Origin of the sequence: Paeniglutamicibacter sp. ZC-3 (genome assembly GCF_025847175.2) — a bacterium.
Classification (GTDB): Bacteria; Actinomycetota; Actinomycetes; order Actinomycetales; family Micrococcaceae; genus Paeniglutamicibacter; species Paeniglutamicibacter sulfureus.
In genome coordinates this window covers 1-40,452 of record NZ_JAOYTG010000029.1, presented here as the reverse complement: position 1 = coordinate 40,452, position 40,452 = coordinate 1, and the positions used below count along the sequence as shown (strand labels likewise).

Genomic DNA, 40,452 nt, shown 5'->3' with positions numbered 1-40,452 from the left:
CGGGTATTTCCGAGCGGCTGCCGAGGTGCTAGCGCTTAGCGCCCAACTGGCCTGGAATGAGCTGCCAACTTGGCCCACCTGCATGGCCGAAACGGCCCAAAGTTTAGCGCTCACACACAAACCGGAGCTGACACTATCCAAGAACCCACCCCTTGCCTCCTCGGGTGTCCCTCTGCCGCTCGTGAGTGCTTCCCCATAGGGTTCGGGTTTGGGTAGCAATGGCGTGAAATGTGCACTTCGGCGCTCTGTGAAGGTTTTCTGTTGTCGTTAGTTGCCGATGACGAGGATGCTTGCAGCCGCTTCGATGACATCGTCGATGATGGTTTAGAGCTGGTTTAGAGCTGGTTTAGAGCTGGTTTAGAGCTGGTTGAAGCGGATGGGCTTCCTGGCGGGGTGCGTTATGCAGCGATCACGGAACGCCTCCACTTAGCGATCAAATCCACGCCGGTAACTGTCGAGGAACTGCCAGAAATCGATCCCGTCTTTCCAGCCGCATCATTAGCGGAACGGGGGCTAGTGGCCGATCCTAGCCACTTTTGGTTATGGTTGGCCACGAACCTAACCCCCCAAACAATTTGAGGGCGTCAGAACGCCGATTAGCTGACATTGAGTGCCGCACCTACGCCGGATAGGAAGTTTTCATGACCACACCTCCCTTCACAGCTGAGAAAGCTGCTGAAATCCGGAAACGGTTTGCAGCAGGAATCAGCAGGGTTCAACTCGCCAAGGAATTTGAGCTGAGCCAAACCGTCATCGGGCAGATTCTCCGCAACGAAGCCGTGGGCAATGATTCACAAAGTGAAGGGTTACGCACGGCACGCGTCCACAACCGGACGAATCCAAGCGGCCCAAAACACGCACCGCGAAAAAACTGGTACTAATCCCGTGAAATCTTGGGGTGCCAACCACCCAGGATTTCACGGCTAGACCCTCACAAGCGGAGGGGCTTCCGGGCCGGGTGCGTTTGCAGCGATCACGGAACGCCGCCACTTAGCGATCAAATCCATAGACAACGTGGTCTCAACAAGATGTCTCGTGATATCCGGTGCAGGGAAGGCCGGACCGGATGTTTGGTGGGACATGTCTGTCGGCATGGGGATCTCGGGAGGGCGCCGACAGCGTAATTGGGACTCACTGGCATCGACCCATCAGGGGGCGTTGCTAATACTTCACCTCCAACCAGTGGTGAAGCGGTAGCCGTTTCCTTGGCGAAGGCAAGCCGTTGGTCCGGGGCCAAGCACAGAACCCCAGGGGCATCGTTAGTTCATCGGCTTGTATGAGCGGTCCTCAAGCATCTCGAAAAGCTTGGGCGCATCGTTCTCGGCGGCGATGGCCTCCATGAAGTGACGGTCCAGGTTTCCGGACAGAGTCACCATGTATGGACGGTTGCGACCGAGACGCTCGAAGATCTTATGCATCATGTCTGTTGCCAGGCCATGCTTCCGGTACTCGTTGTCGACGAAGAAGCCGCTGAGGTAGGTGAACTCGGGTTTGTGCTCCCAGCGTTTGTAGGTAGCCTGGCCGACGATGCTCCCGTCCTTGGTGAATGCCGCCAGCTGGCCCCATGCATCGGTCGGTGTTTCCCCCACCCAGCGAATAATGATGTCGTCCATGCTCGAATTATGGCAGGCCAGCATTAAGCAAAACAAGATCCATGATTACCGCTTGTCATTCTGGGGTATACCCCAACCAGACGTCAGGCGATCATTTCGAACAGTGTCAGATTAGGATCATATTTCTTATTTATGGACATATTGCCTTGAACCTCTTAGACTCTAACCTGACAAATAATTGTTGGCGTTCGAAAATGTGGGGTGGGTTTCGTGGTTGGACAGCGACTTGGGTATGTTCGGGTCAGTACCTTGGACCAAAACGAACAACGGCAGCTCGAAGGTCAAGCCATGGACCAAGTGTTCACCGATCGCGCCTCGGGCAAGGACATCCGGAGGCCGAAGCTCGATGAGCTGATCAGGTTCGCACGCACGGGGGATACCGTGATGGTTCATTCCATGGATCGACTGGCCCGCAACCTCGATGACCTTCGCTCGGTGGTGCAAACCCTGACCGGCAAGGGTGCCCGGGTCGAGTTCGTAAAGGAAGGTCTGGTGTTTACGGGGGAGGATTCCCCGATGGCGAATCTGATGCTCTCCGTCATGGGGGCCTTCGCCGAGTTCGAACGGTCCCTTATTAAGGAACGCCAGCGTGAAGGCATCGCGTTGGCGAAGACCCGCGGGGTCTATAAGGGGCGCAAACGTGTTCTTGGACCGGAGAAGGTTCTTGAGCTTACTGCCCGGGCGGCTGCAGGGATTCCCAAGGCCCAGCTTGCCAGGGAATACGGACTGAGCAGGGAAACGGTGTACCAATACCTGAGGCGCGGCGAAGCCCCAGTGGGACCCGGACCGACCGAAGGCCCCGACATGCCAGCATGAGTCCCGGGAACGATTCGCCGGGGTCAGTTTTCTACTGGCGCACACCTAGACGATTGGGCTCATTGGGTCACCGATAAAACTACTCGTAACGTTTGGAATGCCTCCGAACGTTGCCAATGTCCTTGCGGTCTCTACGAATTCACGCGCCAATTCGTCATTGGTATCAGTGCGCCAAGCAATAGACAACGTCGAAGGTGGAATGTCCTTGACCGGGATAAAAGAAAGACCTGGCCGGTCATAGAAGCGTTGAGTGGAGGCCTGAGTGAAAGCGATCCCACGCTCATTGAGAATGGCCTCGAAGCACTCATCCACAGTTGAAACTTGAGTGCCCAAACGAACTGGGTGACCTTCCCTCGACTGGGTTGCCAACCAAAAATCTCGCCACTTCTCAGGTGCATTGCGTGCGACGAATGGTTGATCATGAACTTGTTCGACGGAAACCTCGGACAACTTGGCTAGGTGCGAACCGTTGGAGACCGCTAAGACCCTCGGCTCAACAAACAACGTCTCCATGGCAAGCCAACCGGCTTCTGGGAGCGGTGGACGCACAAATGCAACATCCGCGCTTCCGTCAGCAAGCCCCGCGGTCGGATCAGAGAACCCATAGGATCTCATCTGGACGTGCACACCTGGATGGTTGTTCTTGAATGCCGCAAGAATCCTGGGTGTCATTTCCGCGGCCGCATTGCTCTGGAACCCAACAATCAAAGTCCCTTTCACACCGCTGGCCGCTTCCTGCGTCATAGAAACAACCCGCTTCGCTGCCGATAGAAGCCGTCGCGCCTCGGTCAATAACACCTCGCCGGCATCGGTCAGCTCAACACTGCGGCTACTCCTGATCAATAAGGGAACACCCAGCTCATGTTCAAGCTTACGGATTTGAACGCTCAGTGACGGTTGCGCTATATGAAGCCTGGAAGCGGCACGGCCAAAATGCAGTTCCTCGGCCACCGCGACAAAATAACGCAAAACGCGTAAGTCCAATTGTGGTTGCTGCATTGGCCAACTGTAACGTCCGTCTCATTTTAGATCCAATAGCCTCAACCTATTGATGAATAGGAGACAAGTATTGGACGCGTCATCGTTCCTTGGACTGGAATGGACATCGCTGGAACCGCCGTTACAAAGCGTCAGCATTCCTGCTTTCGAGGCACGGACATAGAGGTCTGGGCCTCGACGAACACAACGTGAGGAACAACGAGATGACAGTCGCAACACGCGCCCCTTCGGTCGACGCCTGGGCACAGAGCTTCACCGAGGCCAACAACCAAGACCCGGAAATTCAGGCCCACGGAAAGTACTTCACCTGCTCATACATGCTCGACATGGAAGAACACACCTTTGTTGTGCAGGTAGTGTCCGGCACCATCGTCAAGATCTCCGTCGATCCAGGATCCATCGAGGTGCCGTACCAGTTCGCCATTCGAGCTAGTGCCCACACCTGGGGAGAATTCGGCAAGCCCGTTCCCGCACCGATGTACCACGGCATCTGGTCGGCATCATTCCAGCGCGATATGAAGCTTGAAGGCGATGTTCTGGTGCTAATGCAGAACCTGCGCTGCCTAACCCGCCAGATCGAACTGCTGCGTTCCACCGGCGCACCCGTCTAAAAACGAGGAATCCTGACATGAGCAAAATTTCACCCGTTACCGGGCACTACGTCACCGTTGATGTAGACGGCCTTGAGTACAAGGTCTTCTACCTGGAAAACGGCGAAGGGCAACCGTTGGTGTGCCAGCACACCGCAGGCGCACACAACCACCAATGGCGAGGACTTCTGGAAGACCCGGAAATCACCTCCAACTACCGAGTGATCGCCTACGATCTGCCACGCCACGGCAAATCCGATCCACCAGAAAACACGGAATGGTGGACCGAGGAATACCAACTCACCGCTGATCACTATGCCAACTTCATCGTGGCGCTATGTGATGCACTTGATCTGGTTGACCCCATCTTCATGGGCTCCTCCTTCGGTGGCAACATAGCTTTGCAGCTGGCACATCGATTCCCTGACCGCTTTGACGCCGTCATTCCTGTCGAAGGCGCCGACTACTCCCCAGGTTTCTACCTCGATTGGTGGCAGCACCCGCATGCCAACGCTGCACAGGTTTGTGGCAGTGGCACTTGGGATCTCATGGCCCCGCAGTCACCAGATGCCGATCGTTGGAAGACTTGGTTCTACTACACTCAGGGTTCCGAAGCATTCAAGGGTGACCTGCACTTCTACTCGGTGGATCACGACATGCGCGGCAAGCTCAACGAGATCCAGACCGACAAGTGTGCAGTCGTTATGATGACCGGCGAATACGACTACCTCACCACACCGGAAGACGGCGCACGTACCGCCAGCCAGATCCCGAACGCCGAGTTCATCGAGATGAAGGCCATCGGTCACTTCCCAATGAGCGAGAACTACCCCGTATTCAAGGAATACCTGGTTCAGGCGCTCGACTTGGTACAAAGCAAGATCAGCAGCCGCGTATAAAAACGTCATACCCTCATTAGTGCCAGATGTCAGATCTGCGGAAAACAGATCTGATATCTGGCACTCTCGTTGTTCCCGGAATGTCGTTGTCACATCGAATGTCAGCAATGACATCATTGTCGGGCCTCAGCAGTTTCCGACAATGCCGGAAAAGCTTCGCTCGGGTCGTCGGAAAACAATGGCGTGGCAAAGAACGCTGCAAAAACGCTGGCATGGAACGCTGAAATACACAGACCAACGCCAGCTCTGGCCGGAGGTCACGAAGCAAAATCAGAAACTTAAGGGGATCTATAGCGGTTCTTGCCCTACGTCCCTTGACTCAACTTGAACTTCACTTCTGCAAGATCACGAGTTCGCTCCAATGCTGTATTGAAAAGCGTTTAGGCTACCTTGACCGGACACTCTCTTGGGCGGGGCATGTGCGAATCCAACTTCCTTGAATTTTCAACTTTTTTACATCTCGGATTGTTGACGTTCAGGTGTCGCGTTGGGGGATCGGCTTGCGAGATCCCCCAGTCAAGACTGACCATTCCGGAAGAGTCTTCTGTACGGTGCGGTTGGGACTATCCCGGAAGCGGGCGATCTGCTCGATACAACACCACCCATCGACTTCAAAAGGTCGGTCAAGGACCTCGACAAAATGCTGGAACCAGCAAAGATGCGATCGACACAGGCTGGTTGTTTGCTGGGTTATCACTTGTGGCTCCGACGTCAGTTCAGGACGAGGGCACGAGGGACAGCTGAAGCAGCATCCACCAGCCAACCCTCATCCAGCCCTTCCTTTCGAAGCGCCGAAACCAGCTCCTGCAACGCCTGGGGCGGGTAAGGACTATTTGGCTGTCCAGCGTCCGAGGCCAAGACCAACTTGTCGCCTGCGGCCTTTGCGATCCGAGCCAAGTGGCCCGCGGTCATGCCGGGTTGATGCCACATTTGGAAGGCGGTGATCTCCACGAATGCCCCCCGTTCAGCCAATTCCGCTATCTCGCTGACGCTCATCCCGGGCACCGTGTAGGAGGGGTGTGTGAGCAGGAAACGCTTGATGCCACGTTTTTGCGCTTGCTCCAAGAGCCAAACGCACTCCGCGGTGCTCACATGTCCGGTGCACAGCACGGCGTCGTATTCAGCGATGAGATCCAACACCAGGGAAATATCGCTTGCCTGCCGAGCGTTCGGCTCAAGCACCGGGAGTACCGAGAGAACGGTGCGGTCAAGCCTAGGATCCAGATCGCTCAGCCGCGGCAGCGCCGCGGTCTCCTGGGTATGGGAATCGGCAGTCGGAAACCACACCACCCTTCCACCACTTTCCAGTGCCGAAACGACGGCTGCCGGGTTCACGCCGCCGGCCGGCCTGTTGAGTGCGATACCCCCGACAACGTCCAAACCCGAGGACCTGGCAAGTGATGCGGCCCTGCCCACGGTCGATTCGTGGTGCGCTTTGAGCACAAATCCGGAAAATCCGGCCTTGGCGTACTCCCTGCAAATGTCATCGTCGTTGCCGATTCTCCCGATCACGTCTAGTGCGGCATGCACGTGTACATCAAACACTCGAGGTTCTTCCTTTCTTGTTTCTGGGACTCGCAGTCTGGCCGATGAGGCCGTTGGCGACCACGTCGTGGCGGGACTCCGCCAGCACAGGCGACTGCGCTCGAAGCGCGCGCAGTGTCTTGAGATCAAGCGTTGCCTGGAGGGTTTCCTCGGTTGCACCGGCTTGAACCAGAATCTTTCCGTCCGGCCCAACGACCCGGGAACGCCCCCAGAACGTTGCGCCACTGTCGGTTCCGCAACGGTTGATGAAGACCACATAGCATTGGAGCAGAAGTGCCGTGTGTTCGAGAATCACCTGCCACGTCCGTTGCACGAGATCGGCATTCGTTCCCTCGATGCTTGCCACAGGCACGATCAACACCTCGGCCCCGGTTTGTGCGGCCAACCAGGGGATGGACGGATGCCACATGTCGTTGCAAATCACCGTGGCGCACCTGGCGCCTTGGATTTGGGTTGAAACCACCGCATCCCCGGATTCGAAGGACAAGTGCTCATTCCATGGCGCGTAGGAGACCGGGTGTATTTTGTGTTGCACACGGTGCTCTCCATCCCCGGCAATCGCGTACGCGTTGTACGGCGGTCTCAGCTCGGATTCGGCAGCGAATCCAAGCCCTATCGGCGTTCGACTGGAGAGCAGACTCGCCAGACGAAAAGCTGGTTCGCTGAAAATGCCGTGAAGGGCAATTTTCCGAGATTTGAATTCTTCAGCGTCTTGATCCGGTTTTCGCACCTGGCACGGGCAAGGTGCCGGGCATCAAGGAAAGCGACGTTGTCACGCGGGGCATTGGTGAGGAACGCCGTCACCCGGTGCCCGTCAACGTCAAAGAGCGATGCCTTCGCTCCAGGATGCAGCGGTTCTGCCCGTTAAATACAGGCGCGTGTTTGGGGGGCGGGGGGTAATTCTTCAGCTCGATGACCCTGGTGGCGTCGATGACCCATGCGTCATGGCGCTCGTTTCCGTGCTGGTCCAGGGCCAGTTCCCAGTGGTCCTTGTTGACCCTACTATGTCTGGCAAACCACGTCCTGGACTTTTTTCGTCTGGGCCGCGATGTTCAGGACCCGGAACACCCGGCGGGCCAGGTAGCGTTTGACGCAACGCCGGATCTCCTTGTTGGTCTTACCCTCGGCACGGCGTTTCTCGACGTAGTCGCGGGTTTCGGGGTCATAGGTCATCCTGGTGATCGCGGCCATGTGGAGGGCGCTGTTGAGCCTTCTGTCGCCGCCCCGGTTCAACCGGTGCCGAACCGTGTTCCCGGATGACGCAGGGATTCACGCCCGCCAGACAGGCGAATGAAGCCTCGCTGCGGGCCCGTCCCTCGTGGGACCACGCCACCAGGTTTAGCAGCGGCCACTGCCCGGAAGCTCTTCTCCTTGAGCAGGGGCGCGGCCTCGCTGACCTTGACCAGCTCGTCGAGCTTTTGTTCGTTGGCCCTTCAGTTGCTTGTCGAGGTCCAGGACGTGTTTGGCGAGGCGGAGCGATTCGGTCCTGGCGATACGCAATGCCAGTTCTTCCTCGCGCTCGCGCCAGGCGGCGATCTCCTTGATCTGGTGAGCTTCCCTCGGGCATCGATGCCAAGCGCATTGCCGCGTACCAAAGCATTGAGCGCGTTGACCGAACGGGTACGGTCCGCGGCCATGGCTGCGCGGGCTGTCACCAGGATCCGCAGGCCCTGGCGGATCCCCTCGTTCAAGCGGGGACGGCGTAAAAACGGGGCCCTTTGAACCGGTGGGAATGAAGCTTCGACACCTCTATTTTCTCAGTTCAAGTCCCCTTTTTCTCGTTACAGACGGTCAGTGACGCCGGCCCTCATGAAACCGCCGGTCTAGAGCAAGCGACTTAGCTCCGTCGCGTGCTGCTGCATCACCGGGCCCAGTCGATTGCGAAGATCGTCCGTGGTTGTACGCGACGTCGATGCGCTGACCGAGATGGCCGCGACGACGCGTCCCGTCACATCGCGCAGCGGTACGGCGATCGAGAGCAGTCCCGGTTCGAGCTCCTCGTCACCGATGGATATACCGTCGGTGCGGGCGGCCTTGACGCGGCGTTCGATTGCTTCGGCGCTCACCGGGGTGTGAGGTGTGCGCTCGGGGAACGGCGCAGCGCTCAAATACTCAGCGAGCTCAACCTCGCTGAGTGCGCTCAGCAGAACCTGCCCTGTTGACGACGCATAGAGCGGGAGCCGAGTGCCGATGCGCACACCGGTGTGCAGCAGTCGTGACCCCTCACTGCGCGCGATGAAGAGCGAATTGTCGCCATCTCGCACTGCTAGCGATGCCGCCTCGTCGATCGCGTCGCGGATGGCACTCAGGTGCGGCTGCGCGAGCCGGGGGAGGTTCGCCGATTCAGTGTACGTCGAGCCGATCCGGAGCACCCTTGGCGTGGGCGAGAAGAACTTGCCGTCGAAGGTCGTGTAGCCGACTTTGGTGAGCGTATTGAGGCATCGCAACGCAGTCGCTCGGCTTAGCCCCGTCACACGCGCGGCATCGCTGATCGTCAGCCTCGGGAAGTCCTTGCCGAACGCCTCCAGAACGGCGAGGCCCTTCTCAAGGCCTGCCATCGTTTCCTCTGACATAAGAGTGTCCTTTCTTGACATGTGCGACTTCGGTTATTATATTCGATCCCATATGTTCGTAAAGCTTACATCTGTCCGGATAGCGAACGCAATTCGGTGTCGTCAGAATCAAAGGAGCACGCGTGATCGAGTCGAAGGTTACCGCAACAGCGGTAGAAATTAATATGTCCGCCCGTCATTGGCCTGAGCACCTCACCGAGGTGCCGTACTGGGTATTCCAGGACGAGGATGTTTACCGAGCCGAACAGCGCAACATCTTCCATGGCCGGATGTGGAACTATCTCTGCCTCGAGGCGGAACTCGCCGAGCCCGGTGACTTCTGCGCGACCTTCATTGGCGAGCAGCCCATCCTGGTGACGCGTGACCACGACGGCGAAATCTACGCGTTCGAGAATCGCTGCGCTCACCGCGGTTCTCTAATCGCGATGGAACAATACGGCCATGCTCAAGACTTCACCTGCGCTTACCACGCTTGGACCTACAACCTGCAGGGCGACCTCACGGGGGTCGCGTTCGAGGACGGAATTGAAGGAAAAGGAGGCATGGGGTCGAGCTTCTGCAAGGCCGCGCACGGTCCTCGCCGGCTTCGTCTCGCAAACGTTCATGGGCTCATCTTCGGCAGTCTCAACAATGACGTGCCGGAGATCGAGGAGTACCTCGGAATGGAGATCCTCGATCACATCGACCGTGTGCTCGGCGGACGCAAGCCGGTCGTGCTCGGCCGTTTCACGCAAACGCTTCCAAACAACTGGAAGCTCTACATGGAGAACACCAAGGACTCCTATCACGCGAGTATCCTGCACCTGTTCTTCACCACGTTTGGCATCAACAAGCTGAACCAGAAGGGCGGCATCATCGTCTCGCCCAACGGGGCCCATCATGTGAGCTGGTCCGCCAACAACCGCGAGACTGAGGCTGAAGAACACTACAAGGACCAAGGCATCCGTTCTGACGCTGAATATCAGCTCGAAGATCCGTCGCTCGTCGACAGCTTCAGCGAGGTTGGCGACGACATCACCCTGCAGATCCTGTCAGTGGCCCCCGGTTTCGTGCTGCAGCAGATTCAAAACTCGATTGCGGTCCGCCAGGTGCTGCCCACAGGCGTCGAATCCACGAGTCTAAACTGGACCCTCCTCGGATTCGAGGACGACACTGAGGAACAGCAGCTGATCCGGATGAAGCAGTCCAACCTCGTCGGCCCGGCAGGCTTCGTCTCGATGGAGGACGGTGCGATCGGCGGCTTCGTGCAGCGCGGCATCGCGGGTGCGAGCACCGAGTTCGCTACTATGCAGATGGGCGGCGACGAATCCATCTCCAGCGAGAGCCGTGTGACCGAGGCTTCGATCCGGGGCTTCTGGAAGTTCTATCGAGAAGCGATGGGCTTCACGATCGGAAAGGGCGAGTGATGGACGCCTTCACCCTGATCAGCCGAGCCCAGGCCAGCTATGTACGCGCGATCGATGATGGCCCGATCGAGGACTGGCCCGAGCACTTTACGAACGATGCCTTTTATAAGGTCACCACCGCCGACAATCACCGGCGCGGACTGCCCGCCGGCGTCATCTGGGCCAACAACAAGGCGATGCTGCGCGACCGGGTCTCGGCGCTCAAGGAAGCCAACATCTATGAGCCACACGCCTACCGGCATCTGCTCGGCCAGCCCGCAATCCTCTCTGAGGATGTTCAGACAGTGACGAGTGAGACGTCCTTCCTTGTCATCCGGATCACCGGCAACGGCCCGACCGACGTCTTCGCGAGCGGTCGCTACCTCGACGAGTATTCGCTCGCTGGCGGCAAGGCCTTGCTGTCCCGCCGGGTCGTCGTTTGCGACAGTTCCCGCACCGACACGCTGCTGGTGCTTCCGCTATGACAGTCGCCGATCGGCTGCTCTTGAGCATCGGTGATCCGAACGGCAGCGGTGCCGACATCGCCGCCGCGGCCGTTGCCGCGCTCGGGGCCGCCGCTCCAGTCGTGGTCGGAGACCGACACGTCTTCGCACCCTCGGCCGAGCGGCTGGGGCTCGCGGTGCGCGACGCTGTGCCGGGTGTGATCGCAGAACCTGGGGTGTGCGACTTCATCGACGTCGGGGTGCTGAAGCCCGCCGACTTCGCTCCCGGCAAGGTGACTGCGGCCGCGGGCACAGCGACGATCGCATACGTGACCGAAGCGGTGCGCCTTGCGGCATCCGGAGACTATGCCGGGGTGGTGGCCTGTCCGCATTCGGAGACTGCGGTACGCCAGGCCGGCATCGAATTCGCGGGTTACCCGCCGCTCATCGCTGAGCTGACGGGCATTCCGGAGGAGAAGGTCTTCCTCATGCTGGTCGGCGGCGGGATGCGAATCGCTCATGTGACCCTGCACGAGCAGCTCTCGGAGTCGATTGCGAAGCTCACGCCGGACCGCGTGGTCTCGGCCGGGGTCGCACTGAACACAGCGCTGCGCCGGATGGGCATCAGCATGCCCGCGATCCACGTGTTCGGCATCAACCCCCACGCGAGTGAGGGTGGCTTATTCGGCGGCGACGACGCGCGGGTCACCGAGCCAGCGGTGGCGAAGCTGCGCGAGCTCGGCATCGACGCGGTCGGCCCCACCGGTGCGGACGTCGTGCTCGGTGGGACTCGCGACGCCGACGGCTACCTCGCGATGTATCACGACCAGGGTCACATTCCGATCAAAACGGTCGCCAGACGCGATGCTGCGGCGGTGACGATCGGTGCCGGCGTCTCGTTCTCAAGCGTCGGGCACGGGCCGGTGTTCGGCAAGGCCGGGCTCGGCACGGCGGACCCGAGCGCGGTGCTGTCGGCCCTGCGCTTACTTGCCCATTCGGACTGGAAGGAATGACATGAACACCATCAGCATCAAACGCTCCGAGGTCGCCTTCGAGTGCGCACCGGAGCAGACCATTTTGGAAGCAGCCGAGAGTGCGGGCTGGGTGATCCCGTATTCGTGTCGCAAGGGCGTGTGCGACACATGCGTCGGCACCCTGACGTCCGGCGAGGTCGACGTTCCGGGCACCGGCGCCGTCTGCGGCCCGGCCGAGGTGCACATGTGTCGCGCGCGGCCGGTCGGTGACGTCGAGATTGCGCCGAAGAGGATCGAGGCGCGCACGGTGCCCAAGCGCAAGCGCCTGACCACCACCGTCTACCATCGCCGTCAGGTCGCCCCGAGCGTTACGATCCTCGATCTGCGGTACCCGATCGGTCGGCGCACGCCGTTTCAGGCCGGTCAGTTCCTCAACGTGATCCTCGACGACGGCGACACCCGTTCGTATTCGCTCGCCAACTCGCCCCAGCACAACGACCTCGCGCAGCTGCACGTGCGTCACACGGCAGGTGGCGCGTTCTCGGCACGGATCCTGCAGCAGCTCGAGTTCCACGACACGGTCGAGATCGAGGCGCCGTTCGGCGAGTTCTTCGTCGAGGACTCGGATGATCCTGAGGAGGGATTGATTTCCGAGGATCCGATCCTGCTGCTGGCCACAGGCACCGGATTCGCCCCGATGCGGTCGATCATCCTCGACCACATCGCGCGCAGGAAGACCCGCCCCGTCCACCTATACTGGGGTGCGCGGAGTGTCGAGGACTTCTACCAGATGGATCTTCTCCGTGCTGCGGCCAAACGCTTCGACTGGTTCTCGTTCACACCCGTTCTCTCACGCCCCGATTGTGACTGGGACGGTGCCACCGGATGGGTGCAGCAGGCTGCCATGAACGACCATCCGGACCTCACCGGCCATAGGGTGTATGCCTGCGGCAGCGAAACAATGGTCCACTCAGCAGTCGACGATCTCGCCCGCAAATGCGGGCTCGACCCCGAACGGTTCCACTCTGACGCCTTCGTCTCCGCAATTCCGAAAAAGACGTTCGTCGGTTAGCCCCAATGCCAATCGGCTAAGGGCATAGATGAGGGCCAACCCTCTGGTTCCGGCGCTGCGACCAGGTAAAAGACACAGTGTTTGGCGCGTCAGACCCCATATACCCAGGCTTGCAGGCATGCCGGTTTATTCAAGCAAAAAAAGACCTAGTCTACGGTAACCCTGAACTGGTCTAGTCGTTCTTCTGAAATCTTCACGATGATGTGACGTACATAATTTGGTTCTGTGTAGACAGAGCCCGGAGGGTGAAATATGAGTAGGCAACAGAATGCCGTCGCCGTTGAGAAAGAGGGTCCGCAAGGCAAGGATGCGATGGACACCGGTGGCGGGCGGAATTGGTGGTTAATTCTCGCTGGCCCGATAGTTGCCTTCGTTCTGACGCTGCTACTTCCGGGCAGTCTGACCTTTGAAGGACGGGCCATTGCCGGAATTGCGATCTGGATGGCACTGTGGTGGATGACCGAAGCCGTGCCGATTCCGGCAACCTCGCTGCTCCCGCTCATCCTCTTCCCACTCGTCGGAGCAGGAACCCTGGAGGAGGTAGCCAGTCCCTACGCCAACTCGGTCATCTTCCTAGTTATGGGGGGTGTAATACTCGGTCTGGCAACACAGAAATCCAACTTGCATCTGCGAGTGGCCTTGCTGACCATCAAGTTGGTGGGGACCAAACCCGCACAAATCGTCCTCGGCCTGATGATTGCCTCAGCTTTCATCTCTATGTGGGTGTCCAGCACCGCGACCGCAGTGATCATGGTGCCGATCGCCTCCTCCATCATCGGGCTGGTGCGGAAGCTCGATAGCCGCGCCTCCGGGAAGAAGTTCTCCGCCGCCATGATCCTCGGCGTCGGCTACGGCGTAACCATCGGTTCCATGGCGACGATCATCGGCCAGCCGCCGATGGCCTTGATGACGGCATACCTGTTGGAATCGCAGAGCTTCGAGATGGGCTTCGGTCAGTGGATGCTCGTCGGGGTGCCCCTTGCCGTGGTCATGACGGCAGTGTGCTGGCTGGTGCTGACCAAGATTGTCTTTCGCCCCGAGGTAAACGAGATCCCCGGTGGAAGCGAATTGATCCGAGAGGAGCACCAGAACCTCGGATCGATGCGGACTGCGGAAAAGCGAGTCGCACTGGTCTTCCTGGTCGCAATCTTCTTCTGGGTGGCGATCCCCTTCATCGCAGAGATCGCAGTGGTCCAGGAGTACCTGCCGTTCCTTGCATCGATCTCGAATGCCCAGGTCGCGATCGCCGCCGCCGTGGCCTGTTTCATCGTGCCAGCTGAAAAACGCCGTGACAACCCGAAAAGTGAGGCCCTGCTCAGTTGGTCCGCCACACGAGAGGTTCCCTGGGGACTGCTACTGCTCTTTGGGGGCGGACTGTCGCTCTCGGCGATGTTCACCGCCACAGGGCTCTCAGAGTGGGTCGGAACCCAGGTTTCCGGACTGAGTTTCCTGCCTAACTGGGCCATCGTCCTTGCCGTCATCATCGTTGGACTAGCACTGACCGAGCTGACTTCGAACACAGCCACTGCGGCCGCTTTCTTCCCGATCTTCGGTGCGGTAGCCGTAGGCGTGGGTGTGGATCCGCTGATCATGACGATCGCCGTAACCATGGCAGTCTGCTCCGCATACATGCTCCCAGTAGCAACTCCCTCCAACGCGGTGGCCTTTGGCTCCGGGGAGATAACCATCAAGCAGATGGTGAAGGCCGGCTTGTGGATGAACACGATCTCCCTGGTGCTGATCATGATCGTCCTGCATACCTTAGTTCCGCTGGTCTTCAACGTTAGCCTCTAGAAAAGGGAGTGAGAACGCGGAACGAAGAAACCCAATGTTATTGGGTGATGATGAACTAGACCCCGAAAGTTGGACTCGGCAACTAAGAGTCTACGCAGCCAGGGCCTGGGCCCGATATTCCATCGGGCTCAGGCCCTGCAGCGTTAACGATATGCGCTCAAAGTTGTACCAACGAATGTATCCTTCAAGCTCGGCAATGAATCCACCGGTGTCGGTGGATTCCTGGCGGTGGAATATCTCTTCCTTTGGGTGTCCGAAGAAGTTTTCCATCACCGAGTTATCCAGGCAGTTGCCCCAACGATCTTTGCGAAGAACAGACCGAAGAAGCCCTGACGTTTCCCCTGGCAGGGATCACCGTCGTTGACTTCACCCAGGTCTTCATGGGTCCAAGCGCCACCCAAATGCTCGGGGACTTCGGTGCTGACATCATCAAGATCGAACGTCCCGGTGCCGGGGACATCGCACGCAACTCCTTTCCTGACCGGGGCGGCCAAGACAACCCGATCTTCCTCTCGATCAACCGCAACAAGCGCAGCCTGTCCGTTGACACCTGGCAAGAGGAAGGGCGCGCGGTCCTGCGCCGAATCATTGCCGAAGCCGACGTGGTGGTGAGCAATTTCCGCAACGGGGCCATCGAACGGATGGGGTTTGGATACGAGGAGCTTTCATGCGAAAATCCTCGACCGGATCAAAAAGGGACGCCACAGCAATGGAACGAGCTTGCGATATTGGGGCGTTGGCCGTGCCGCCCAGGCGGAGCGGTCGCGGCGATTGCGTGACGAGCTGCTGGCCAACGGGTGGAACCAGGAACGGATCGCGGCCATACGGTACAACCACGACCCGGACACCCACCTTGTTCTAGGCCAACCCTGTTTTAGGCCTCGGCGGGTTCGGAAACACTAGCGGCGGAATCAGCGACGGGAAGATACTTCTTCAACGTCGCGGAGCTGATGCCCAGACGCGCTGCGACCGCGCTCTTGGATTCCCCCGTGTCGATCATCCGGGCAATGACATTGCCGGATTCCTTGCGGGATGCTTCGGCGTCGGCCTTGCCCTGGGCAATGATTCTCTGCGCCTTTTCCTGCGCTGCCGTCTCAGTTTCGTTGGCTGCCTCGTCGAGTTCGATGAACTTCGCGGCGAGTTCGATGAGTTCCTCGTGTCGGGCGGTGAAGTCGGCTGCCTTCTGGCGCGCCTTCTCCCGTGCCGCAACCTGCTGTGCTGACTTGCGTGGCGCTGCCATGTCATTCCTCTTCCGTGAAACCTAACGGTCAGTGAAAACGACCCCGCGCGGGGCGCGGGCGCGCCATCTTCGACGCGCGGGGCGGACCGTTCTTCGCCCGGACTGTTTGGTGTGGTGGGTTGCCCACAGGTGCACGGCAAAAGATCAAGTCCTCCGGTCTTTTCCCGCACCCAGGTGGATAACCCACCACCTGCGGTTCTACACAATCGAACGAACCGTGGATAACGAAATGCACGTTACCCACCGCCCATTCTCATGTGCAGAACCGCATCAAATCCTTGATGGCCTGATCATAGCGCGAATCCCGAACTGTTTTCTTCGTCCCTCGAATCAGGAAACGACTATTATCTGTCACACCTCTTGCATCATCGATAAATTAGGGGGTTCGCGCTAAGATGAGTGCATGATGACCCTCCACAAGCTCAGCGCTGGGGACGGGTATCAGTACTACACCAGAGAGGTCGCCAGCGCGGACGAGTATCGCGCAGCCGACCGTCAGCTTGGCGATTACTACACCGCAGACGGGAACCCTCCCGGCCAATGGGGCGGTGCCGGCATTTCGCTTCTTGGCGTTGACGGTGAAGTCACCGAAGCGCAGATGGCCGCACTTTTCGGTGAAGGCCTCCACCCCAACGCAGAAGCTCTGTTGGCCGAGGACCCCAAAGCCGACGTTCGTTTGGGCCAGCGATACAAGCGCTTCGAGCAGGGCGACAACGTTCTTTCGGCACGCATCAAGACCGCCATGGGCGACTTCGAACGACTTGAGAAGCGCGCACCAGGGCCCGATGACCGCCGCCTGATCCGTTCCCGCGTGGGTGCCATTTACTTCCGTGAGCTGAACTCCCGGAACCCCAAGGATAAGGAAGAACTTGGCAGGTTTATCACCGCCCAGACGAAGCCGGCCGCGCAGGCCGTGGCCGGTTACGACCTCGTGTTTGCCCCCGCGAAATCCGCCTCCGTGCTGTGGGCCGTGGGTGGCACCGAGGCCAGGAAGGCCATCGAGGCAGCCCACCACGAAGCCATTGAAGAGGCCATGGCATTCCTTGAATCCGAGGCCGTGTACACCCGGCGCGGACGAAACGGTGTCCGCCAGGAGGACGTTGAGGGCGGCTTGGTTTACACCAAGTTCCGTCACTACGATTCCCGCAACGGGGACCCGCAGCTGCACGACCACGTGGTGGTTTCCAACAAGGTCATGGGCAAGGACGGCAAATGGTCATCCCTCGACGGGCAACCCTTGCACCAGTACGGGGTCGCCGTATCCGAGTTCTACAACCGCAAGGTCATGGAGAAAATCACCGAACGCCTAGGCGTGGGTTTGATCGAACGCCAGGTCGCGGGCAAGCGTCCCATCATGGAGATTGCCGGGGTCGATATCGCGGCTATCGAAGCGGCTTCCTCGAGGCGCACGGCGATCAAACCGGCGCTTGACGAACTGGTGGAAAAGTTCACCGAAGACCACGGGTATGCCCCCAACAGCAAACAGATGATCGACCTGGCCCAGCAAGCAACGCTGACGACGCGGCCAGTGAAGAAGGAAGCCCGACAGCTCTCCGTGCTGGTCCAGGAATGGACCCGGGACCTGGGCAAGGTCGAGGGCGTTACCGTAGGACCGAAGGCCTTGACCGCGGCCAGGGAACACCGCTTCGATGCACGGATCAAGGCGGCCAAGGACGCCCCGGGATGGATGGTCACCACCGCCGATGAAATCGATCCGGCGCAGGCAGCCCAGCACGTGATCGGCGTGCTTGAACGTTCCCGAGGCTCATGGGGAGAACACCACATCGACGCCGAAACCCGTCGCCTACTGGGTTCCCGGTTCGGGGATGTGGCCATCCCGGCGGACCTCCTGGAGCAGGTCAAAGCCCGCGCCATCGACCAGTATTCACTGCTACTGACCCCCGCCGAACGCGCACCCCTCGTGGACTCCTTGACCCGCCTTGACGGGTCCTCCAAATACGCCAAGGCACACCGGGCAATCTACACTTCTGCCGGTGTCCTGCACAGTGAAGACCGCTTGCTGGAGGCAGCACAGAAGCAGGTGATCCCGGCCGCGACCGGTGAAGCCTTTGAGCGCGCCCTACTGAAACAGGGCAAGACGTTCGATGCCGGGCAGCTGGCCATGGCACGCGAATTCGCGTGCTCGGACAAGCTGCTGCGTGTGGGCGTCGGCCCGGCAGGTGCCGGCAAGACCACCGCGCTGCGGTTGGCAGCCGATACCGTCAAGGAAGCCGGCGGGAAGGTCATTGGCCTGGCCCCCACCGCCGCCGCGGCCGCGGTAATGTCCGGCGAACTCGGAGCCGCGGCGACCACCATTGACTCCTTTGTCCTGGCACACCGGACCGGATCGGCAGATGCGATCATCCCCGCGCCCGGGGATGTGATCGTGATTGACGAGGCCGGAATGGTCGGAACCGGGCTCTTTGCCCAGGCGGTGACCATTGCCGAGCAGCACGGGGCTGTGGTCCGTGCGCTGGGTGATGACCAGCAGCTTTCGGCCGTTGGTTCCGGTGGTGCGTTGCGCCTGATCCGCAACGAGGCCGGGGCCGTGCATCTGGAGGATCTGCACCGCTTCCGCAACCCGGATGGGACCGCGAACGAGGAAGAAGCAGCGGCAACCCTGGCACTGCGCGAGCCGCCGAGCATCGGGGCCGATGATCCGTGGACGTTCTACCGCACCAACGGTCGCATCGTCGGGGGAGACGTCGAAACCATGACGGCCGAGGTGTTCTTGGCCTGGCAGAAGGACACCAACGCCGGAAAAAGTTCGGTGATGATGGCCTTCGACAACAACACCGTGACCGAGCTGAACGCCCGCGCCCAGTCGTACCGGATGGCCACCGGGCAGATCAGCGAAGGCACCGGCGCTTGCCTGCGCGACGGGCTCACCGCCCACGTCGGGGACGTGGTGGTGACCCGAAAGAACAACCGCCGCATGTCCCTGAACCAGGGCAAGGACTTCGTGAAGAACAACGATGTGTGGACCGTGACCGGCGTCCACGAGGACGGCAGCCTCTCGGTGAAGCACCGGGACCACGCAGGGTCCACCACGCTTCCGGGTGCCTACGTGCAGGAATCGACGATGCTGGGTTACGCCTCAACGATCCACCGCACCCAGGGCATGACGTGCGATACGACCCACGCGATGCTTTCCTCCGGGCTGACCCGCTCCCTGGCCTATGTGGCAGCCTCCCGTGGCCGGGAATCGAACCATCTCTATGGTGCCTTGGTGGAGGGCGAAACGCTCGACGGGCTGTTGGAGTCCGTGGCAGCGAACCACGACACCAACCTCACCGCGCACGAGCTCGCGGCCGCCGCCCGCGCCCAAGCGCGTTCGATCCCGCAGAAGTCGGCCGCGTACATCGATATCGATGAGCAAGCCAACATGGAACGGATGAAGACCCTGGCCCGTCGCTCCCTGGGCGACAGTGACGCGCAGGGGCTCATTGAGGAACCCGCCTGGGAAGCGTTGGCACGGACCATGGTCACTGCCGAAAAGGCCGGGGTCAACGTCTCCGATGCGTTGGCCGGCGCATACGCCGAGCGGGATTTCGACGATGCCCAGGACAATTCCGCCGTGATGGTCTGGCGGCTCGAAGCCGAGACCGCCGGCACCCTGGACCTGGCCACAGGTGTTCGGCCCCTGGCCAACGTCTCCGATGACCATCTTGCCGCTTTGGCCCAGCGGGCGGCCGAGCACAAGATCCGCGCCGGCAATGTCCTGTCCCAAGACCCCGGCACCACACCCAACACCGGCGACGCCGGTCAGAAGCCCTGGACCCAGCGCCTCTATGGGCACCTGAGTGACAATGCCTTGGAGGCACGGATCAAGGCCGCGGCCGATAAACGTGACCGCCAGATCCCTTCGGACCCCGAAAACCAATCCGTGGCCCTGTCCTGGCAACTGTGGAAGCTGAACAGCGAGAAGCAGGTCCGCGAGCAACTGCCCGAGGCCGCCTTGCTGCGCGAGACGCTACAGCGCGGCGGCACCGAACGCGACAACCAGGCCGGCCACATCATGGAGAGGATCGAGCGCGAACAACTCATCCGCCAACGCATCCTGCCCGAACGCCCGGCCCCGGTCATCCCCGACGGGTTGCCCGACTGGGTGGCCCCCGCCGATGCCGCCGCGCACTGGGACACCCCGGGACTGTGGAGGCAGGAACTTTTGGAACGCCGCCAGGAGATGGTGCCCCAGTTCAACCGGCTTGGCTCCGAGCTGGCCGCCGAGCCGCCGGCCTGGGCCCAAGCGCTGGGCCCGGTGCCCTCCGACATGCAACGCCAGGAGCAGTGGCGTCGTCTGGCCGCCGAGGTCGCCGTGTATCGCCAGACCTACCGCATCCCTGTCACCGAGGCGACCGCGATCCCGGCCGACCACCGGGACAAGGCTCTCGGTGACGAACTGAATGCGAGGATCACCGCCATGCACAAGTACACCCAGCAGACCGCCCGAGAACCCCTCTCGGGCGACGACGCACGGTTGATGCACGAGGCCGCCGAGGTGGAGACCCGGCTGGTGGAAGAACAGGCACCGGCAGAGCAGGTCATCGACCACCTACGGACCCAACGCGCTCAGGACTCCACCCTCACCGCCGAACAGGCCCGCGCCGAACGCATTGCCGAACTCTCCCGCCGCCTCAAGGCCTCACGGCAGAGCCCGGGGGAAGCCCCGGTCGAGAAGTCCCAGGCATACCAGGAAGCCGTGGCAGCCATTAAGAAAGCCCGCAAGGCCGATGGCCGTGAACGCAAGAACGATGGACAGGAACAAGAGCCGGTGAACCAGGCCACGGAGACCCGTCGCACGTTGCGCGCCTACCAGGAAGCAGCCGAACGGAAACGGCTGCAACGACGTGACACGGACGACGGGCCGAAACAAGGGGAGGACCGCGGCCCCCGCTACAGCCGCTAGACATCCTGGAAATCATGACATTGGCGCGTACACGGCAAGCGTTACACCGCAAACCTCTACAATCCAAGGCTGTGTCTGAGCCTCGTGCGGTGTCTCGGTAACGAGTTACCGAGACACCGCACAGCCTTAGCATCGGATATTTGACGAGTTCACAATCCGTCCCGAACTGGTCATCGAGGTCCGCCACGCTCTCACGAACCCGCCTTAGCCACCGAAATTAAACGGCGGTCAGGGGTGGGTCGGTGGATCGAGGCCTAGTGGTGGTCCTAGAACTCATCTTGTGAGTTCGGTCGTACTCCTCGGCGAATTCTGTGGCGACAACTTGATTGCCGCGGCAGAACGTACACATGCTGTCCATGAGTCCGAATACACCGCGGCCGTTGCAGCGCGGGCATTCAACCTCATCTTGTGAGTTCGGGTCGTATCAAAATTTTCACCATGCCGCTATTGTGGGGCACGAGAGGCCCCTCTATTCGACAAGCTCCGGCCAGAGGATTGGGGCATCGATGCCAGCTGAAGCGCTGAGGAAACCCAGGCTGCTTCTGAGAGGGCACATCTTTAGAACACGAACTTTCCCACGACTGATCCGTGCCTCAAGAACAACGGGCATATGCAGCGCTGCTGTTAGAACATTGGCTATACCTGTAGAGGCGGACGTGTCCGCATGGACAGGGCCAATACCGACAGGGCGGTAGCTATCGGCTTGCGTATGACGTCCACGCTCGCCCTCTCATCGATCAATGACCCGGTGAAGGTTCCCGTGCGGACGCGACGCTCGGCTTCGATTGACGGACCCAAGAAAGCCACAGAAGCTGTCTGGTCTGCTCTCTATATGTTGCTGAAGTTCTAGCGTGGCCTCACGAGATCAAAACGGCCCTCGGCAAGGATCTCGAAGTAGGCACTTGGCCCACCTGCACGCAGGACAGGTTGGGCGAGAGCTGTCTGATAAATACCCTCGGGAATCATGGCTTCATCGATGTGCACCGCGATGACTTCCCCGATCGTGAGTACACCGGTGGAAGCGTGCCCGTCTGCACCGCGCAGCGGGATGATGTCACTGACCCGGCACTCGAAACTTACTGGTGAGGCGGCGACGCGCGGTGCACTGATATCAACGGAATCGGCGGCTTCCAAGCCGGATGCGACGAATTCATCGAGGTCGGCCGTCGTTGACGTTGCGTTCATTTGTTCTGCAAGGGGGCGCGTGACCAGGTTCCAGGTGAACTCACCGCTCAGCTCGGCGTTGAGCGCGGTGTGCTTGCGGGTCGTACTTGAGAAGCCAATGAGTGGTGGCTTGTAGGAGAAGGCATTGAAGAAGCTGTACGGGGCGAGATTGCGAACTCCAGCAGGGGAAAGTGTCCCAATCCAACCGATCGGACGCGGCCCGACAATTGCATTGAACGGATCGTGCGGAAGCCGGTGGCCCTCTGCTGGGCGGTAGAAGTGCGAAGTCATCTGTCCAGTCAATCATCAATCGACAGCCCCGATGTGTTTTTTCCGCACAGCCAGTATCCCAAGGTTCGCGGCCAATGCTATCGACCTGTGTTGACCGTCACTGTATTGTGGGCCAGACATCTATATATCTGGATTCGAGTATCCCAATGCGTTGCTAGCCTCAACCGCATAGCGGGCGATGATGGGGCCGAGTCGTTCAACGTCGTTGGGGCCGACCCGCTGCGTTGGGAACCCCAAACCTAGAACACCAGTGAGGGCCCCCATATGACCGAATACGGGGGCGCTGATAGAGCCAACATCTTCATGGCGTTCGCCAAAGGCAGCATAAAAGCCCTGTTCGCGAGCAGTTTCCACTTGCCGCTCAAGGATTTCTAGCTTGTCCGGGGTTGAGGGAGCAAACTTTGTCAATGGCAAGTCCCTCAGCGCATCCCAGGCTTCAGGATCGTATGCCAAAAAGATCTTCCCAGGTGCACCAGCATGAATTGGCATCACTTGCCCAACCATGAATGGGCGCATTACGACATGTCGTGTCTCAGCAACAGCCACAACCGTTCGAAAAGCTCCGTCTCTGGTGTAGAGACAGGCGCTCTCACCGGTCTCATCCCTCAGTCGCTGAAGGATCGGTTTGATGAGACGAACGACATCAAGCCCGACTGTGCCTGGAGTAGCCCAACGAACCAAACCGATTCCGATGCGGTAACGGTCGTCTTCCCTGTCTAGAAATCCTTCTCGGACCATGTTCTGAACCAGTCGTTGGCATGTACTGGACGGCAGTCGTGTTTTCTTGATCAGTTGCTGCAATGTCGGTTCAGGATCCTCCACAGTGAAACAGTCAAGAATCTGGACCACTTTCTGCAGTACGAGAATCGGCGCGGCTGCAGACGCTTTCTTTGCTTCCATAAGCCCTGACTTTACCTCGCTGTGCATCTGCGGTGTTGCTTATTCCAGATCACTCGTGTCCGTAGTGTGACGTAGTTGACACAATCGACAAATAACCCGCATACTGAGTTCACAACTTACAGAGTGGGATTTCCCACTATGATTCTGCGCTTTCAATGGAGAACCCGTGAACATGTCAGCCGTTACTTGCGAAACTTTCCCTGAACAGAAGGATGCCAAAACGTCCAGAATTGGACTCATTGTCCCCAGCTCCAACACCACTATGGAAACGGAACTTCCGGAATTGTTCCGCCGCCAGTCAGAGGCCACCGGTCATCATTACACCTTCCACTCCGCGCGTGCTGCACTGAAGAACGTCAACCGCGAGGAACTGTTGGCCATGGTGGATAAAGCGGGGGAATGCGCTCGTGCGGTTTCTGACGCCGCCGTCGATGTCATCGCTTACGCCTGTCTCGTGGCGGTGATGGCGCAGGGCCCCAATTCCCATGAAAAATCAGAAAAGATCATTGCGTCCGCGGCTGAGGAGAACGGTCACCCTGCTGCGGTTTCAAGCAGTGCCGGCGCACTAGTGCGTACTCTGCAATCAATCGGGGCACGAAAGGTTTCGATGGTAGCGCCCTACATGCTGCCCCTTACCCAAATGGTGCGTGAGTACATCGAAGGTGCCGGCATAGAGGTAGTCGATGCGATCAGCTTAGAAGTTGATGACAATCTAGCCGTTGGTGCATTGGATCCACAGAAGCTTCCGATGATTGCTCAAGGCCTCAATCGTGAGGGTATTGATGCCGTGATTCTTTCGGCATGTGTGCAGATGCCATCACTACCTGCGGTCCAGAAAGCAGAGGATCTGCTGGGAATACCCGTCATTACGGCCGCAACGGCAACTGCGTACGAGATCCTGAAAGCGCTCGGACATGAACCTTCAATTGCCGGAGCTGGGGGTCTGCTCTCCGGAGCCTACGCACCTGTTGCTTCTCGGCGTGCTTAGGGGAGAGTCACCATGTCTTTGTCTCTGATCGCATTCTTCGTTCTGATTGGGGCGTTTGCTCTCGGCTCATTTACGCGCATCAACGCAGGCCTCGTTGCATTAGTAGCAGCATTCGCCGTCGGAGGTCTCGTTGTTGGGATGCCCATCAAAGACGTCATCGCACAATTCCCCAGCGGCCTGTTTTTCATCCTTCTTGGAGCTACGCTGCTGTTTGGAATCGTGCGCGTCACCGGCACGATCGATCTACTCGCGTACTGGGCCGAGCGACTCGCCGGAGACCGGCGCTTCCTAGTGCCGGTACTAATGTTTCTTCTGACCGCCGGCTTGGCTTCAGCAGGAGCATTCACGCCTGCGGCGATCGCTATTGTGGCACCTGTGGCGTTGGCATTGGGTTCTAGGTTCAGGATCAGTACGCTCGCAATGGGTTTAGTCATCGTCCAAGGAGCCAACGCTGGTGCTTTCTCTCCGGTCAACCCCTTTGGTGTTCTAGCCAATGTGATGCTCGATAACGCGGATGCCTCCGGAGATTCCCTGAAGCTCTTCCTCTACTGCTTCATATTCAACGCTATCCTCGCCTTCATCGCCTACGTCGCTATCCAGGCCATTATGAACAGGCGTGGCGGACGGCCTCTCCCCCGCTCAGAATCAACCAGCAGCGGGACTGCTCTTAGGACCACTCTGGCCGATGACTCCGTGGGTCATGACGCAGGTCAGTACCGAACGACAACCGGAACACAAACCGGAGTCGCTGTAGCCGACCCACGCACGCAACCCGATATCGAAGTTTCACTCGGGGCACCGGTGAAAGTGGACGCGACTCCTATGAGGATCCTTACGCTTGCCGGGGTGGGAACCCTACTGATTCTAACCACGGTTTTCAGTTTGGATGTTGGCGTTGCGTCCCTGATCATCGCTATCGCACTGATCTGCATCAAGCCCGGAGTTCAAAAGCCTGCTATTGAGGGGCTGCCTTGGAACGCGATTATCCTCGTAACAGGCATCGTCACTTATGTCGGAATGCTCGAAGAGATGGGCGCGTTGAAAGAACTCGAGGCCGGTATCGCTAGCCTCGGTAACGGATCAATTGCAGCACTGATTACGAGCTATGTTGTCGCTATAGTCTCTGCTTTCGCCTCGACCACCGGAACACTTGGAGTAATCAGTCCCATTGTTACACCTATTTCCCTGGACCCGCTGCTCAGCCCAATCGGAGTTGTCACCGCCATTGCCATCAGTTCTTCGGTAGTGGATGTTAGTCCGATGTCCACCAGCGGCGCGCTCCTCATGGCTAGTGCCCCACCAAAGGACGAACGACTCTTCTTCCGCGCTCTCCTCCTCTGGGCCATCGCAATGATCGCAGTTGTCCCTATGCTCGTGTGGTTCATCTTCGTGCAGCTCGGCCTCGGATAGCCACGAAAGGACATACGAATAGATAAAGGCATCCTAGTGCGGTGCATGTTTAAAGAATCAGCGGGCTTATCCATATTGGTCTAGATTTTTTGGCCCCAGTGTTCGGAACTTTTGTTGGGTTGTTGACCTCAGTATGGAATTGGTCCGTGTTTACGCCGAATGCCGGCAGGGGTTTCCACATAGCCATATTCGTTGGCTAGAGATGAAGAGGCAGTGACCGGTTATTTTTCTAAGCGGTCACTGCCTCTTCATCTCTACTGCTTGATCAGTTCGTGGATGCCACCGACGAGCCACTTCCCACCGAGTTCATTCTGATGCAGCTCCACATACCAAGTCCCGGCATCGGTCTTGAAATCAGCCGTTACAACCTGCTCATTATGCTCCGTACCGTCCATCACCGGACCGGAAAGGATCTTGTCGAACGGGATTCTTGCCGGGTCGATGTACTCGGCCTCGATGGCATATTCCTTCTCCAGATAGGGGCGTATCTCGGCGTGCCAGCGCTGCTCCGGTTCATCGGGCCGGGCAAAGAGGTTCATGACCTTCACCGCGACCTCTTCCGGGCTCTCGATCACCGGGACCGGGGCCTCCACGGTCGGAGAAACCTGGCCGGCGCCCTCGGCGTTGCCGGGCAGCTGCGCGCAGCCGGCGATGGCCAGCACGGCCAGTCCGGCACAGGAGAAGGCAACGGCCGTGGACCACGGGCCGGCACCGCGCCCGGGCCTCTTGGAACCGGGTGTCGTGGAGCCGGTGGCATGGGGGTTCTTGAAACGGGGCATTAGAGCACTCCCTTGGATTTGAGGATGGGCACGGGGTCAATCACATATTTCAATGTGGGGGCGTCGGCCGGGGCATCGGGCGTGGCGATCTGGAAATGGAGGTGGACCCCGGTGCTGTTTCCGGTGGTGCCTTCGGTTCCCAGCGGTGTTCCGGCGGCCACGGTGTCCCCGGCCTTGACCAACAGGCTTCCATGGACCAGGTGGTGGAACTCCAGGACCAGCCCGGGCTTCTGGATCTGCTTGGCAATGACATAGGTGCCGTAGGCGGATTTCCAGCCCTGGCCCTGCTCGGCCACGGTGATCTTCATATCCGTGGGCGCAAGAATTGAAGCGCCCCCGCCCTTGGCGAAATCGACACCCTTGTGGTCCGAGGTGCTGGAGTTGCAGATGGCACCGGCCGGGCAGTTACGGGGACCGAACCGGCTGGTCGTCGTCGAACCGGGCAGGGGGTGGACCCACTTCCCGGAGCCTAGGTCGCCAATGGTTTCGGCATCGGGAGAGGTTTCCTTGCAATCACCGTTGGGGTCAATGTCATCGAATTCGCTGCCCAGGTCATCGCCCGGCTTTTCCACCGACAAGGCCTTGACGATGGAGGCCGCGGGGGAGCGGAACGGCTTGTAGTGGTGGGGGTCTGCATTGCGCTGGACCCGGTGAATGGCCTGGCTCGGCTCCAGGTCCTCCCAGCCCTCCACCTTCTGGAGTGCCTTGAAGAAGTTGGTGGCGCTAATCCGGGGGTTCATGCGGTCCGCATAGGACCCCCAGGCCCCGTTGTCGCGCTGCTGGAACAGCCCGCGGGAGTCGGGGCCGGCACCGTCGCCAAAGTCGATCACACGCAGGGTGGATTCGCCGATGGCGGCCTGCACACCCAGGATCTGCGCTGACACCGGCAGGCCCAGATCGGCGGCGGCGCTCATGATCTGCCCGGCATTCTTGAGCTGGTCCCCGGAGAAGCCGGCCACGCTCTTGGCCCCGGCCGGCTTCGCCACCGGGGGAAGCCCGGGGGTGGCGCAGATCCCGTTGGCCTCAGCGTTGCCGGGAGTCCCCAGGGCGACCATCAGGATCAGCCCGAAGGTCAGCACCACGGCGGTCAGGGGCAGCAGCAACACACCCAGGCATCCTCCTTTTCCCTTAGCCATGCCGGGCATACTCCGCTTCCGGGTCGGGTGGTTCGTCGCCCGCGGGCGGCTCGATGATTTCCCCGGTTCCCGGGTCAACCATCCACTGTGGAAGGCCCGTTTCCGGGTCTTCGGGGACGGGCCCCGGGGCCTTGGGCCCGGCTGCAGCCGGTGCCTCGGGCACGGTGGCATCCACGAACGCGGTGAAATCCTTGTCGTTGGCCACCAGGTTCATCCCGGGCGCGTAGGGTTCTTCATGCTCGCGCTTTTGCAAGCATTGCTTGAACGTCTGGCGTTGTTTCAGGGTGTCCATCGTGGGCCACAAGCACCGTTGGAACCAGTCCACCAGGGCATGGCTTGGCCCCTTCGATTTCGGGTGGTAGCTGGCCTTGTGGGCCACCATGAGCGCGGTGAGTTGTTCCACCGCATCCGGGTGTTTGTACCAGCAGGGGGCTATCCAGCCCTCCTTGCTCGCGTGGTGGGAGAGGATGCGGTTCTGTAGCCAGGTCACAAAGGCATCGAGTTCGATCCACAGGGCGCGTTGTGCCCCCGGCTCCAGCCCTTCCCAGAGCCACGGGCCGCCGGCGGGGTAGTTCGCCAGTTCCTCCACCAGGGCCGCCACGGTTTCTTCCGTCTCGCCCAGGCGTCGGATGAGTTCCGGGATCCCGGCCAGCAACTCTTCCAGCCCGTCGTACTGCTCATCGTCTTCGAGGGGTTCGGGCGTGCCTTGGCTCATGCCGTTTCCTCGTCCGATTCAGTGGAAGCGCCGGCCTCGATGGCGGCCTCCATCTCATCTTGTTCGGCTTCCTGTTCCGCGATCATGGCCGAGGCGTCCTGTGCCTCGATGCCTTCCTGCCCCAGGCACCAGAGGCGGGAATCACGGAACCGCTTCGCGTCCGGGCGCTTCCACCAGGGAATGATCTGCACCACGGCTTCAATTTCCCGGTAGACCAGCAGCACCTTTCCCTGGGGCAGCTTGCGGATCTGGTCCGGGCGCATCTTCTGATCTAGGTGCTTCTGATTCGAGACGCTGACCCCGGAGCCGCCGTCCTTGCCGCTGTTGGTCGATGAGCTGGTGTGCAGGACCCACTCCTTGCCGATGAGATCGGAAATTTCCGTCAGGAACCGGGTATCGAAAATTCCCCCGAAAATGACGCGGGCGGCCGAGGAATGCACGATGGTTTCCGCTCCGTCCTCGCCCCAGCGGGCCACCAGCTGTGAGCGAGACTGGGCGAACACCCAGGTATGAATGCCGTTGCCGCCGCCTTCGGACATCAGCGAGGGCAGTGAGGGCAGTGCACAGGTGTTGGGTGCCTCGTCCAGGATCAACGACAGGTGCTTGGCCAGCCGGCCGCTGGCGGTGCGGCCCGAGGCACGGACGGCGGCCTGGGTGATGGTTTCCACCAGGGCAGTGACAATCGGGGCGGTGGAGGCATTCATCGACGGGCGCGCCAGGCAATAGAGCGTGTTGCCCTTGTCGGTGAATCGGGTGGTGTCGATACCCGGGTCCCCGGGAACGGGGCAGAGCATCGAGAGGACTTTTTCGTTTTTCATCGGCCCGGTGATCTTGCCCAAGGTGGTCTTGGTGTTGCCGATGGTGTCCGGGTTATCGTCACGGCACCATTCGTCCAGGTTCGCGGCCCAGAGCTTCACCGTGGGGGAATGGTCCTCGATGAGATTCCGGGGCTCGAGATTCTGGAAGTCCTGGGACCAGGCGATCACGTCGCGCATGGTGCCACCCTGCTTGAGCGCAGCGGCGTGGAGCAGGGATTCGAGAATGATGGTGCAGCCGGTGTTGAAGTGGCCTTCTGCCGATGAGGGCGGTCCTTTGCGGGGCATGGCGTTGACCATGGCAGAGGCCCGTTCGCTGGCCACCTGGTCGTCTTCGCAGCCGGCCACCATGTTCCAGCGCACTTTGTCCGGGTAGTTGGATAGTCCGTCGAAATCGGCCACGTAGACCTGGCCCTTGTCCTGGCGTGCCCCGGCGGTCAGGCGCAGCACATCGGGGCGGGTGCTGGTGGTGATCACAGCTCCCGGGGCATCGACGACCTGACCGGCGACCATAAACGTTGTCTTGCCGGCCCGCGGCGGGGCGATCACGCACGCGGTGTCTTCTGCCCTGACACCAATGGCCTTGCCCATGTAGGTGAAGACCGGTGGCGCCAGCTCGGCCTTTTCCGGCCCGCTGATCCGCTGCTGCATTTCCTTCGCTGTGGACAGGCCGTGGTCGGCTTTCTTGCCCTTCTTCTTGGCCGGCGCGTGGATTCCGGCCTTGCGTTCGCGGCGGACCTTAATCTGGTGCTGGAGGGCGATGTAGGCGGCGAGGAACAAGACCGACAGGGCCACCCACACGGCGACCGGCCAAGCCCACGCATCGCGGGCGTTGCCGCCGACCTCGACCGGGGTCTTGCCACGGAGCGCCGTGTCGAGAAGGGCCCGCAGGGTGTCCTGGAAATCGCCCATCGACAGGCCCGTGGTGATGACCAGGGCCACATGCCACAGGACGGCAAAGACGACCACGCACATGATCAGCTCGCGCTCGGCCTTCTTCGTACTTGAGGTGGCGGGCTTCTGCTTGCCGACCGTGATATTCTCGCTCATCGCTGCTGTTCCTTGTGTCTCTAGGCTTCCACTGGCGTTTCGACCAGTGCCCCGTCGGTGTTGGTCATCTGGATTTCCCAGTCGGACCGCACATGCTCAATCTCGATTTCGGGATCATCGGCCGCTGACTTGAGGAAATGATGGCCATTGGGCAGGGCCATGATTTCGGTAACGGATTCAGGGTTGAGCCCGAACGTGGAGGCGCACCACTGCGCCGACTGCGGGCGGGTCTGGCGGAAGATGTGCACCGTCTGCGCTTCCTCGATCACGGCCATGCCGGGGGAACCTGCCGGCACATCGGTTTCCTTGTGCATGCAGTAGATGTTGGAGATTCCCAGGCCGCGGGAAAGCTTGATGTTGGAGCGCTGCTGCACAGCCAACGGACCGCCCAGGATGTGGCCGGCCTCTTCGATGACCACGTTGGTTCGGATTCCGCGATCCTTCCTGACCCGGCCCAGCAGCCAGAGGTTGGATAGGCCCATCACCATGGGGATCACCGGGCCGGTGTCGGGCAGCTGGGAAATGTCAAAGGAGCTGACCTTGCCGTTCAGGGCCACACCGGCAGAAGTCTCCCCGTCGAAGATGGCCCCGAAGTGCTCCAGCAACTCGTTGAAGATCAGCCGCATGGCGGCCCCGGAGGCTTCCAGCCGTTCCAGGGACGCTGCATTGAATCCATACAAGGACGAGTCGCTGCGGTCAATGATTCCCAACCTGTCGTGCAGGTCCGCGGTGGTCGGGATGCGCTCTCCCTCGAAGGAGGCCATCACGTTGCGGTAGGCCAGGCGCAGGGCCTTGCGCTCCCACTCGTCCGCGCCCTGTCCCTCGCGCATGAGCGCGGGGACCGTGTTCAGGAACGCGAGCTGGTTGTTCTGCCCGTCGTCGTTGTTTCCGGAAATTTCCGGGTCCAACAGGTTCAACCGAACCGAGGTCTTATCCAGCGCAAACCGGATCGGCTTGCCGCCGAAGAACCGGACGATCTGGGAGTATTCGCCTTCCCCGTCCTCGTTCTTCTTGTCGAAGACCACGGCCCGGCGCTGGCGCAGGATCACCGGACGCAGCACGTACACGCATTTTCCGTAAGCAGACTTCCCGGTTCCCACGTCCCCGACTAGCAGGCAGTTGGTGGAAGTCACCCGGCGCGGGTTTGCGTTGTAATCGGTCACCGCATCCTTGGAGACGGCGGTCTGGGAAAGCACATCACGGCCGGCGGAAACCCCGTCAACCCCGGTCGGGGCGGCGATCTTTGCCGTGTTCAGGATTTCGGCCTGCCGCGTCGTTGAGGGGGCTCCCGGTGCCAAGGGGGCATAGAGGCCCTTGGCCGCCGCGGACTTCTTGACCCGCAGGATCGAACCCTTGGATTCAAAGGGTGCCCATTCCCCGAAGAGTATCCCGGCCTCGTTGGAAACTTGGACCTCTGTGGCTTCCGGTGCGGCGAAGATCTTCAATCCCGGGATTCTGGTCAACAGGCTCGGCTTCGGAGCCTCCAGCGCTTCGGCGGGGGCGGCCAGGTCTGCGGTATCGGCCGGTTCCGTGTGTCGTGGCTTGTTGGTGGTAACGCTCATCAGGCGACCTGCTCTTCCTTTTCTCCGTTGCCGGCCAAACGGTCCATGACCTTGGCTCCCAACGTGGTGTGTCCTGCCTGGAGGCCCCGTGCAATCGGCCATGTCGTGCCCGATGCCGCGGCCTGGTAGGAATCGAGCCATTCCAGCTTCTCGATGCCGGCCCCGTTCGCCGCCGTTTCTTCCAGCTGGCGGGAGGCTTCGGTGAGTTCGGCCTGTGTCCTGGCGGAAATGGTGATGTGTCCAATCCAGTTCACCCCGTGGTCTCCGGACCCCGGCCGCAGATCCGCGCCGCGGGCCTGGGCGGCCTGCAACGTCACATCGGTTTCCGAATCGGAAAGCTGGCCCTTGCTCGCCCGGGAAATCGCCGCGGAGGTATCGCGCACAATGTCGCGGCTGGCCAGGATGCGGGCTTCCTGTGCCGGGATGAATTCCAACCCGAAAGACAGCGACCGCACCCCGCCACCGGCGGCTCCCCGACGCAGCAGGGAAAGGAACCAATAGGGAGACCGGGGCCCGGTCTCCACGTTGGCCGCCGTGATTCGTGCGGTGCGGTGGCCCCACACCACTTCCTCACCGGTGGCGGGATCGGTGTCGGTGACCCAATGCCCATTCCACACATCCTGGGAGGCCAACCCGAGCCGGCGCGGATTGACCCCGGCAACAACCAGGGGCAAGCGGTTCGGGTTCTGCTGGTGCAACATCATCGCCACCACGCCCCGGGCACTCAGTGCCCGGACAGCGCCCATCTTTGCCGTGCGCAGCGAGCGTTCCATGGAACCAATCTCGGATTTCATCAAGGCCCGCCATCCTTCCCGGCCTTTCCCGTACCGGGCAGCGGTGGTCATGAACTGCTCGGACAGCGGCCATCGGGCCACGATGATGTGGCGTTGGACGTAGGTCCCTTCCCCCGTGCGTTCAAGGACCTGCTGGTAGGACGCCACAGCATCGGCCGGCGCTTCCGGGTCCAGGTGATCGACCACCCAGGCCTCGTTCAGGGCCAAGTCCGGGGGCAATACCCGGACCACGCACTGCAAGCCACGCACCAGGGAGTGCGACGGGGCACAGCGTGCCAACAGGTTCCCGAACCCTGCCTGGGCGGCTTCCTGCCGCTGGGAGCTTTCGGCACCGCGCAGCTGGCCCGAGGTGGCAAAGGCGACCGAGAGATAGGCTTCCTCGCCGGCCGGGGTGTGCCAGGCAATCCCGGGACGGTTGGGCCTGGCATCAAGCCAGCCCATCCCATCGGCTCCATCGGGGCGCTCCCGCACCGCACCGAGCACCCTCGCTTTGTCCTTGGCCTTCTTCAATGCGGCGGCCTGCACCTGGGCCTGGGCCCAGGCATCTTCGGTGAAGGGGATGAATCGGTCAGTGCCGGTGGCCTTGCGTCCTGTCCACCGGCTCCGGCGCTTGCGCCGCTCCCAATAGGAGCCATTGGCGGTTGTCGTGGTCGCGAAGAACACCACAATGCCCAACACCACCCCGGCGGCCAGTCCTTGCCAGCCGAAGAACATGACACCCAGCACCCCCACCAGCATGGTGGCCGTGTATCCGACGACTTGTGGCTTGGAGCGGGTCCCGCCGAACACCGAGCGGTGTCCCGATTCCCCGCCAATGAAACGCGAAGCCATTACTTGACCTCCTGGCCATCAGCCGGGATCGTGTTCAGCTCGTCGTCGTTGACCCCGAAAATTCGAGGGTCCAACGGGTCCAGCTGACCTCCCGACCCAGCCAGGCTGAATCGAATTGGCTTGCCGCCAAGGACCCGGACGACCTGGGCGTATTGCCCGTCCTCGTTCTTCATATCGAAACGTGTGGTCATTATCTGCCTTCCTCGTCATCGCGCATGTCCTGGGCGGCGTATCCGCCGGCAGCCTCACCCAGGCGGGTGGCCTCTTCGCCTACTTCCTTCGCTTTTTCTCCCAAGGCCATGGCCCCGGCAGCCAAAAGCGTGGGAATGCCGACCACGGCACCTACGCCCGTGGAGGACTCTGCCGCACCAACCTCGGCAACAGAGGCAGCACCGCTAGCAGCTCCTGCGCCTGCGCCAGCTGCGCCTGCTCCTGCACCGGCAGGTGCGCCGGCTGCGCCGCCGCCGGGCAGCTTGGAACCGATAGTTTCGGCACCGGCACCGGCGGGCACCTTAGCGCCGTCAGCGCCAGGCCCCCCGCCACCGGCCAGGGCGTCTCCGGCTTCCGGAGCGCCAGCCTTGAGTTCTTTGAGCTTGTTCAGCAGGCCATTGGTTTGGCCTCCACCTGCACCGCCTCCACCACCGGTCTTTTGGTCGGTTTGTTCGTCCGGGGAGGAATCATTGATGCCTGGCTTGCTAGTCCGCATTTCATCCTTGACCTCCTTCAATGACTGGGGACCGTGGGATTTCTCCGGGGCGCTCATCGCGGGGCCGGACTGTTGTCCGCCCCCCGAAGGCATCACCGGGGCGAACTTCATCAACAGCATCGGGGACATGCCTGCAATCGCCATGGCCACGACCGCGGCAACCAGATTCATCAAGGTCTCCAGACCGCCGGACCAATTCATCCAATCCGCAGATTCCGCGATCATGTTGAAGGCAAAACCCATCAGGAAGAACAACAGCGGGTGTGATGCCAAAAGGCACAGCCACAGCACCGGAATGCGCTTGGCCATCGCATCATGCTTGCCCGAGGCAACCCAGACCAGGCCCAGGGGCAAGACCACACCGGAGAGGTACAAGGTGACCAGCATGACCGCCAGCATCACCACCACCAACAGGAACCCCAAGATCATGCAGATCATCAACAGGATTCCGACGATGACTCCGCCCGGGATGGCCGCCGGCTCCACGGCAAGCATGTGGGTCATGGTGTCTAGCATCTTGTCCGCGCTAGACCCCACTCCCCATTCGATCAACGAGTCCGACGCCGACCCGAACAGCTTGATCAGGAACACGCCGACCCATGGGCCAAAGAGGGCGCCAACGAAAAAGACCATGCTCCGCATGAACAAGGTGTCGACGAAGTCCTGTCCGGCCGTGTGTCCGCGGGCCACCGACAGGAACTGGACGATCAGCAGCACGCCCCAGATCATGATTGCGGCGGCAAAACTGATTGCGTAGGCCTGGACGAAGAAATCCGCCGACAGATTCGGCTCCGTGGCCTTCGTCAGCGCCGGCAACAACTCCGTGGCCAATCCCTCCGCCCCGTTGCGCGTGGCCTGGAAGATCGCCGCCAACGGGTCCTTGGCAAAGGTAATGGTGTTGCCGAAGGTCTCGGAAAATTCCCCCAGTTTATCCTTGCCGTTCTCGTAAATATCTTTGAGCGGATTCGTGGGAATGGTTATTGCGCCCCGCATGTCAGCACCCGCCGACGAAGGCGACACCGTTATCGAGGATGGGCTGTTCGTCGGCGATTTCCTCGGAGTCAACGAACTTCCAGATGCCATCGCTCCAGGCCATCGTGAATGTCGTTGCAGATACGCCCCGCGCCCTGCCATCGATGATCACCTGGGAAGCGATGGATACCTGGACCTCGTCCTGCGTGCTGCCCTGCTCGATCACGTACCGGCCATCGGCTACCGAGAACCCGGCTGTTTGGGCGTTTTCCGGGGCAGAGGTGGAAAGTGCGTCCTTCGCCAGGGCCTTGGCGTCTTCCCCGGGAGCCAGGTCATACATGCCAGAGACAACAGTGGTCAGCTCCTGCTCACTAGGCCAGGGATATTGCAAAGCGAACCGCAGGAATCCGGCGGCCGTTGCAGCAGCCCCTTGCGAGGTGTGGGGCTGCTGACGCGCCCCTTTGAGCAGTGAGACTGCATCGTTGATATTCCCGGCGATGCACCCATCTGCCCCGACTGCGGCCGCAGTCGGGGCATGCGGCGGAGTCGCAACGGCATCCTTGCGTGTGCTCGTGTAGATCGCACTGATGCCCGCAACCAGACCCGCCACGACGGCGACGGCCAGCAGGATCAAGGTCCAGCGCGGGAGCTTCTTCCCTTTCTTCGGTAGCGCTTCATCCTCGGCCATGATTAGCCCACCAGCGTCAGGATTGCGCCCATGATGACGGCCAGGCCCGCCAGGGCACCGAAGCCAATGCCTGCTCCGATTGCCTTCTTCTTCCCTTCCGCGTGCGCGTGGGGGTTGTTCGAATCAGCCTTGGCCATCGCCACGAGGCCCACCACCAGGTAGAACCCGGCAATGATCAGGCCCAGGGCCCACACGGCGGCAAAGATCTTCTTCCATAAGGCGTCGAATTCCGCACCGAACACCGTAAAGTTCGGTGCCCCGGGGAAGGGGTTTTGGATGGTCGGAACCCTGACAATTCCCAGGCTGGTTGCACCGGTATCGATGGCATCGTTGGCTTTGACCATGGTGCTGACGATGATGCTCATGACTTGTTCTCCTTTAAGGATTCTTCGGTGATGGTCTTGTTGGCCTGGGCGACCACGGCAGCTGCGATGGCCGTGAACGCGTGCCGGGTCGGTTCGGCCAGTTTCTTCAAGGACAGTTCCCCGCGCTCGGCAATGTGCTCGTCATAGGGGACTGCGAAGATTTGCTTGTCGGTGATGCCCTTCTCCAGGAAGAAGTTCGCAATTCTCGAGGCCTTGAATTCCGGACGGCCATCGGAGAGCCGCACGATGATCGCCGTGCGCGCCAACAGGGTGGACTTGCCTCCCCGCTGTTCCAGGAACTCCAGCAGCTCCAGGGCGTCAAATACCGAATCCATGGAATTCATGGTCGGGATCACCAGCACATCGGTGACAGACAATGCGCCAGTGAATGCGCTGGAGGAATACTGGTTTCCCGTATCCATCAACCGCATCGTGAAGTAGTCATCGATCAGGTGCGAAACCCCGGTTACGTCCTGCCCCGTCAGCGGGGGCCGGCTGCGAGAGGTTGACCCGATCACGGAGGCAAAGCTGGTCTGTGTCACCGTGTAGCCGCGCAACTGCGACTGTGTGTTCACCTTCTTGAGATCCCGGGCCAGCTCCCCGACGCCCAGGGCAGGATCGCCCTCGGCGCGATAGGCCAGCTGCCCCTTGTCATCGGTGAACTCGACGGCCGCCACGGACCCGCCCCGGACGCTGGCCAGGATCGCCGCCAAGCTCAGGCACGTGGGGGTCTTGCCCGCGTTGCCCTTCTTGTTGGCGATCAGCACGCCCACGCCGCGCGTCCATGTTGATTGCCGGATCAGGGCCTCGAACTGTTCCTGGTTGTTCACCAGTGCCCGGGCCTCAAGCTCCTTCCGGGCCGGGGAGAGCGAAAGCAGTCCGCCGGTTGCCTTGTTCCAGAACCCGCGGGCCCCCTCTTTGGCCGGCTGCATGACTTCGAGCTCATCCGTGTTGTACAAGGACAGGGCCCCGGACTTCATGCTGGTATCTGCGGCTGCCGATTCCTCCGCCACGGACCCGGTCACCTTCATCTCCTTCTCGGGTGCCGGTGCCTCGGCGTCGCTCGCTTTCGCCGCGGGCACTTCCACCGGGGCGTCTTCCTGCTCCACGTACTGCCCGGATCTGGCTGCTCCGGCAAACCTTGTATCTTCATTCATGTCGGTAGGTTGAATGGATCGGTCTTTGCGCCGGAGTTCTTCGCCTGGCCAATCGGTACCCATCTGGACCCCTTTCGTTGATAATCCAATGGTATGAATTACGCTTGGTATATTCATCATCATTACCAAACGATACTACGAAGGATTGAACGAAGAAGCGCCGAATCACCACTTTCACGGCACTATTACTTGCTGCCACGCTCACTTCGTGCGCACCGGCTACGGAAACCGATTCGCGCAACCAAGCGCCCGACCACGGCAATGTAGACGGCAATCGCGTCAGCACGCTCTACGTGCACATGTTCGACAACGGAGTGCTTGCCAAGGTCGGCGACGAAGTGAGGTCAGGCGATCAAATCGGCAAAGTGGGAACGAACGGCAACTCCACCGGATACCGCCTGCACTTCGAAGTCTGGCTCAACAAAGACCTCACCAACCCCGTGACGTTCCTCAAAGAGAACGGTGTGAAGATCCCCGGCTAACGGTTGCTAGGCTCGGATGGTGGAAAAATACGCCAAGTTCATTAGCAACATCACCTCCCCGCCCGTGATAGTCACTCTGGTGCTGCTCAGCACACCATTGCGGCATCCACACGTAGCGTGGCCACCAAGCTTGGTGGCCACGCTTTTTGTTGGCGTGATTCCCTGGGCAGCGCTCATTTGGATGAGAGTCAGGGGCCGGGTCACCGATGTACATGTCACTCAGCGGCACCAACGCTGGCCAATTTTGCTTATCACGCTTATTTCAATCCTTGGTGGAATCGCCGTGCTGCTGGCTACGTCAGCGCCAGCCCAAATCATTGCCGAAGTGCTCTTCATGCTCGTGGGCCTGATCGTCGTCGGCGTGGTGAATCTCGTGTGGAAACTATCAGTTCACGCCGCACTGACCACCTTCGCAGCCCTTCACTGCCTCCTGCTACTGCCCGGAGGCGTTCAAATGGCTGTGGCCCTCATCGCGCTCGTTGGATGGGCCAGAATCCGCACAGGGCACCACACCCCGACCCAAGTAGCCGCCGGCACTCTCGTAGGTGCGCTAGTGAGCGTAGGCGACCTTCTGCCGACTTAGCCTGCAGGCAGAGATGAACCCCAAGGTAGTGCCCAGAAGCACGCAGAGGATTGCGGGATAAATGAAGATGTCCGTGATCCAATACAGCTGCCGATTGGTCAGCTCGGCCAGGTGGCCCACCGGTGCAGCAATGACCAGTCCGAACCCCACGGCCATGAGCTTTTTTGAGTAGTACGGCACTCCGTGCACAGAGCTTGATGCGGCCCGCAGGAGCGGTTTCACCAGCAACGCTGAAATCATGGCCGGGTATAGGTACAAGGCCAGCTTGTAGAGCACTACGGCCGTTTCCTCCCGCCTGAAGGCATTCAAACCCATGTTGGAGTAGGAAAGATCCGCGACGAAGAACAGGACCGTCATCAGGGCCACACACAGCGGGAGGGCGACAACCGAAAGGCGCCGAATCCTTCCTACCACGTCGAGCCGACCAGCGCTGAGGGCAATTTGCGTCCCGCCAGCAAAGAACACGAAGTTGATACATATGTGAGAGAGGAGATTGGCCGCGTTCACTGAACCCATCAGCCGATCTATGAACAGATATACCGGCTCCACCGCGAGCCACAAGACAATGCTCATGCCTAGATGGGTGAGCCACAGCCATAGATTTCCAGCGCCTTTGATCAGACGAGGCAGCCTCGATACAAGCGCCAAAGTGAAACCTGTCGCCAGAATTGATGCCATCAAGCTAGAAAACGCCATGGGTTTATCCTAGGTGATCCTCGAATGTCTCACGGCTACGCTCATGCTTCCCTACCTCGTGAAGACGTTTCTCCGCTTCTTCGAGAAGCTGCCCCAGTGGGACGGTATTGACCCATTGGGCGCGACAGCCCGGGGCCCATCCTGCCTCCGCACCGCTGAGCACTCCAGAGACGACCAGGGCAGAGGCGGGGGTGAAATTCGCATACGCGGCAATTGCCAGGGATACATCTTCACGAAGCCGCGTGCGAAGCATTTTCCAGAGGGTTGGTTGCGGGACACCTACTTCTTGCAGGATATAGGGCCGAAGGTTTCCGTCATCTGCAAGGTTAAACCAGTTCAAGGGCAGGCGATCGTAAAACTCGTTTCCGAGTTCGCTTTCCTCGGTCTTCACGGCATTAAGCCGATGAACCGTGGCTTGTAGCAGAGCAGGAGTGGGGATAAACGCCGCAATCTCCTGTGGAGACGGAGCCCCCGACGAGAGACCGGCAAACACCTGGAACCGGGAAAGCTCGGTCAGCGGGTCCAGCTTCAGACCTCTGGCAATGGCAGTGATCGTAGAGGGCGCCACACTTCCCCGCCCAACCTGCTGAGTGACGCGAAGACGCGGCAGCTGCGCAATTTGGGCCAGACGAACGAAACCAAGGTCAGGAGCAACTTCATCCAGCCACGGTTGAACTTCCGATCTACCTAATTTCACGCGCTAGCCTTTCGCGGTGCCACCGAAATTACCGGCAAGCAACGCAACTGACTCGTCCCTTGTGTCCCCATTCTCACTAATTTATCCTGTTCCTCTCCGTAGAACACGGATGCCTGACGAGGGGACAAGACACAATTAGGACACGGCGACACATATATGGGAGCAACATAGGGCAAAACTGGGTGACTGGGATGCTGACAACCATGGAAGCAAACGACGACGGAGTCTCCCAAGTAGTCAGCGCACGATTAACCTCCGATGAGCAGTCCATACTCCTGAACACATATGCTGCCTGCGATCTTGTGCGGCGTCAGAAAGCTATTGGGACGGTGCGGCTTCGAGGCTATCCTCGACCGGCGTCGTGTTCTTGGCGCTGGCGTGGGGTGCGGGCGGGGCTGATTTTGTTTGGTTCCGCATAGGGCACCAATCACGTTGCGCCGAACGGTGCCTGCATTCGACCGTGGCTCATCAAGGAACTTGAAGGATGCCAGAGTGCTACCAACTCCGAATGCCATACGCGTGGGTCGGCTCGGTCCAGCGATGAATAAATTTCGTGGCGGGAGGCGATGGGGCCTCTGTCGACCATGTTTCGAGAGCAGGGATGGGACGCCGCCGCCCGGCTGTTTTGCGGCCACTCCCCCGACGATAAAGCGCAGCCGATAATAAATATTATGTAAACCAATAAAAAGGAATATTCGCAAAAGGTGCAGATAGTCCCCTTTTGATACGTTTCCCCGTGGTTCAGCAATTCGCGTTCTGACGTGGGTCTTGCTGATCATTCCACACATTTCTCGGAGCAGTGCCGCTATCGGTTGACAC

Annotated in this window: 36 protein-coding genes and 3 pseudogenes; 15 read left to right on the top strand and 24 right to left on the bottom strand. The window is 60.4% G+C overall.

Features of this window, described 5'->3' with window-relative positions:
- Positions 1 to 641: 641 nt before the first annotated feature.
- Complete coding sequence (locus OIU93_RS19605; RefSeq protein ID WP_264271732.1) at positions 642 to 881, top strand: hypothetical protein; 240 nt, start codon at positions 642 to 644, stop codon at positions 879 to 881.
- Positions 882 to 1,259: 378 nt separating this feature from the next.
- Here OIU93_RS19605 and OIU93_RS19600 read toward each other — a convergent pair whose 3' ends face one another.
- Complete coding sequence (locus tag OIU93_RS19600) at positions 1,260 to 1,613, bottom strand: GNAT family N-acetyltransferase (RefSeq protein WP_264271731.1); 354 nt, start codon at positions 1,611 to 1,613, stop codon at positions 1,260 to 1,262.
- Positions 1,614 to 1,823: 210 nt separating this feature from the next.
- Here OIU93_RS19600 and OIU93_RS19595 point away from each other — a divergent pair, with 210 nt between their 5' ends.
- Positions 1,824 to 2,429 (top strand): recombinase family protein, encoded by a 606-nt coding sequence (locus tag OIU93_RS19595; RefSeq protein ID WP_051060019.1) that lies wholly within the window; start codon positions 1,824 to 1,826, stop codon positions 2,427 to 2,429.
- A gap of 45 nt (positions 2,430 to 2,474) precedes the next feature.
- On the opposite strand, the gene OIU93_RS19590 is transcribed toward OIU93_RS19595, so the two are convergent.
- Entirely contained in the window at positions 2,475 to 3,428 is a 954-nt protein-coding gene (locus OIU93_RS19590) for a LysR family transcriptional regulator (RefSeq protein WP_007273011.1), read from the bottom strand.
- 203 nt (positions 3,429 to 3,631) lie between these two features.
- Here OIU93_RS19590 and OIU93_RS19585 point away from each other — a divergent pair, with 203 nt between their 5' ends.
- Together OIU93_RS19585 and OIU93_RS19580 are read left to right on the top strand one after the other, a co-directional pair.
- Complete coding sequence (locus tag OIU93_RS19585; protein WP_007273010.1) at positions 3,632 to 4,039, top strand: hypothetical protein; 408 nt, start codon at positions 3,632 to 3,634, stop codon at positions 4,037 to 4,039.
- A 17-nt stretch (positions 4,040 to 4,056) separates the two neighbouring features.
- Entirely contained in the window at positions 4,057 to 4,917 is an 861-nt protein-coding gene (locus OIU93_RS19580; protein WP_264271730.1) for an alpha/beta fold hydrolase, read from the top strand.
- A 711-nt stretch (positions 4,918 to 5,628) separates the two neighbouring features.
- On the opposite strand, the gene OIU93_RS19575 is transcribed toward OIU93_RS19580, so the two are convergent.
- The 5 genes and pseudogenes from OIU93_RS19575 to OIU93_RS19555 all read right to left on the bottom strand — a co-directional run bounded on the left by OIU93_RS19575 (position 5,629) and on the right by OIU93_RS19555 (position 9,035).
- Positions 5,629 to 6,429, bottom strand: a complete 801-nt coding sequence (locus OIU93_RS19575; RefSeq protein ID WP_264271735.1) for a DUF6282 family protein — start codon at positions 6,427 to 6,429, stop codon at positions 5,629 to 5,631.
- Positions 6,430 to 6,454: 25 nt separating this feature from the next.
- Positions 6,455 to 7,192, bottom strand: a complete 738-nt coding sequence (locus tag OIU93_RS19570) for a nitrilase-related carbon-nitrogen hydrolase (protein WP_264271729.1) — start codon at positions 7,190 to 7,192, stop codon at positions 6,455 to 6,457.
- Positions 7,117 to 7,454: pseudogene (locus OIU93_RS19565) on the bottom strand (IS1380 family transposase); the annotation flags it as partial. The gene OIU93_RS19570 and the pseudogene OIU93_RS19565, both read right to left, overlap by 76 nt.
- A 10-nt stretch (positions 7,455 to 7,464) precedes the next feature.
- Positions 7,465 to 8,168 (bottom strand): annotated as a pseudogene (locus OIU93_RS19560) (transposase); the annotation flags it as partial.
- A 117-nt stretch (positions 8,169 to 8,285) separates the two neighbouring features.
- Positions 8,286 to 9,035: an IclR family transcriptional regulator C-terminal domain-containing protein gene (locus tag OIU93_RS19555; RefSeq protein ID WP_264271728.1), complete on the bottom strand. Its 750-nt coding sequence runs from the start codon at positions 9,033 to 9,035 to the stop codon at positions 8,286 to 8,288.
- Positions 9,036 to 9,157: 122 nt separating this feature from the next.
- Here OIU93_RS19555 and OIU93_RS19550 point away from each other — a divergent pair, with 122 nt between their 5' ends.
- The 5 genes from OIU93_RS19550 (at position 9,158) to OIU93_RS19530 (ending at position 14,703) form a co-directional block, all read left to right on the top strand.
- Positions 9,158 to 10,441, top strand: a complete 1,284-nt coding sequence (locus OIU93_RS19550; RefSeq protein ID WP_264271727.1) for an aromatic ring-hydroxylating dioxygenase subunit alpha — start codon at positions 9,158 to 9,160, stop codon at positions 10,439 to 10,441.
- The gene (locus OIU93_RS19545; protein WP_264271726.1) at positions 10,441 to 10,905 is read left to right on the top strand and encodes a nuclear transport factor 2 family protein; all 465 of its coding nucleotides are present in this window, start codon (positions 10,441 to 10,443) and stop codon (positions 10,903 to 10,905) included. The genes OIU93_RS19550 and OIU93_RS19545 overlap by 1 nt, the downstream gene beginning before the upstream one ends.
- Entirely contained in the window at positions 10,902 to 11,876 is a 975-nt protein-coding gene (locus OIU93_RS19540) for a PdxA family protein (protein ID WP_264271725.1), read from the top strand. The genes OIU93_RS19545 and OIU93_RS19540 overlap by 4 nt, the downstream gene beginning before the upstream one ends.
- A 1-nt stretch (position 11,877) precedes the next feature.
- On the top strand, positions 11,878 to 12,909 hold the full coding sequence (locus OIU93_RS19535; protein ID WP_264271724.1) for a 2Fe-2S iron-sulfur cluster-binding protein: 1,032 nt from the start codon (positions 11,878 to 11,880) through the stop codon (positions 12,907 to 12,909).
- A 252-nt stretch (positions 12,910 to 13,161) separates the two neighbouring features.
- On the top strand, positions 13,162 to 14,703 hold the full coding sequence (locus OIU93_RS19530) for an SLC13 family permease (RefSeq protein WP_264271723.1): 1,542 nt from the start codon (positions 13,162 to 13,164) through the stop codon (positions 14,701 to 14,703).
- 90 nt (positions 14,704 to 14,793) lie between these two features.
- On the opposite strand, the gene OIU93_RS19525 is transcribed toward OIU93_RS19530, so the two are convergent.
- The gene (locus OIU93_RS19525; protein WP_264271722.1) at positions 14,794 to 14,973 is read right to left on the bottom strand and encodes an IS3 family transposase; all 180 of its coding nucleotides are present in this window, start codon (positions 14,971 to 14,973) and stop codon (positions 14,794 to 14,796) included.
- Positions 14,974 to 15,032: 59 nt separating this feature from the next.
- Between OIU93_RS19525 and OIU93_RS19520 the strand changes: the two are divergent.
- A pseudogene (locus OIU93_RS19520) lies at positions 15,033 to 15,383 on the top strand (CoA transferase); the annotation flags it as partial.
- Positions 15,384 to 15,577: 194 nt separating this feature from the next.
- Here the strand turns inward: OIU93_RS19520 and OIU93_RS19515 are convergent.
- Positions 15,578 to 15,943 (bottom strand): helix-turn-helix domain-containing protein, encoded by a 366-nt coding sequence (locus OIU93_RS19515; protein WP_264271721.1) that lies wholly within the window; start codon positions 15,941 to 15,943, stop codon positions 15,578 to 15,580.
- A 403-nt stretch (positions 15,944 to 16,346) separates the two neighbouring features.
- Between OIU93_RS19515 and mobF the strand changes: the two genes are divergently transcribed.
- Entirely contained in the window at positions 16,347 to 20,852 is a 4,506-nt protein-coding gene (mobF, locus tag OIU93_RS19510; RefSeq protein ID WP_264271720.1) for a MobF family relaxase, read from the top strand.
- Between the two features lie 846 nt (positions 20,853 to 21,698).
- On the opposite strand, the gene OIU93_RS19505 is transcribed toward mobF, so the two are convergent.
- The gene (locus OIU93_RS19505; protein WP_264271719.1) at positions 21,699 to 22,307 is read right to left on the bottom strand and encodes a flavin reductase family protein; all 609 of its coding nucleotides are present in this window, start codon (positions 22,305 to 22,307) and stop codon (positions 21,699 to 21,701) included.
- Positions 22,308 to 22,427: 120 nt separating this feature from the next.
- A complete protein-coding gene (locus OIU93_RS19500; protein WP_264271718.1) occupies positions 22,428 to 23,207 on the bottom strand; it encodes an IclR family transcriptional regulator in 780 nt (259 codons plus the stop codon).
- Positions 23,208 to 23,379: 172 nt separating this feature from the next.
- Here OIU93_RS19500 and OIU93_RS19495 point away from each other — a divergent pair, with 172 nt between their 5' ends.
- Positions 23,380 to 24,195 carry an Asp/Glu racemase gene (locus OIU93_RS19495; protein ID WP_372342974.1) on the top strand — a complete coding sequence of 272 codons (816 nt, stop codon included), beginning with the start codon at positions 23,380 to 23,382 and terminating at the stop codon, positions 24,193 to 24,195.
- Positions 24,196 to 24,207: 12 nt separating this feature from the next.
- On the top strand, positions 24,208 to 25,605 hold the full coding sequence (locus OIU93_RS19490; protein WP_264271717.1) for an SLC13 family permease: 1,398 nt from the start codon (positions 24,208 to 24,210) through the stop codon (positions 25,603 to 25,605).
- A gap of 254 nt (positions 25,606 to 25,859) precedes the next feature.
- On the opposite strand, the gene OIU93_RS19485 is transcribed toward OIU93_RS19490, so the two are convergent.
- Genes OIU93_RS19485 through OIU93_RS19435 form a run of 11 tightly spaced genes read right to left on the bottom strand, consistent with a single transcriptional unit; the run spans position 25,860 to position 37,175 of the window.
- A complete protein-coding gene (locus tag OIU93_RS19485; RefSeq protein WP_264271716.1) occupies positions 25,860 to 26,384 on the bottom strand; it encodes a hypothetical protein in 525 nt (174 codons plus the stop codon).
- Complete coding sequence (locus OIU93_RS19480) at positions 26,384 to 27,520, bottom strand: M23 family metallopeptidase (protein WP_264271715.1); 1,137 nt, start codon at positions 27,518 to 27,520, stop codon at positions 26,384 to 26,386. The genes OIU93_RS19485 and OIU93_RS19480 overlap by 1 nt, the downstream gene beginning before the upstream one ends.
- Positions 27,513 to 28,235 carry a DUF4913 domain-containing protein gene (locus tag OIU93_RS19475; protein WP_264271714.1) on the bottom strand — a complete coding sequence of 241 codons (723 nt, stop codon included), beginning with the start codon at positions 28,233 to 28,235 and terminating at the stop codon, positions 27,513 to 27,515. The genes OIU93_RS19480 and OIU93_RS19475 overlap by 8 nt, the downstream gene beginning before the upstream one ends.
- A complete protein-coding gene (locus OIU93_RS19470) occupies positions 28,232 to 30,100 on the bottom strand; it encodes a type IV secretory system conjugative DNA transfer family protein (RefSeq protein ID WP_264271713.1) in 1,869 nt (622 codons plus the stop codon). Before OIU93_RS19470 ends, OIU93_RS19475 begins: the two co-directional genes overlap by 4 nt.
- A 20-nt stretch (positions 30,101 to 30,120) precedes the next feature.
- The gene (locus tag OIU93_RS19465) at positions 30,121 to 31,662 is read right to left on the bottom strand and encodes an ATP/GTP-binding protein (protein ID WP_264271712.1); all 1,542 of its coding nucleotides are present in this window, start codon (positions 31,660 to 31,662) and stop codon (positions 30,121 to 30,123) included.
- Positions 31,662 to 33,287, bottom strand: a complete 1,626-nt coding sequence (locus tag OIU93_RS19460; RefSeq protein ID WP_264271711.1) for an SCO6880 family protein — start codon at positions 33,285 to 33,287, stop codon at positions 31,662 to 31,664. Before OIU93_RS19460 ends, OIU93_RS19465 begins: the two co-directional genes overlap by 1 nt.
- Positions 33,287 to 33,478: a hypothetical protein gene (locus OIU93_RS19455; protein ID WP_264271710.1), complete on the bottom strand. Its 192-nt coding sequence runs from the start codon at positions 33,476 to 33,478 to the stop codon at positions 33,287 to 33,289. The genes OIU93_RS19460 and OIU93_RS19455 overlap by 1 nt, the downstream gene beginning before the upstream one ends.
- Positions 33,478 to 34,986 (bottom strand): hypothetical protein, encoded by a 1,509-nt coding sequence (locus tag OIU93_RS19450; protein WP_264271709.1) that lies wholly within the window; start codon positions 34,984 to 34,986, stop codon positions 33,478 to 33,480. The genes OIU93_RS19455 and OIU93_RS19450 overlap by 1 nt, the downstream gene beginning before the upstream one ends.
- 1 nt (position 34,987) lies before the next feature.
- Positions 34,988 to 35,653: a hypothetical protein gene (locus tag OIU93_RS19445; RefSeq protein WP_264271708.1), complete on the bottom strand. Its 666-nt coding sequence runs from the start codon at positions 35,651 to 35,653 to the stop codon at positions 34,988 to 34,990.
- A 2-nt stretch (positions 35,654 to 35,655) separates the two neighbouring features.
- A complete protein-coding gene (locus tag OIU93_RS19440) occupies positions 35,656 to 36,018 on the bottom strand; it encodes a hypothetical protein (protein WP_264271707.1) in 363 nt (120 codons plus the stop codon).
- Positions 36,015 to 37,175 carry a hypothetical protein gene (locus OIU93_RS19435; RefSeq protein ID WP_264271706.1) on the bottom strand — a complete coding sequence of 387 codons (1,161 nt, stop codon included), beginning with the start codon at positions 37,173 to 37,175 and terminating at the stop codon, positions 36,015 to 36,017. Before OIU93_RS19435 ends, OIU93_RS19440 begins: the two co-directional genes overlap by 4 nt.
- A gap of 164 nt (positions 37,176 to 37,339) precedes the next feature.
- Here OIU93_RS19435 and OIU93_RS19430 point away from each other — a divergent pair, with 164 nt between their 5' ends.
- Entirely contained in the window at positions 37,340 to 37,657 is a 318-nt protein-coding gene (locus OIU93_RS19430) for a M23 family metallopeptidase (RefSeq protein WP_264271733.1), read from the top strand.
- Between the two features lie 16 nt (positions 37,658 to 37,673).
- A complete protein-coding gene (locus OIU93_RS19425; RefSeq protein ID WP_264271705.1) occupies positions 37,674 to 38,240 on the top strand; it encodes a phosphatase PAP2 family protein in 567 nt (188 codons plus the stop codon).
- Here OIU93_RS19425 and OIU93_RS19420 read toward each other — a convergent pair.
- Both OIU93_RS19420 and OIU93_RS19415 read right to left on the bottom strand, forming a co-directional pair.
- Positions 38,208 to 38,936, bottom strand: coding sequence for a hypothetical protein (locus tag OIU93_RS19420; RefSeq protein ID WP_264271704.1), 729 nt, complete (start codon positions 38,934 to 38,936; stop codon positions 38,208 to 38,210). The two genes, OIU93_RS19425 and OIU93_RS19420, sit on opposite strands and share 33 nt — an antisense overlap.
- Positions 38,937 to 38,940: 4 nt before the next feature.
- Positions 38,941 to 39,633 carry a hypothetical protein gene (locus tag OIU93_RS19415; protein WP_264271703.1) on the bottom strand — a complete coding sequence of 231 codons (693 nt, stop codon included), beginning with the start codon at positions 39,631 to 39,633 and terminating at the stop codon, positions 38,941 to 38,943.
- Between the last annotated feature and the right edge of the window lie 819 nt (positions 39,634 to 40,452).

Coding starts and splice junctions, on each gene's coding strand:
- OIU93_RS19535 (WP_264271724.1), top strand. CDS start 11,878: ATGAACACCATCAGCATCAAACGCTCCGAGGTCGCCTTCGAGTGCGCA.
- OIU93_RS19445 (WP_264271708.1), bottom strand. CDS start 35,653: ATGGCCGAGGATGAAGCGCTACCGAAGAAAGGGAAGAAGCTCCCGCGC.
- OIU93_RS19545 (WP_264271726.1), top strand. CDS start 10,441: ATGGACGCCTTCACCCTGATCAGCCGAGCCCAGGCCAGCTATGTACGC.
- OIU93_RS19600 (WP_264271731.1), bottom strand. CDS start 1,613: ATGGACGACATCATTATTCGCTGGGTGGGGGAAACACCGACCGATGCA.
- OIU93_RS19450 (WP_264271709.1), bottom strand. CDS start 34,986: ATGCGGGGCGCAATAACCATTCCCACGAATCCGCTCAAAGATATTTAC.
- OIU93_RS19440 (WP_264271707.1), bottom strand. CDS start 36,018: ATGAGCATCATCGTCAGCACCATGGTCAAAGCCAACGATGCCATCGAT.
- OIU93_RS19470 (WP_264271713.1), bottom strand. CDS start 30,100: ATGAGCGAGAATATCACGGTCGGCAAGCAGAAGCCCGCCACCTCAAGT.
- OIU93_RS19420 (WP_264271704.1), bottom strand. CDS start 38,936: ATGGCGTTTTCTAGCTTGATGGCATCAATTCTGGCGACAGGTTTCACT.
- OIU93_RS19425 (WP_264271705.1), top strand. CDS start 37,674: ATGGTGGAAAAATACGCCAAGTTCATTAGCAACATCACCTCCCCGCCC.
- OIU93_RS19590 (WP_007273011.1), bottom strand. CDS start 3,428: ATGCAGCAACCACAATTGGACTTACGCGTTTTGCGTTATTTTGTCGCG.
- OIU93_RS19435 (WP_264271706.1), bottom strand. CDS start 37,175: ATGAATGAAGATACAAGGTTTGCCGGAGCAGCCAGATCCGGGCAGTAC.
- OIU93_RS19585 (WP_007273010.1), top strand. CDS start 3,632: ATGACAGTCGCAACACGCGCCCCTTCGGTCGACGCCTGGGCACAGAGC.
- OIU93_RS19475 (WP_264271714.1), bottom strand. CDS start 28,235: ATGAGCCAAGGCACGCCCGAACCCCTCGAAGACGATGAGCAGTACGAC.
- OIU93_RS19455 (WP_264271710.1), bottom strand. CDS start 33,478: ATGACCACACGTTTCGATATGAAGAACGAGGACGGGCAATACGCCCAG.
- OIU93_RS19555 (WP_264271728.1), bottom strand. CDS start 9,035: ATGTCAGAGGAAACGATGGCAGGCCTTGAGAAGGGCCTCGCCGTTCTG.
- OIU93_RS19580 (WP_264271730.1), top strand. CDS start 4,057: ATGAGCAAAATTTCACCCGTTACCGGGCACTACGTCACCGTTGATGTA.
- OIU93_RS19460 (WP_264271711.1), bottom strand. CDS start 33,287: ATGGCTTCGCGTTTCATTGGCGGGGAATCGGGACACCGCTCGGTGTTC.
- OIU93_RS19540 (WP_264271725.1), top strand. CDS start 10,902: ATGACAGTCGCCGATCGGCTGCTCTTGAGCATCGGTGATCCGAACGGC.
- OIU93_RS19530 (WP_264271723.1), top strand. CDS start 13,162: ATGAGTAGGCAACAGAATGCCGTCGCCGTTGAGAAAGAGGGTCCGCAA.
- OIU93_RS19605 (WP_264271732.1), top strand. CDS start 642: ATGACCACACCTCCCTTCACAGCTGAGAAAGCTGCTGAAATCCGGAAA.
- OIU93_RS19465 (WP_264271712.1), bottom strand. CDS start 31,662: ATGAGCGTTACCACCAACAAGCCACGACACACGGAACCGGCCGATACC.
- OIU93_RS19505 (WP_264271719.1), bottom strand. CDS start 22,307: ATGACTTCGCACTTCTACCGCCCAGCAGAGGGCCACCGGCTTCCGCAC.
- OIU93_RS19515 (WP_264271721.1), bottom strand. CDS start 15,943: ATGGCAGCGCCACGCAAGTCAGCACAGCAGGTTGCGGCACGGGAGAAG.
- OIU93_RS19500 (WP_264271718.1), bottom strand. CDS start 23,207: ATGGAAGCAAAGAAAGCGTCTGCAGCCGCGCCGATTCTCGTACTGCAG.
- OIU93_RS19490 (WP_264271717.1), top strand. CDS start 24,208: ATGTCTTTGTCTCTGATCGCATTCTTCGTTCTGATTGGGGCGTTTGCT.
- OIU93_RS19480 (WP_264271715.1), bottom strand. CDS start 27,520: ATGGCTAAGGGAAAAGGAGGATGCCTGGGTGTGTTGCTGCTGCCCCTG.
- mobF (WP_264271720.1), top strand. CDS start 16,347: ATGATGACCCTCCACAAGCTCAGCGCTGGGGACGGGTATCAGTACTAC.
- OIU93_RS19485 (WP_264271716.1), bottom strand. CDS start 26,384: ATGCCCCGTTTCAAGAACCCCCATGCCACCGGCTCCACGACACCCGGT.
- OIU93_RS19495 (WP_372342974.1), top strand. CDS start 23,380: ATGTCAGCCGTTACTTGCGAAACTTTCCCTGAACAGAAGGATGCCAAA.
- OIU93_RS19525 (WP_264271722.1), bottom strand. CDS start 14,973: ATGGAAAACTTCTTCGGACACCCAAAGGAAGAGATATTCCACCGCCAG.